Origin of the sequence: Lysobacter sp. yr284 (genome assembly GCF_900107375.1) — a bacterium.
Classification (GTDB): Bacteria; Pseudomonadota; Gammaproteobacteria; order Xanthomonadales; family Xanthomonadaceae; genus Lysobacter.
Map to the genome: position 1 here is coordinate 396,960 of NZ_FNPT01000001.1, position 57,671 is coordinate 454,630.

38 protein-coding genes and 1 pseudogene (1 of these 39 only partly in view) are annotated in these 57,671 nt (G+C 72.6%); 27 read left to right on the top strand and 12 right to left on the bottom strand.

From position 1 onward, the window contains the following. Window positions 1–155: 155 nt before the first annotated feature. Window positions 156–848: a (d)CMP kinase gene (gene cmk / locus BLV01_RS01585; RefSeq protein ID WP_091794590.1), complete on the bottom strand. Its 693-nt coding sequence runs from the start codon at window positions 846–848 to the stop codon at window positions 156–158. Window positions 849–1,050: 202 nt separating this feature from the next. On the opposite strand from cmk, the gene ykgO reads away from it, so the two are divergent. The 7 genes from ykgO (at window position 1,051) to BLV01_RS01620 (ending at window position 6,587) form a co-directional block, all read left to right on the top strand. Beyond that, window positions 1,051–1,176: a type B 50S ribosomal protein L36 gene (gene ykgO / locus BLV01_RS01590; RefSeq protein WP_010342887.1), complete on the top strand. Its 126-nt coding sequence runs from the start codon at window positions 1,051–1,053 to the stop codon at window positions 1,174–1,176. A gap of 202 nt (window positions 1,177–1,378) precedes the next feature. After that, on the top strand, window positions 1,379–1,708 hold the full coding sequence (locus tag BLV01_RS01595; protein WP_091793455.1) for a hypothetical protein: 330 nt from the start codon (window positions 1,379–1,381) through the stop codon (window positions 1,706–1,708). A 4-nt stretch (window positions 1,709–1,712) separates the two neighbouring features. Continuing rightward, the gene (locus BLV01_RS01600; RefSeq protein ID WP_091793457.1) at window positions 1,713–2,765 is read left to right on the top strand and encodes an agmatine deiminase family protein; all 1,053 of its coding nucleotides are present in this window, start codon (window positions 1,713–1,715) and stop codon (window positions 2,763–2,765) included. 456 nt (window positions 2,766–3,221) lie between these two features. Continuing rightward, window positions 3,222–4,109, top strand: coding sequence for a carbon-nitrogen hydrolase (locus tag BLV01_RS01605; protein ID WP_091793459.1), 888 nt, complete (start codon window positions 3,222–3,224; stop codon window positions 4,107–4,109). Continuing rightward, window positions 4,109–4,681 carry a GNAT family N-acetyltransferase gene (locus tag BLV01_RS01610; protein ID WP_091793461.1) on the top strand — a complete coding sequence of 191 codons (573 nt, stop codon included), beginning with the start codon at window positions 4,109–4,111 and terminating at the stop codon, window positions 4,679–4,681. Before BLV01_RS01605 ends, BLV01_RS01610 begins: the two co-directional genes overlap by 1 nt. A 328-nt stretch (window positions 4,682–5,009) precedes the next feature. Continuing rightward, window positions 5,010–5,636, top strand: a complete 627-nt coding sequence (locus BLV01_RS01615) for a TetR/AcrR family transcriptional regulator (RefSeq protein WP_091793463.1) — start codon at window positions 5,010–5,012, stop codon at window positions 5,634–5,636. Window positions 5,637–5,660: 24 nt separating this feature from the next. Beyond that, window positions 5,661–6,587, top strand: a complete 927-nt coding sequence (locus BLV01_RS01620; protein WP_254782475.1) for an alpha/beta hydrolase — start codon at window positions 5,661–5,663, stop codon at window positions 6,585–6,587. Between the two features lie 316 nt (window positions 6,588–6,903). Here the strand turns inward: BLV01_RS01620 and BLV01_RS01625 are convergent, their stop codons facing one another. Further along, entirely contained in the window at window positions 6,904–7,539 is a 636-nt protein-coding gene (locus BLV01_RS01625; protein ID WP_091793467.1) for a glutathione S-transferase family protein, read from the bottom strand. 127 nt (window positions 7,540–7,666) lie between these two features. Between BLV01_RS01625 and BLV01_RS01630 the strand changes: the two genes are divergently transcribed. Both BLV01_RS01630 and BLV01_RS01635 read left to right on the top strand, forming a co-directional pair. After that, window positions 7,667–8,368 carry a TetR/AcrR family transcriptional regulator gene (locus BLV01_RS01630; protein WP_091793469.1) on the top strand — a complete coding sequence of 234 codons (702 nt, stop codon included), beginning with the start codon at window positions 7,667–7,669 and terminating at the stop codon, window positions 8,366–8,368. 94 nt (window positions 8,369–8,462) lie between these two features. Then, window positions 8,463–9,674 (top strand): TraB/GumN family protein, encoded by a 1,212-nt coding sequence (locus BLV01_RS01635; protein ID WP_091793471.1) that lies wholly within the window; start codon window positions 8,463–8,465, stop codon window positions 9,672–9,674. A 231-nt stretch (window positions 9,675–9,905) separates the two neighbouring features. Here BLV01_RS01635 and BLV01_RS01640 read toward each other — a convergent pair whose 3' ends face one another. From BLV01_RS01640 to BLV01_RS01650, 3 genes and pseudogenes are all read right to left on the bottom strand, one after another. Continuing rightward, window positions 9,906–12,998 carry an efflux RND transporter permease subunit gene (locus BLV01_RS01640; protein ID WP_091793473.1) on the bottom strand — a complete coding sequence of 1,031 codons (3,093 nt, stop codon included), beginning with the start codon at window positions 12,996–12,998 and terminating at the stop codon, window positions 9,906–9,908. A 1-nt stretch (window position 12,999) separates the two neighbouring features. Continuing rightward, window positions 13,000–16,458, bottom strand: a pseudogene (locus BLV01_RS01645) (efflux RND transporter permease subunit); the annotation flags it as partial. A gap of 167 nt (window positions 16,459–16,625) precedes the next feature. After that, on the bottom strand, window positions 16,626–17,774 hold the full coding sequence (locus BLV01_RS01650; RefSeq protein ID WP_091793476.1) for an efflux RND transporter periplasmic adaptor subunit: 1,149 nt from the start codon (window positions 17,772–17,774) through the stop codon (window positions 16,626–16,628). A 375-nt stretch (window positions 17,775–18,149) separates the two neighbouring features. On the opposite strand from BLV01_RS01650, the gene BLV01_RS01655 reads away from it, so the two are divergent. Both BLV01_RS01655 and BLV01_RS01660 read left to right on the top strand, forming a co-directional pair. Continuing rightward, window positions 18,150–18,542 (top strand): c-type cytochrome, encoded by a 393-nt coding sequence (locus BLV01_RS01655; RefSeq protein WP_091794592.1) that lies wholly within the window; start codon window positions 18,150–18,152, stop codon window positions 18,540–18,542. Between the two features lie 11 nt (window positions 18,543–18,553). After that, the gene (locus BLV01_RS01660; RefSeq protein WP_091793478.1) at window positions 18,554–19,003 is read left to right on the top strand and encodes a c-type cytochrome; all 450 of its coding nucleotides are present in this window, start codon (window positions 18,554–18,556) and stop codon (window positions 19,001–19,003) included. A gap of 330 nt (window positions 19,004–19,333) precedes the next feature. Here the strand turns inward: BLV01_RS01660 and BLV01_RS01665 are convergent, their stop codons facing one another. Together BLV01_RS01665 and BLV01_RS01670 are read right to left on the bottom strand one after the other, a co-directional pair. Further along, window positions 19,334–21,076: a hypothetical protein gene (locus BLV01_RS01665; RefSeq protein WP_091793480.1), complete on the bottom strand. Its 1,743-nt coding sequence runs from the start codon at window positions 21,074–21,076 to the stop codon at window positions 19,334–19,336. A 19-nt stretch (window positions 21,077–21,095) separates the two neighbouring features. Then, window positions 21,096–21,692, bottom strand: coding sequence for an NfuA family Fe-S biogenesis protein (locus BLV01_RS01670; RefSeq protein ID WP_091793482.1), 597 nt, complete (start codon window positions 21,690–21,692; stop codon window positions 21,096–21,098). Between the two features lie 141 nt (window positions 21,693–21,833). Here BLV01_RS01670 and BLV01_RS01675 point away from each other — a divergent pair, with 141 nt between their 5' ends. From BLV01_RS01675 to BLV01_RS01685, 3 genes are read left to right on the top strand one after another with little or no spacing between them, the layout of a single operon-like run. Next, window positions 21,834–22,175 (top strand): 4a-hydroxytetrahydrobiopterin dehydratase, encoded by a 342-nt coding sequence (locus BLV01_RS01675; protein WP_091793484.1) that lies wholly within the window; start codon window positions 21,834–21,836, stop codon window positions 22,173–22,175. After that, window positions 22,168–22,596 (top strand): energy transducer TonB, encoded by a 429-nt coding sequence (locus tag BLV01_RS01680; RefSeq protein WP_254782477.1) that lies wholly within the window; start codon window positions 22,168–22,170, stop codon window positions 22,594–22,596. Before BLV01_RS01675 ends, BLV01_RS01680 begins: the two co-directional genes overlap by 8 nt. A 24-nt stretch (window positions 22,597–22,620) precedes the next feature. Further along, complete coding sequence (locus BLV01_RS01685) at window positions 22,621–23,166, top strand: hypothetical protein (protein WP_091793487.1); 546 nt, start codon at window positions 22,621–22,623, stop codon at window positions 23,164–23,166. Window positions 23,167–23,178: 12 nt separating this feature from the next. Here BLV01_RS01685 and BLV01_RS01690 read toward each other — a convergent pair whose 3' ends face one another. Next, window positions 23,179–24,138, bottom strand: a complete 960-nt coding sequence (locus BLV01_RS01690; RefSeq protein ID WP_091793489.1) for an RluA family pseudouridine synthase — start codon at window positions 24,136–24,138, stop codon at window positions 23,179–23,181. 504 nt (window positions 24,139–24,642) lie between these two features. Here BLV01_RS01690 and BLV01_RS01695 point away from each other — a divergent pair. Next, window positions 24,643–28,218 carry an Rne/Rng family ribonuclease gene (locus BLV01_RS01695; RefSeq protein WP_091793491.1) on the top strand — a complete coding sequence of 1,192 codons (3,576 nt, stop codon included), beginning with the start codon at window positions 24,643–24,645 and terminating at the stop codon, window positions 28,216–28,218. A gap of 505 nt (window positions 28,219–28,723) precedes the next feature. Here BLV01_RS01695 and BLV01_RS01700 read toward each other — a convergent pair. Further along, window positions 28,724–29,371: a response regulator gene (locus BLV01_RS01700; RefSeq protein WP_091793493.1), complete on the bottom strand. Its 648-nt coding sequence runs from the start codon at window positions 29,369–29,371 to the stop codon at window positions 28,724–28,726. 399 nt (window positions 29,372–29,770) lie between these two features. On the opposite strand from BLV01_RS01700, the gene BLV01_RS01705 reads away from it, so the two are divergent. Further along, the gene (locus BLV01_RS01705; protein ID WP_091793494.1) at window positions 29,771–30,598 is read left to right on the top strand and encodes an isocitrate lyase/PEP mutase family protein; all 828 of its coding nucleotides are present in this window, start codon (window positions 29,771–29,773) and stop codon (window positions 30,596–30,598) included. An 82-nt stretch (window positions 30,599–30,680) separates the two neighbouring features. Here the strand turns inward: BLV01_RS01705 and BLV01_RS01710 are convergent, their stop codons facing one another. Beyond that, complete coding sequence (locus tag BLV01_RS01710) at window positions 30,681–31,082, bottom strand: DUF4180 domain-containing protein (RefSeq protein ID WP_091793495.1); 402 nt, start codon at window positions 31,080–31,082, stop codon at window positions 30,681–30,683. A 443-nt stretch (window positions 31,083–31,525) separates the two neighbouring features. Here BLV01_RS01710 and BLV01_RS01715 point away from each other — a divergent pair, with 443 nt between their 5' ends. From BLV01_RS01715 to BLV01_RS01725, 3 genes are all read left to right on the top strand, one after another. After that, window positions 31,526–41,044, top strand: coding sequence for a non-ribosomal peptide synthetase (locus BLV01_RS01715; RefSeq protein WP_175485733.1), 9,519 nt, complete (start codon window positions 31,526–31,528; stop codon window positions 41,042–41,044). 41 nt (window positions 41,045–41,085) lie between these two features. Continuing rightward, window positions 41,086–46,200 (top strand): non-ribosomal peptide synthetase, encoded by a 5,115-nt coding sequence (locus BLV01_RS01720; RefSeq protein ID WP_091793497.1) that lies wholly within the window; start codon window positions 41,086–41,088, stop codon window positions 46,198–46,200. A 66-nt stretch (window positions 46,201–46,266) separates the two neighbouring features. Continuing rightward, window positions 46,267–50,937: a non-ribosomal peptide synthetase gene (locus BLV01_RS01725; protein ID WP_091793498.1), complete on the top strand. Its 4,671-nt coding sequence runs from the start codon at window positions 46,267–46,269 to the stop codon at window positions 50,935–50,937. Between the two features lie 58 nt (window positions 50,938–50,995). Here BLV01_RS01725 and BLV01_RS01730 read toward each other — a convergent pair whose 3' ends face one another. Next, window positions 50,996–51,925, bottom strand: a complete 930-nt coding sequence (locus BLV01_RS01730) for a LysR substrate-binding domain-containing protein (RefSeq protein ID WP_091793499.1) — start codon at window positions 51,923–51,925, stop codon at window positions 50,996–50,998. A gap of 69 nt (window positions 51,926–51,994) precedes the next feature. Between BLV01_RS01730 and BLV01_RS01735 the strand changes: the two genes are divergently transcribed. Continuing rightward, window positions 51,995–52,612 carry a LysE family transporter gene (locus BLV01_RS01735; RefSeq protein WP_091793500.1) on the top strand — a complete coding sequence of 206 codons (618 nt, stop codon included), beginning with the start codon at window positions 51,995–51,997 and terminating at the stop codon, window positions 52,610–52,612. 15 nt (window positions 52,613–52,627) lie between these two features. Here the strand turns inward: BLV01_RS01735 and BLV01_RS01740 are convergent, their stop codons facing one another. After that, window positions 52,628–53,230 (bottom strand): FMN-dependent NADH-azoreductase, encoded by a 603-nt coding sequence (locus tag BLV01_RS01740; protein WP_091793501.1) that lies wholly within the window; start codon window positions 53,228–53,230, stop codon window positions 52,628–52,630. Between the two features lie 124 nt (window positions 53,231–53,354). Here BLV01_RS01740 and BLV01_RS01745 point away from each other — a divergent pair, with 124 nt between their 5' ends. The 7 genes from BLV01_RS01745 to BLV01_RS01775 form a co-directional block, all read left to right on the top strand. Further along, window positions 53,355–53,732 carry a winged helix-turn-helix transcriptional regulator gene (locus BLV01_RS01745; protein WP_091793502.1) on the top strand — a complete coding sequence of 126 codons (378 nt, stop codon included), beginning with the start codon at window positions 53,355–53,357 and terminating at the stop codon, window positions 53,730–53,732. A gap of 257 nt (window positions 53,733–53,989) precedes the next feature. Beyond that, entirely contained in the window at window positions 53,990–54,670 is a 681-nt protein-coding gene (locus tag BLV01_RS01750; RefSeq protein WP_091793503.1) for an HvfX family Cu-binding RiPP maturation protein, read from the top strand. Between the two features lie 87 nt (window positions 54,671–54,757). Then, window positions 54,758–55,174 carry an EF-hand domain-containing protein gene (locus BLV01_RS01755; protein ID WP_091793504.1) on the top strand — a complete coding sequence of 139 codons (417 nt, stop codon included), beginning with the start codon at window positions 54,758–54,760 and terminating at the stop codon, window positions 55,172–55,174. Between the two features lie 99 nt (window positions 55,175–55,273). Then, entirely contained in the window at window positions 55,274–56,143 is an 870-nt protein-coding gene (locus BLV01_RS01760) for an HvfB family MNIO-type RiPP peptide maturase (RefSeq protein WP_091793505.1), read from the top strand. Then, window positions 56,136–56,921, top strand: a complete 786-nt coding sequence (locus BLV01_RS01765; protein ID WP_091793506.1) for an HvfC family RiPP maturation protein — start codon at window positions 56,136–56,138, stop codon at window positions 56,919–56,921. The genes BLV01_RS01760 and BLV01_RS01765 overlap by 8 nt, the downstream gene beginning before the upstream one ends. After that, entirely contained in the window at window positions 56,918–57,562 is a 645-nt protein-coding gene (locus BLV01_RS01770) for a ferric reductase-like transmembrane domain-containing protein (protein WP_091793507.1), read from the top strand. The genes BLV01_RS01765 and BLV01_RS01770 overlap by 4 nt, the downstream gene beginning before the upstream one ends. A 36-nt stretch (window positions 57,563–57,598) precedes the next feature. Further along, window positions 57,599–57,671: the 5' end (the start) of a thioredoxin family protein gene (locus BLV01_RS01775; protein WP_091793508.1), read on the top strand. Its footprint extends 500 nt past the window's final position; only the first 73 of its 573 coding nucleotides appear in the window; its start codon is at window positions 57,599–57,601; its stop codon lies beyond the right edge, outside the window.

The following is a 57,671-nucleotide window of genomic DNA, read 5'->3' on the forward strand; positions in this document are numbered from 1 at the left end:
TGCCGTCGTGGCAACGCAAGCAGAACGTGGTCGACCCACCCGTTATGTGATGCGATGCAGCCGCATCATGTGTTGTGGTTGATCCGGCGCGGAATTGCGCCGGGGCTTTCGGTACACGCTGTTTCCGCTGCGAAGGTTTCGTCGCGCCGCGCCGTTCAGCGCGCAGGCAGCAAAGCCAGCACCTGTTCGACTACCGTGTCGATTCCAAGTCCGGTGGTGTCGATGCGGACGGCATCAATGGCCGGGCGCAAGGGAGCCACCGCGCGCTGGGCGTCACGGGCGTCGCGGGCGAGAATCTCCCGCAGCAGACCGTCTAAAGTAACCGAAACCCCCTTGTCCTTCAACTGCTTATAGCGCCTTTCCGCGCGTTCCTCGGCGCTGGCGGTCAGGAACACCTTATAAGCGGCGTCCGGGAAGATCACCGTGCCCATGTCGCGGCCGTCGGCGACCAGCCCCGGTTCCTGCCTGAATACGCGTTGGCGCTCCTTCAGCGCGGCCCGGACCTCCGGGATCGCGGCGATGGCCGAGGCGGCCGCGCCGGCGGTCTCGGTGCGCAGCTCGTCGGTGGCGTCGACGTCGTTGACCAGCACCCGCAGCTCGCCGGAGGCGTCGTCGCGGAAGCCGATGTGGGTGTCGAAGGCGCAGCGGACCAGGGCGGCCGGGTCGGCGAGGTCGAGGTCGGCCCAGCCGGCGGCGACGCCGACCGCGCGGTACAGGGCGCCGGAGTCCAGGTAATGCCAGCCCAGGCGCTGGGCGACCAGGCGGCTGATGGTGCCCTTGCCGGAGCCGGAAGGGCCGTCGATGGTGAGGACGGGAACGTGGGAGGTCTGGGAAGATGCGCTATTCATGCGCAGCATTATGCGGCCGCGGCGCGCGCAGCGGTCCCGGCGCCGCCCTCGCCCGCCCCGCAGCCGCGGCGAAACCGCCCCGGCCGCGCCCGGATTTTGCGTCCGGACATGCAACCACTTGATCGGCCGGCATTTTGTCCGCTACAATCGCGGGCTAGCTTTCCCACACCCATCCCATCCACTCAACCAGCCGAGATCTGTCATGAAGGTCCTGTCCTCTCTGAAGTCGGCGAAGGCCCGCCACCGCGACTGCAAAGTCGTTCGCCGCCGCGGCAAGGTCTTCGTGATCTGCAAGTCGAACCCGCGTTTCAAGGCGCGTCAGCGCTGATCCGCAGCCGCGGGCAACGGCCCGCCGCTTGAGGTTCAAGTCGAAAGCCGCCGCAAGGCGGCTTTCTTCGTTCCAGCCCCCTCCACCGGCCCGGCGTCGCGCCTGGGCCGGCCTTGTTTCGCCAAACCGTGACGGCCGCACCCTGCCGTTCCGCGTCACCTTGTGCCTAGAATCCCGCGTCCTTTGCCTAGGTGAATTCGCCATGAAGCTGCGCGTTGCCGTTGCACCCCTGCTCGCCCTGCTGGCCCTGTCCGGTACCGCGTCCGCCGAGACCCTGCTGATCCAGCGCGTGCAGGAAGAAGGCAAGGCGGCTCTGCCGGTGCGCGGCCAGAGCATGGACCAGGTCAAGACGCGCTACGGCGAGCCGGCCCAGCGCCTGGATTCGCGCGGCGGCCAGAAGAAGGCGTGGCCGCAGATCAACCGCTGGGTGTATCCGGCCTTCACCGTGTACTTCGAGAAGAGCCGGGTGATCGACGTGGTGGCGAACAAGGCCGGTGCCGGCGAAATCGGGCCGAAACCGCCTATCCTTTGAGGTTATGACCAACAACGCATTGCGCTTCCCCGCGGAGTGGGAACCCCAGTCCGCGGTCCTGATCGCGTGGCCGAACGCCGACACCGACTGGGCCGACCGCCTGGGCGAGGTCGAGGAGACCTACATCGCCCTGGTCGCGGCCATCGTCCGCTTCCAGCCGGCGCTGATCTGCGTGGCCGACGACGACGTCCAGGCCTACGCCCGCGCGCGCCTGGCCTCGGCCCGGATCGACATGGACCGGGTGCGTTTCATCGACGCGCCCTACGACGACACCTGGCTGCGCGACTCCGGCCCGATCACGCTCAAGCGCGAGGACGGCGGCGGGCACGCCGATTTCCGCCTGCTCGACTTCCGCTTCACCGGCTGGGGCGGCAAGTTCGACGCCAGCCAGGACGACCTGCTGGTCGAGCGCCTGCATGAGCAAGGCGTGTTCGCCCCCGGCAGCGAGCGCGAGAGCATCGACTTCGCCCTGGAAGGCGGCGGCATCGAGACCGACGGCGCCGGCACCCTGCTGACCACCTGGCGCTGCCTGCACGAGCGCCATCCCACGCTCAGCCGCGACGAAATCACCGCCAAGCTGTCCGCGTGGCTGCGCCAGGACCGGGTGCTGTGGCTCGATCACGGCTACCTGGAAGGCGACGACACCGACGCCCACATCGACACCCTCGCCCGCTTCGCCGCGGCCGACGCCATCGTCTACCAGGGCTGCGACGATCCTGCGGATTCGCACTACCCCGAACTGCAGGCGATGGGCGCCGAGCTGGCCGCGCTGCGCACCCGCGACGGCCAGCCGTATCGTTTGTTCGCGCTGCCGTGGGCCAAGCCGATCGTCGACCAGGACCGTCGCCTCGCGGCCAGCTACGCCAACTTCCTGATCGTCGACGGCGCGGTGCTGATGCCGGCGTACGGCGACGACGCCGACGCCGCCGCGCAGGCGGTGTTGGCGCAGGCCTTCCCGGACCGCGAGATCGTCGCGGTGCCGTGCCGGCCGCTGATCTGGCAGAACGGCAGCCTGCATTGCGTGACCATGCAGTTGCCGCGGGGCGTGGTGGCGTAAGCCTCGCCGTACGCCGCGGAGCCCGGCTTGCGCTGCGCGGCGCTCGTTCTCGCATTCGCGCTGTCTGGATCGGTGCGATCTGAAGCAGCGCGGCCCTGAATCAAAGCGTCCGTGGATCCCACGACGCTGAACTCCCGCGACGCGCCGAGGCTCGCCAGCTCCCTGCGCCTGCGTCATTCCGGCGAACGCCGGAACCCATTTTGACTTTGCCGTTGCCTTCGCTCTTTGGGCAGGAAGAGCAAGATCGAAATGGGTTCCGGCGTTCGCCGGAATGACGGAGACAGCCAGCGTTGAGCGCGCATAGTGAGGAGCGCTGCGAGCGTTCGCGCTCGATCCGTCGTTGAACTCGCCCCGCCCCCATCTCAGCTCGAGACCCGCGCCGCGCCCGCCGCAGCGCGCCGCGTCATCGCGTATTTCCTACAATGGGCCTCCGCCCCACCGCCGGACCGCGCACCGATGAAGAAGACCACCCTCCCCGTCGCCCTGATCCAGGACCGCGACCACGGCTCGCGCGAGGCCAATCTGGCCAACATCGAGCAGCGCGTCGGCGAGGCCGCCCGCCAGGGCGCCCGGCTGGTGCTGCTGCAGGAACTGCACAACGGCCCGTACTTCTGCCAGCACGAGTCGGTGCAGGAGTTCGACCTGGCCGAGCCGATCCCCGGCCCCAGCACCGAGCGCCTGGGCGCGCTGGCCAAGCGGCACGGCATCGTCCTGGTCAGCTCGCTGTTCGAGCGCCGCGCGCCGGGCCTGTACCACAACACCGCGGTGGTCTATGAGACCGACGGCAGCATCGCCGGCAAGTACCGCAAGATGCACATCCCCGACGATCCGGGCTTCTACGAGAAGTTCTACTTCACCCCGGGCGACATCGGCTTCGAGCCGATCCAGACCTCGGTCGGCCGCCTGGGCGTGTTGGTGTGCTGGGACCAGTGGTATCCCGAAGGCGCGCGGCTGATGGCGCTGGCCGGCGCGGAGCTGCTGCTGTACCCGACCGCGATCGGCTGGGACCCGGACGACGCCCAGGACGAGAAGGACCGCCAGCGCAACGCCTGGATCCTCAGCCACCGCGGCCACGCGGTCGCCAACGGCTTGCCGGTGCTCAGCGTCAACCGCGTGGGCTTCGAGCCGTCGCCGCTGGGCGCTTCGGGCATCCAGTTCTGGGGCTCCAGCCACGTGCTCGGCCCGCAGGGCGAGTACTTGGCCGAAGCGAAGACGATGGAGCCGGAAATCCTCATGGCCGAAGTCGATCTGGCCCGCAGCGAACACGTGCGGCGGATCTGGCCGTTCCTGCGCGACCGCCGCATCGACGCCTACGCCGACCTGCTCAAGCGCTACCGCGACTGATGGCCGCGCCTGCGCCGCAGTTGCATCTGCGCGCGGCGGTCGAGTCCGACCTGGACGCGATCGCCGCGTTGTATGCACTGGAAGTGCGCGAAGGCGTCGCGACGTACGAATACGACGTGCCCGACCGGGCCGAGATGCGCCGGCGCTGGCGCGCGATCGTCGAGGCCGGCTATCCCTACCTGGTCGCCGAACGCCTCCAGGACGGCGCGGCCCGCTTCGCCGGCTACGCCTACGCCAGCGCCTACCGCACCCGCGTCGGCTACCGCTGGACGGTGGAGAACTCGGTCTATGTCGAGCCGGCCAGCCATGGCCGCGGCATCGGCGCGGCGCTGATGCGGCGGCTGATCGCCGACTGCACCGCGCTGGGGTTCCGGCAGATGGTCGCGGTGATCGGCGACGGCAGCAACGCCGCGTCGGTGGCCCTGCACGAACGGCTCGGTTTCAGGCTCGCCGGCGTGTTCCCGGGGCTGGGGCGCAAGCACGGGCGCTGGCTGGACACCGTACAGATGGTGCTGCCGCTGGGCGACGGCGATGTCGGCGAGCCGGACGAGGGCGTGCCCGGGCTGAGGTGAGCGCCGGCCGGTTCCACTGTTTCCGACCGCGAAGCGTCGGGCCTGAAGCCCCTCCCACAAGCCGACCGTGGGAGGGCCTTCAGGCCCGACGCTTTTGTTTACGGCCCTGCGAACGCAGCGCCCGGCGCGCCGGGCCAAAGTCCCCATGGCGGCGGGAAAACACAATTTGAAACCCCGCCGGCGGCGTTTTTAGGTCACAACGGTGACGGTGCCGGCTGCCGCGATTGCGGCGCCGGCGGACGCCCCGGCTCAGGCCGGAGGAAGCGGCGCCCCGGACCGGCCGACGAACGGTTCGAATAAAACGAACGGACGTGCTATTTTGCGCTCTATGTCCTCCCTGACCGCCACCAACAAAGGCGCCGCCACCCGCGAAGCCATCCTCGACCAGGCCTATGGCATCGCCTGCTCGGCCGGGCTGGAGGGCTTGTCGATCGGTCCGCTGGCGACCGCGGTCGGCATGTCCAAGAGCGGCGTGTTCGCCCACTTCGGTTCGCGCGAGGACCTGCAGCTGGCGGTGCTGGACAAGGCCGGCGAGCGTTTCGTCGGTTTCGTCCTGCTGCCGGCGCTGAAGCAGCCGCGCGGCGTGGTGCGGCTGCGCGCCATCGTCGATGCCTGGTTCGACTGGTCGCGCCACACCGACGGCGGCTGCGTGCTGCTGGGCGCGGTCAGCGAGTACGACGACCGCCCCGGCGCCCTGCGCGACTGGGTGGTCGAGCAACAAAAGCGCTGGCGCCAGGTCCTGGCCCAGGCCGTGCAGCTGTGCATCGATGCCGGCGAGCTCGACCCCGACACCGATACCGAGCAACTGGCGTTCGAGATCTACGGCCTGGCGCTGATCGTCCACCACGACGCCGGCCTGTTCGGTTTCGACGCCGCCGTCGCCCGCGGCCGGCGCGCGTTCGAGCGCTTGTTCCGCTCCTACGCCGACGCCGACGCCGTCCCCTCCCTAGCCTGATCGCCCGCCCCCACGAGGCCCGTCATGCCCGTTTCTGTCGCTAAAATTAGTACGACCGTTCGTAACGCGATTCGCCTGTACGGCCTGCGCGTCGGCTTCGCCGTCGGCGGCTGGCTCGCCCCCGAGGCGACCATGCGCCGCGCCGCGGAGTTGTTCTGCACCCCGTTCGCCTCGACCCGCCGGCGCGCGCTGGCCGCGCCGACCTTCGATGCGCGCCAAGACACGTTGACGGTGGCGGGCCAGGCCATCGCCTGCTACGTCTGGGGCGAGCCGCAGCGCCAGCCGTACGTGCTGTTCGCCCACGGTTGGTCCAGCCACGGCACCCGGGTGGCGCGCTGGCTGCCGGCGCTGCGCGCGGCCGGCTTCGCCGTGGTCGCCTTCGACCAGCCCGCGCACGGGCGCAGCGAGGGGCGGCTGGCTACCCTGCCCGACTTCACCCGCCATCTGCACGCGGTCGGCGCGCATTACGGGCCGGCGGCGGCGGTGATCGGGCATTCGCTCGGCGGCGCCGCGACGCTGCTGGCGATGGCGCGCGGGCTGCGCGCCGAACGCGCGGTGCTGATCGCGCCGGCGGCCGACCCGGTCGCCGCGGTCAAGCGCTTCGCCCGCTTCCTGTGGGTCGGCGAGGACCTGTGCCGGCGCATGTTCGCCTACTTCGAGGCGCGCATCGGCATCAGCTTCGATTCGCAGCAGGCGCACCGCAACGCGCCGAACATGGGCCGGCCGGCGTTGATCGTGCACGACCTGGGCGACCGCGAGGTGCCATGGGCCGAGGGCGAGCGCTATGCGCGCTACTGGCCGGACGCGCGGCTGCTGACCACGCAGGGGCTGGGCCACAACCGCATCGCCGACGACAACGCGGTGATCGCGGCGACGCTGCGGTTCCTGCGCGGGGAAGCGGTGGGCGACAAGGTGGTGTCGAGCGAGAACCTGCCGTACGGGATGGCGTGAGGGGTGCGGGGCCGCGGCGCGCTGAGCCGACGGCGTCGGGACTGAAGTCCCTCCCACGACAGCGCGGGCCCGCGGCCGCGAGGTCCGCGGCAAGGCCTTCAGGCCCGACGCTTTCCGTTCCCATTCGATAGATCCCGATTTCGAGCAAGCGCGAACCGGTCCGGCCGGGGCTCACCCCTCCCGCTTCGGCCGGACCGTTCGCCTCATCGCTTGCAGGGCCGGCCGCGCGCCGGCGCGCGAAGCCTCGGGCCTGAAGGCTCACCGGCGGCAACCGCGCTCGCCCCGGTTTCGACCATCGGCCCCGACGCCGCAGCGATCACGCCGCCATGTCGACCGCCCCGGCGTCGGGATACGGCTGGCGCCAGGCCGGCAGCGCCTCCAGCCGGGCGTACCACTCGCCCAGGCCGGCGTAGCCATCGAGCGGCAAGCGCGCGGCGCGCTGCCACGGCAGCATCGCGGCCACCGAGAAATCGGCGACGCTGAGGCTGTCGCCGAGCAGGTAGCGGCGGCTCTGTAGGTGCGCGTCGAGCACCTTGGCGAAGTGACGCAGGTGCTTGTTGGCTTCCTCGACCACGGTCGGGTCCGGCGCGCCGAGGCCGAAGATCGGCTTGGCGATGTGCTCGAAGAACAAGGCGCCGGCGTGGCGGTTGAAATGCGCGGCGTTCCAGTGATTCCAGCGCAGCACCTCGATCTGCTGCTCCGGCGCCGACGGCCACAGCGGCGAGCCGGCCTTCAGCGCCAGGTGGCAGGCGATCGCCGGCGATTCCCACAGCACCCGGTCGCCGTCGACCAGGGTCGGCACCTTGCCGTTGGGGTTGAGCGCCAGGTAGTCCGGCCGGCGGTGCTCGCCGGCGGTGAGGTCGATGCGCTCGAATTCGACCGGCGCGTCCAGATGGCGGGCGACGGCGCAGGCGGTGCGGGCGTTGGGCGACTCGTAGTAGTAGAGCTTCATCGCGGGGTCCTCGTGGCGTTGGGGAGGGACTGCGCGGACGATTCTGCGAGGCGGATAAATATGTTCAAGAACATATTTAGAATCGTGCTACATCGGTCCCAGCCCCCTCGCCTCGTCGCCCGCCGCCATGCCCTACACCGCCGAACACAAGGCCCAGACCCGCGCGCGCATCGTCGCCACCGCGCGCCGCCTATTTACCCGCCGCGGCTTCGCCGAGGTCTCGATCGACCAGATCATGGCCGAGGCCGGCCTGACCCGCGGCGGCTTCTACAACCATTTCCGGCGCAAGCAGGACCTGTACGCCGAGGCGGTCGAGCACATCCTGGGCTGCCTGCCCGATGCCGACTGCGACGGCGGCCCCGGCGCGCTGCAGGCCGGGCAGCTGGCGCGCGAGTACCTGTCCGACCGCCACGTCGCCGACTTCGACTACGCCTGCCCGCTGGTCGCCTTCTCCTCCGAGGTCGGGCGCGGCGACGAATGCGTCAAGCACGCCTATACCCAGGTGCTCGACAGCCTGATCGGGATGATGCAGCGCTCGCTCGGCCCCGGCGCGGACGCGCGCGGGCGGGCGGTGGCGATGGCCACGCTGTGCGTCGGCGGGACCATGCTGGCGCGGGCGATCGACGATGCCGGCCTGGGCCAGGAAATCCGCCGCACCGCGCTGGAGCAGGTGTTGGCGCTGGCGGCGAACCCCGCCCGCCGCGCGCCTGCGCGCAATCGCAGCGAGGCCCGCGGCCAGCCCCGCGCCAACCCGGCGACGCGGCCGCCGGCCGGCCCGGCGGCGACGGCCGGCGACGCCGGCGCGGCGCCGCGCCGGGCCCGCGCCTGAGCCCGGCGGCGGGTTTGCCGCGCACCGGGCCCAGCCTCTATGCTGCGGGCCTTTCTGTGCTCCGGCACAGCTGCCGCGAGCCGCCAAGATCCGCATGAACGAACCGCTCCCCGTCTCCGACGGCCTGCAAGGCCAACCGCACGCCATCGTCGAACGCGACGGGGTCCGCTACACCCTGCTGGGCACCGCGCACGTGTCGCAGGCCAGCGTCGAGGCGGTGCGCGACGCGGTCGGCAGCGGCCGCTACGACGCGGTCGCGGTCGAGCTCGACCCGCAGCGCCTGCAGGCGCTGTCGGACCCGGACGCGCTGGCGCGGCTGGACCTGATCCAGGTGATCCGCTCGGGCAAGACCGCGCTGTTCGCCGCCAATCTCGCCCTGGCCGCGTACCAGCGCCGGTTGGCCGAGCAGCTCGGGATCGAGCCCGGCGCCGAACTCAAGCGCGCGGTGACCGAGGCGCGCGAGCGCGACCTGCCGGTGCACCTGATCGACCGCGAGGTCGGCCTGACCTTCCGCCGCGCCTCGCAGCGGTTGGGCTTCTGGGGCCGGACCAAGCTCGGCGTCGGCCTGGTCACCAGCCTGTTCGCCGCCGACGAGGTCGGCGAGGACGAGATCGAGAAGCTCAAGCAGGGCGACATGCTCGAGTCGAGCTTCGGCGAGTTCGCCAAGGAAAGCCCGCAGCTCTACGAGACCGTGATCGCCGAGCGCGACCGCTACATGGCCGCGCGCCTGCGCGAGAGCGCGGGCGAGTCGCGCGAGGTGCTGGCGGTGGTCGGCGCCGGCCACCTGCAGGGCCTGGCGCGGCATCTGCGCGAGGACCAGGGCGACCCGGTCGCGCAGCGCACCGAGCTGGAGCAGATCAAGACCAAGAGCAAGGTGCCGTGGGTGATGATCGCGATCACCACGCTGATCCTGGCCGGCATCGCCTGGGGCTATTGGAAAGGCGGCGCGGCGATGGGCACCGACCTGCTGCTGCAGTGGGTCATGTATACCGGCGGCCTGGCCGCGCTGGGCTGCCTGCTCGCCGGCGGGCATCCGCTGAGCATCCTCACCGCCGCGCTGGTGGCGCCGCTCAAGCCGTTCCGGCCCGGCGTGCCGGCCGGCGCGGTCAGCGCGCTGGTCGAGGTGCACCGGCGCAAGCCGGCCTACCGCGACTTCATGGCCCTGCGCGACGACGCGCAGACGGTCGGCGGCTGGTACCGCAACCGGGTCGCGCGCGTGGTGCTGAACTTCATGCTGACCAACATCGGCACCGGCATCGGGGTGTGGCTGGCGGGGTTCCGGATCGCCGCCAAGCTGGTCGGCTGAGTCGGTAATACCGACGCCCGGCCCCGACGCGTCCTCGCCTCGCGAAAACGGCGCCGCAGTCTGCGGCGCCGTTTTCGTATGCGTGCGGGTCGGCGCGAAACCGGTCGACCCGTGTAGGAGCGGCGCAAGCCGCGACCGCGGGCCCGCAAGGTTGCGCCGTAAGCGCGGTGTCGCGGTCGCGGCTTGCGCCGCTCCTACAAGGAGCCACGCGCCATCCGCGCGGGCGACGGCTCAGGCTTGCGCCGTCGCCGCGCCGCCGCGCGCGCGCCCCACCAGGGTCGCGGTGCCCGAGCGCAGGTCGTCGAGCAGCGCGTAGATGGTCGGCAGGAACAGCAGGCTGACCACGGTCGAGAACGCCAGCCCGCCGGCCACTGCGCGCGCCATCGGCGAATAGGCCAGGCCGCCGAGCACCACGGTGTCGCTCAGCGAGATCGGGATCATCGCCAGGATCGCCGTGCCCATGGTCATCATGATCGGGCGCAGCCGCTCGCGGCTGCCCTCGATCAGCGCCTCGCTGCGGCTCAGCCCGCGCCGGCGCAGGTTGTTGATGTGCTCGACCATGACGATGCCGTTGTTCACCACCACGCCCATCAGCACCAGGATGCCGATGAAGGCCATCACCGTGAACGAGCTGCCGGTCAGCCAGAACAGCCAGAACACGCCGAAGATCGAGAACACCACGCAGCTCATGATTGCCGCCGGGAACAGCAGCGATTCGAACACCGCCGCCATCACCACGTAGATCATGACCAGCGCCAGCACCAGGTTGATCATCATCTGCTTGCCGGCGTCGTCGTCGCGCTCGAACGAGCTGCCGTCGAAGCTATAGTGGTAGCCGGCCGGGAACGCCACCGCCTTGAGCGTCTCCTCCATCGCCTTGCGCGCGTCCGGCGTGGTCGCCTTGCCGTTGAGCGCGGCGACGATGGTCAGCGTGGTCTGTCGGTTGTTGCGGTTGATCTGGCTCGCGGTCGGGCGCACGTTGACGTCGACCATGGCCAGCAGCGGCACGCTGCGGCCGTCGGGCGAGCGCACGGTGAACTCCGACAGGTTCTCGATGCCGTAGCTCTCCGCGCCGGCGAAGCGCGCCCACACCGGCACCTCGGTCTCGCCGCGCTGGAAGTCGCGCAGTTGGGCGCCGCGCAGGGCCAGGCCGACGAAGCGCGAGACTTCCTCGACGCTGAAGCCGAACGAGGCCGCGCGCTCGCGGTCCACCCGCACGTTGAGCTCGGTGTTGCGGTCGCCGATGTCCACCCGCACGTCGCGCAGCTCCGCGCGGCGCGACAGGATCGGCACGATGTCGGCGGCCAGCTCGCCCAGGGTCTCGGTCGAGTCGCCGATCAGCTGGACCTGCACGTTCTTGCCGTCCTGCCCGCCGCCGCCGCCACCGCCGCCGTTGCCGCTGGCCGATACCGTGACCTCGGCCTTGGCCGACTTGGGCAGGTCCTTGGACAGCTGGTCCAGCAGCGCCTTGGTGTTGTCGACCTTGTCCTCGAAGAACTGCAGCCGGGTGCCGCCACCGCCGCCGCCCTCCTCGCTGAAGAACGAGTAGATCTGCTTGATGTGGTACTGCTTGCGGCGCGGCTCCAGGTATTGCTCGATCTTGAGGATCTCGTCGGACATCTGCTGGCGGGTGTAGCTGCCCTTCCAGTGGTAGCCGATGAAGGCCTCCTTGCCGCCCTCGTTGCCGAACATGTCGTACTTGGTCTTCACCATCGGCACCACGCTGAGCGCGACGATGAGGACGATGCCGGTCACGCTGAGGCCGCGGTGCTCCAGGGTCCAGCGCAGGAAGCGCGCGTAGGAGCGCTGCAGGCGCGGGATCAGGCCGCGGTCGCTGGCCACCGCCGGCGGGGTCTTGAGCCGCGCCGAGATCATCGGGATCAGGCTCACCGCGACCAGCCACGAGGCCAGCAGCGAGACCGAGATGGTGATGGCGATCTGCGACATGAAGATGCTGATGTCGTTGGTCTCGCCGAGCAGGTTGGGCAGGAACACGATGCAGTGGCACAAGGTGCCGGCCGACAGCGCGATGGCGACGTGGCGGGTGCCGATGATTGAGGCCAGCTCGGGCTGGTCGGGCATCTTCTCGCGTTCCTGGTAGATGCTCTCCACCACCACCACCGCGTTGTCGACCAGCATGCCCACCGCCAGCAGCAGGCCCATCAGCGACAGCACGTTGAGGGTCACGCCGAAGAAGTGCATGAAGCCCAGGGTCATCACGAAGCAGATCGGGATCGCCAGGGTCACCATCAGCGTCGACGGCCAGTGGCGCAGGAAGAAGAACAGCACCGCGACCGACAGCAGCAGGCCGATGGCGCCGGCCTCGGCCAGTTCCAGCAGCGAATCGGTGACGTCCTTGCCCTGGTTGGAGACGACCTTGATCTCGATGTTGCGCAGCGCCGGCTGCGCGCGGATCGCCTCGACCTCGGCCAGGGCCAGGCGCGAGACCTCGACCAGGTTGGCGCTGCGCTCCTTGAAGATGTCCAGGCCGATCGCCGGGCGCCCGTCCAGGCGCCGGCCGGTGTCCAGCCGCGCCGGCTTGAGCCGCACGTCGGCGATGTCGCGCAGCTTCAGGCCCTTGTTGTTGATCGAGACGTTGCGGAACTGCTCCAGGTCCACCACCTGGCCGATCGGCTGCACCCGCAGGCGGCGGCCGCCGTCCTCGATCTCGCCGGCGGAAATGGAGAAGTTCAGCGCCTGCAGGCTCTTGGTCAGGGTGTTGAGATCCACGCCGTGGGCGACCAGGCGGTCGGGCAGGATCGCGATCTCGACCTCGTTGGGCGCGGCGCCGCCGATCTCGACCTTGGCCACGCCGGGGATGCGCTCGAGCCGGCGCTTGAACTCGCGGTCGATCAGGTCGTACTCGCGGCTCAGGTCCATGTCGCCGGCCAGGCGCACCTGCAGCACCGCCTCGTCGGAGGACGACCACTTGAACACGAAGTAGCGCTGAAAGCCGTCCGGCAGGTCGTCCATGATCGCGTCGATGCGCTCGCGCGCGTCGGAGGCGGCGATCGAGATGTCGCGGTCCCAGTCCTTGAACTGCAGGAAGATCGACGCGCTGTCCGAACGCGCGTTGCCGTTCATGCTCTTGATCCCGGTCATCGTCGCCAGCGCCTCTTCGGCCGGGCGCAGGATCGTGCGCTCCACCTCTTCCGGGGTGGAGCCGTCGTAGGGCAGCTGGATGAACAGGAACGGCGCGGAGATGTCCGGCAACGATTCCAACGGCAGCCGCACGGCCGCGATCAGGCCGATCACGAACATCGACACGAACAACATGATGGTCGTGATCGGCCGCTTGATGCTGATCTCGGCGACGCCGCTCATGTCAGTGCGCCTCGGTCAGCGGGTCGTTGTCGTGGCCGATCTTGTCGGCCACCGCTTCGTCGCGGCGCCGGGCCTTGCGCACGCGTTCGCGGTAGTAGGCGTCGCCGCGGCGGTCGAGCAGGTCGTACACCACCGGGATCACCACCAGGGTCAGCAGGGTCGACACCAGCAGGCCGCCGATCACCGTGATCGCCATCGGCGAGCGCACCTCCGCGCCTTCGCCGGTGGCGATGGCCAGCGGCAGGAAGCCGAACAGGGTGCACAGCGTGGTCATGATGATCGGGCGCAGGCGCGAGCGCGCGCCTTCGATCAGCGCCTCGCGCTTGGCCATGCCGTGCTCGCGCAACTGGTTGACCTTGTCGATCAGGATGATCGCGTTCTTCACCACCAGGCCGACCAGCAGGATCAGGCCGATGAACACCACTACCGACACGGTCGAATTGGTCAGCAGCAGCGCCAGCACCGCGCCGACCAAGGCCAGCGGGATGGTGAACAGGATCACGAACGGGTGCAGCAGCGATTCGAACTGCGACGCCATCACCAGGTAGACCAGGAAGATCGCCAGGCCGAACGCGAACAGCAGCGAGTTGATCGACTGCTGCAGTTCCTCGCCCTGGCCGCCGATGTGCATGCGCACCTCCGGGCTCAGCGGCTGCTCGCGCACCATCTTCTCGACCTCGGCGATGGCGCCGCCCAGGTCGATGTCGCGCAGGTTCGAGGACACGATCGCCACCCGCACCTGGTCGGCGCGGTGGATCTCGCTGGGGCCGGTGGTGGCGATCACCTCGGCCACCGATTCCAGCGTCACCGGGCGGTTGCTGCCGGGATTGACGATCAGCCGGCGGATGCCCTCGATCGAGGCGCGGTCGGCTTCGCGCGCGCGCACCAGCACGTCGATCTTGCGGTCGCGGAAGCTGTAGCGGGTGGCGACGTCGCCGCGCACCTTCTTCACCACGATGTCGGCGATGTCGCGGGTGGCCAGGCCGAGCGCGCCGGCGCGGTCCTGGTCGAAGCGGATCTGGATCTCGGGGAAGCCCTGCTCCACCGTCGACTTGACGTCGGCGAAGTGGGCGTTGCCGCGCAGCAGCTTGGCCATGTGCTGGCCGGCGCGCTGGATCGTCTCCAGGTCCTGGCCGCGCAGTTCGATTTCCAGCGGCGTGGAGAAGCTGAAGAGCTGCGGGCGGGCGAAGTCGACCTGCGCGCCGGGGTGGGCGCGCATGGTCTGGCGCAGGCGCTCGGTTTCCTCGGCCTCGATCTGCTTGCTGCCGCCGTCGGCCATCACCACAGTGATCTTGCCGATGTTCTCGCCGCTCTCGGTCGGGTTCGCGTCCAGCCGCGTGCCGCTGCCGCTGACGCCGAACCAGGCGCGGATGCCCGGGTCCTTCTCGTGCTTGGACTGGATCTCGCGCACCACCTTGTCGGTCTCGCGCAGCGGCGTGCCCGGCGGCAGCTTGACGGTCATGTCGAAGCGGTCCTGGGCCAGCTGCGGGATCAGGTCGGCGCCCAGCAGCGGCACCGCCGCGAGCGTGGCGACGAACGCCGCGCCGGCCAGGGTCAGCACCAGGCCGCGATGGGCCAGCGCCGCCGGCAGCAGCCTCAGGTAACCGCGTTCGGCGCGGCCGTACGGCGCCATGGCGACGTCGCTGGCCTTGCCCATGACCGGGCCGATCACCGCGCCGAGCAGGCGCCAGACCCGCACGATCGCCCAGGCGATGCCGAAGAACACGCTGCGCACGCCGATGGCGATGCCGCGCGGGATCCACGCCAGCGCGCGCAGCAGCCGGTTCTTCGGCTCCCAACGCGGATGCGGCGCTTCTTCCTGGAAGCCCAGCGCCGGCCGCCCGCGCAATGCGCTGAGCATCGGGATCAGGGTCATCGACACGATCAGCGAGATGCCGATCGCCAGCGCCACGGTCAGCGCCTGGTCGCGGAACAGCTGGCCGGCGATGCCTTCCACGAACACCAGCGGCAGGAACACCGCGATCGTGGTCAGGGTCGAGGCCACCACCGCCATGCTGACTTCGCGGGTGCCGGTGACGGCCGCCTCGAGGATGCCCAGGCCGCGTTCGCGCGCCTTGGCGATGGATTCCAGCACCACGATCGAGTCGTCCACGACCAGGCCGGTGGCCAGCGCCAGGCCGCCCAGCGACATCACGTTGAGGCTCAGGCCGAGCCGGTCCATGAAGAAGAACGTGGCCACGATCGACACCGGCAGCGACAGGCCGATCACGAACGTGCTCCAGCCGTCGCGCAGGAACAGGAAGATGATCAGGATCGCGAGCAGGCCGCCGATCACCGCGTCCTTCTTGACGTCGGCGATGGCGTGGCGGATGAACTGCGACTGGTCGTCGATGGTGATCAGCTCGACGTCCGGCGGGATCTGCGCCTTGATCTGCTCCAGCCGCGCCTGCACCGCGTCGGCGGTGGCCACGGTATTGGCGTCACCTTCCTTGTAGATCGCCAGCTCGACCGCTTCCTTGCCGCCCAGGCGGATGATCGCCTCGCGTTCCTTGTAGCCCTGGCGGACCTCGGCGATGTCCTTGAGCCGCACCGGCTTGCCGCCGGCGGGGGTGCTCTGGCTGCCGTCGTTGGCGCTCTGCACCGAGGCCGCGGCGGCCATCGCGTCGGCCGAACCCGAGGCCGCGGCCACCCGCGCCATCTCGGCGGCGGCGTCGGCGGCGGCGCTGCTGCCCTGGTTCTGGGTGGTGACCAGCATCTCGCGGATTTCCGGCACGGTCGCGAACTCGTTGACCGTGCGCACCAGATAGCGCTGCTGCCCTTCTTCCAGGCGGCCGCCGGAGATGTTGACGTTCTCGGCCTTGAGCCGCTGGATCACCGTGTCGATCGGCAGGTTGAGCTGGGAGATCTTCTGCTGGTCGATGTCGACCTGGATCTCGTCCTCCAGGCCGCCGCCGACCTTGACCGCGGCCACGCCCTCGACCGGTTCGAGCTTCTTCTTCAGGTCGTCGTCGGCATAGCGGCGCAGCGCGGTGAGCTGGCGGATCGCCTCGGTCTCGCCGGCCTTGTCGCCGCCCTTGTTGGACAGGGCGATGCGCAGGATCGGCTCGGTCGAGGGATTGAAGCGCAGCAGCACCGGCTTCTTGGCCTCCAGCGGCAGCTGCACGATCTCCATCTTGTCGCGCACCTCCAGGCTGGCCTGGTCCATGTCGGTGCCCCAGGCGAACTCCAGCACCACATCGCTCTGGCCGGTGCGCGAGACCGACTTGAGCTTGCGCAGGCCCTTGACCACGCCGACCGCCTCTTCCAGCGGCTCGGTGATCAGGGTCTCGATCTCGGTCGGCGCGGCGCCGGTGTATTCGGTGCGCACGGTCAGCGTGGGATAGCTGAGATCGGGCAGCAGGTTGACCTTCAGGCTGTTGAGCGCGATCACGCCGAACAGCAGGAAGGTGATGGTGACCATCGCCACGGTGACCCGCCGGCGGGTGGAAAACTCCACCAGGTTGAAGGACGTCGCGTCCGGAAGCTGAGCCACAGCCAGTCCTCAGTTTCGGTATCTGGAATTCGGTAGGGACCGGCGCACGGCGCAGTCGGGACGCGCCGTGGCGGCCTGCGCCGCATGTCGCGGTCCGCGCCGCGCCGGTCGCCCGGCGGCGGCGCGGCGGCCGCTTACTGCTTGATCGGCGCCTTCGCGGCCGGCGCGGCGGCGCTGGCGACCGGCTTGGCGTTGATCGGCAGCACTTCGCTGCCTTCGCGCAGCGCGGTCTTGCCGGCCACCACGACCTGGTCGCCGAGCTTGACGCCCTGGCGCACTTCGGCCCAGGAGCCGTCGAGGTAGCCCAGCTTGACCGAGGTGCGCGCGACCTTGTTGCCGCGGACCACGAACACCGCCGGATCGCCCTCGTCGTCCAGCAGCGCCGCGCGCGGCACCACCAGCGCGTCAGCGCGGCTGTCGTAGTCGATGCGCAGGCGTCCGAACATGCCCGGCTGCAGCACCCCGCCGCCGACGAACGAGCAGATCACCCGGAAGGTGCCGCTGCCCGAATCCACCACCGGGGCGATGCGGTCGACCTTGCCGTCGAAGCTCTTGCCCGGCATCGCGTCGACCGTCATCTGCACCGGCTGGCCGGCCTTCAGCGTGGCAAGCTCGCGCTCGGGCACGTTGAGGGTGGCTTCCAGCATCGAGGTGTCGACGATGCGGATGATCGGCGAGTTGATCTGGACGAAGTTGCCGGCCTTGATCGAACGCGAGGCGATCACGCCGGAAATCGGCGCCTCGACCTTGGCGTAGGACAGCTCCAGGTTGGCCAGGCGGTTGGCGGCGCGCGCGTTTTCCATGTCGTAGCGCAGCTGGTCGTTGTCGTTGGCGCTGAGCAGGCGCTGCTCGGCCAGCTGGCGCGAGCGGGCGTAGTTGGCCTCGAGCTTGCGCAGGGTCGCGCCGGTCTGCGCGGCCTGCTGCTCGGCGCGGGCCGAATCCAGCCGCACCAGCACCTGCCCGGCCTTGACCTGCTGGCCTTCCACGACCATCACCTCCAGCGCCACGCCGGAGGTCTTGGCCACCACCTGCGACTCGGCCCGCGCCTCCAGCGGCGCGGTGCCGGTGTAGCTGGCGGCGATCGCGCGCCGGCTCGCCGCGGCGATCTCCACCGGGACCGCATCGGATACCTTGTCCTTGCCTTCCTTGCCCTGCGCCTCGGCGGCGCCCGCGCCGCCCTTGCAGGCCGACAGGCCCAGGGCGCAAGCCAGCGCCAGCGCAGCCACCGCTGCCGTGACCCGCACCGCAGGACCGCCCTCGCGGTTGTTGGTGAGTTGACGCATTCGAGACGACCCCAAAAAGTGCTATTAAATTCGGCGGTTACCGGTCGTATGCCGGTGTTGTATATAGGTATATCACCGGCCCGGCGCAGCAACATCCGCCGAAGGTCATGATGACTGGAGCCATGGCTTCGATCTGAGGCAGGGTAAGCGCGCAGGCCTTGCGGCGGTTGCGCCTGCGCCGCTTTCGCGATCCAGGTCCGGTCCTCGCCGGGTGCGCCGCCGCGATTCCGCGACCGGCGTCAGTATGGATGCATCCAGGGACGGCTTCGTTGCAATCGCCGCGCCGGCTATACTCGCCGACTTGTGCGCGGTCACGACCGCGCAGAGCCAGCCACCACCTTTCGCTAGCCACTCGAGATTGCGGACTACGACATGATGCGACCGCTGACGATCGCCGCCTGCTTCGCCCTGACCTTCGCCGCCGCGAGTGCGGCTGCGCAAGACCCCGCCCCGGCTGCGACGGCGCCCGCCGCCGCCCCGGCCACTGCAGCGCCCGCCGCGGCCGCGCCCAGCATCAAGGGCAATCCGCAAACCGGCCGCCAGCTCACCTACACCTGCCAGGGCTGCCACGGCGTCACCGGCTACAAGAACGCTTACCCGAACTACCACGTTCCCAAGATCGTCGGCCAATCGCCGGAGTATCTGGTCAACGCGCTGAACGAGTACAAGAAGGGCACGCGCAAGCACCCGACGATGCAGGCCCAGGCCCAGAGCTTCTCGGACCAGGACATCGCCGATATCGCCGCCTTCCTCTCCAGCGCCAAGTGAGCCGACGCCCCATGACGAATCCCAGCCTGCTGCGCGGCCTCGCCATCGCCTCGCTCGCCCTCGCCCTCGCCGCCTGCTCCAACTCCGGCGACGCCCCGGCCGGCCATTCCTCGGCCGACCGCAACGACGGCCACACCTCCTCGTCCTCGGGCCTGCCCGCGGGCAACCACGTCGCCGGCGAGAAGCTCGCCAGCACCAAGGGCAAGGCCACCGGCCAGTCCTGCGTGGACTGCCACGGCGCCAAGGGCAACGCCCCGATCGACCCGCTGACGCCGAAGCTGGCCGGCCAGTACCACGACTACATCGCCCACTCGCTGCAGATGTACCGCGACGGCGACCGCGACCATCCGCTGATGTCGTCGCAGGCCAAGGCCCTGAACGACCAGCAGATCGCCGACCTCGCCGCCTACTTCGGCTCGGTCGAGGGCGGCACGCTGCACGACCTGCACGGCGTCCACTGAGTCCAGCCGCCAGCGCATGCATCTCCGGACGGCCCGCTTTCGCGGGCCGTTCGCGTTGTGGGGCGGCGTTCGGGCACGAGGCGGCGAAGCGGACCGATCGAAAAGCGTCGGGGCTCAAGCCCCTCCCGCAACAGCAGCCTGCGAAGGTCGCGAACTCTTTTGTGGAAGGGCCTTCAAGCCCAATGCCTTCGGCTCCGGCGCGATGAAGCCCGAGGCGAACCGATCGACAAGCGTCGGGGCTGAAGCCCCTCACACTGCAGCCGCTACATCAACGCTACTGCTGCAGCCCCGCTGCAGCCTTCGAAGCCCCGCCCCGCTACGCCACCCGCCCTAGCCGCCCGGCGGCGGGCGCACGCTGCCGTTGTCTTCCTGCAAGTGCGGCTTGAACGGCACGTCCGGCGGCGGGCGCGCTTCGGCCGGCTGGTCGTTGAGGTTGGGGTCGCTGATGCCGCAGCCGCCGCCGAGCATCAGCAGCGCCACCGAGCACTGGATGCGCTTGCTGGTGCCCGGGATCGGGATCATCACGTTCTTGACGCTGCGCCGCACCCATTCGGCCAGCAGGGTCTCGTTCGGCCGCCAGTACTTGTCCAGCGTGGTCGGTTCGTAGTCGGTCGGCTTGCGCTTGAGCCAGGTGCCGGCGCGGTCGAGGTTCTTGATCTCCTCGGTGACCGTGCCCGGCGGGAAGCCCGGCGAGGCCGAGCCCGGCGCGTCGGGGATGCGCGGGCTGCCGTCGGCGTTGTACAGGCCCGGCCCGCCGCCGGGGCGGTTGCGCGCGGAATCGCCCCAGTCGTCGCCGCGCTTGGGCGTCGGCAGGCTGCCGGGGGCCGCCGCCGGCTTGGGACCGGCGCCGGCGCTCGCGGCCGACGGCGCCGGCGCGGCGGCGCTCGGCGCGGCCGCGCTGGACGCGGCCGGACTCGGACTCGGACTCGACGGCGACGGCGTCGCCGCCGTGGCGCTCGCCGCCGGCGACGCAGTCGTAGGCGCCGGCGTGGCGGCCGCTTGCGCGGACGGCGCTGGGCTCGCGCTCGGCGCCGGCGGAGTCGGAATTTCGGCCACCCGCACCTGCGGCGTCGCGCTGCGCACCTGCGGCGCCTCGACCGGCCGCTGCGGCCGCTCGCGCACGCTCGGCAAGGCCGGCGCCTGCACCGGCGCGGGCACCTCGCGCAGCGTCAGTTCGCGCTGGCGCACGTCCACGCTCGGCGCCGCGATCTGGCGTTGCGGCAGCTGCAGCGACGGCGGCTGCACCGGCGCCGGCACCTCGGCGCTGCGCAGCGGCTGCTCGGCCGCCTGGATCTGCGGCGCGCGCAGGCTGTCGTCCACGCGCTTGCGGGTCGGCGGCAGCACGAACACCTGCGGCGCGTCCGGCAGTTCCTTGCTGACCATCACCGGTTGTTCGAGCGTCGGCGGCGGCACCTGCGGTTCGGGCACCTCGCGCACCGGCACGTCCGGCAGCTGCGCCTGCAACTGTGGCGTCGGCGGCGCGGTCACCGCGACCGGGGTCGGCGGCGCCGGCTCGGCCTGGGCGGCCTGCGCCGGCGCGGCTTCGGCCGGCGGCGCTTGCGGCGCGGGCGCCTGGGTGGACGGCTGCGGCCGTTCGCTGGGTTGCTGCGGGCCGCCGCCGGGTTCCTGCGGCGTGCCCTTGCCGACGTACTCGATCATCGTCACCGTCTCGCCGCGCGGCGGCGGCCGGGTGGCGAAGTACTGCAGGTACATCAACCACACCAGCAGCCCGCCGAACAGCAGGTGCCACATCAGCGACACCACGCCCGCGCCCCAGCGCAGGCGGCGGTCCTCGGGTTCCGGCGGCAGCCACTGCTGGCGCCACAGGGTGACGAACGACTGCCAGCGGTTCAGCGCCGGCGCGCGCCGCGGCGGCGCGGCCAGCGGGCGCTCGACGAACACCGCCGTCCAGGCCTGCGCGGTCGCGCCGGTCACCGCGCCCGGGCGCGCGCTCTGCGCGTCCAGCCAATGCTGCCAGCCGGACGGGAACTGACCGGGCTCGGGCGAATCGCGGCGCAGGGTCAGCCGCAACCGTCGCTGCAGGGCTTCGATGATCGATGCGGCGGTGGGCACAGGCGGCGCCGCGGCGGGGTCAGGCCGCGCTGTCGCGCGGGATGTACGGCGCCTGGCCGGTGTCGTGGTCGGTGGCGTCGCGCACGGCGGTCACGCCCGGCACCTTGCTCATCAAGGTGGTCTCGATGCCCTGCTTGAGGGTGACGTCGGCCATGCCGCAGCCGTGGCAACCGCCGCCGAAGCGCAGCAGCACCACGCCGTCGGCGGTGACTTCCTGCACCGACACGTGGCCGCGGTGCTGGGCCAGCTGCGGGTTGATCTCGTTCTCGACCAGCCAGTGCACGCGCTCGACCAGCGAGGCCGAATCGGCCGGCGCCTCGCCCTTGATCTTGGGCGCGCGGATCTGCAGCTGGCCGCCGGTGGCGCGGGTCTCGTAGTCGATCTCGGCGCCGTCGAGGTACTTCACGCTGTCGGCGCGCAGCCACAGGGTGAAGCCTTCGCAGTCGATCGCCCACTCGTCGCCGTCCAGCTCCGCCGGCTCGGCGAACTCCAGGCGCACGTCGGCGCGCGCGGTGCCGGGATGGACCGCCGACAGCCGCACGCCCAGGCCCGGCAGGGCCTCGCGTTCGATCAGCTTGCGGAAGTGCGCCTGGGCGGATTCGGAAATATTGATCATCGGGCTATTCTAACGGGGGACGGCGCGGCCTGATGTCGCGCATGCAGCCTACGACCGCCGCGGATACGGGTCCATTCACATGGGGCCGGCGCGGCCAGACGCAACGCCGCGACGCCCCGCGCCCGGCCGCCAGGAGCCCCCATGAACGACCTCATTCCCCTCGACCAGGCCCATTGCGTGCCGCTGCGCGGCAGCGAACACCGTCTCAGCGAGGCGCGCGTGCGCGAACTGCTGCCGCAGGTGCCCGGCTGGGAGCTGGCCGAGGACGGCCACGCGCTCGCCAAGACCTTCCGCTTCGACGACTACTACCGGACGATGGCGTTCGTGAACGCACTGGCGTTCATGGCCCATCGCGAGGATCATCACCCCGACCTCGGCGTGCACTACGACCGCTGCGTGGTGCGCTATTCCACCCACGACGTCGGCGGGCTGAGCGAAAACGACTTCATCTGCGCGGCCAAGGCCGAAGCCCTGATTGGTTGATCACGCCATGAACCTCAAGCGCCGTCTGCTCGCCCCGTCCCTCGCCTTCGCCCTGGCCGCGCTGGCGGCCGGTTGCGGCCAACGCGCCGCTGAGGCACCGATCGTCCCGTCCACGCCGCTGCGCGCGGTCGACACGCCGCCGCCGGACTACCCGCTGGAGATCGGCTGCGACCAGGTCGGCGGCAAGGTGGTGCTGCAGCTCACCGTCGGCGCGGAAGGCAAGCCGACCCGCGCGCACGTGCTGACCAGCAGCGGCGTGCCCGAGCTCGACGCCGCCGCGACCAAGGGCGTGCAGCGCTGGCGCTTCGAGGCCGCGACCCGCAACGGCAAGCCGGTGGCGACCGACATCCAGGTGCCGGTGACCTTCCACGCGCCGGCCGAGCGGCCGGAGCATTGCGGGCAGGCCAGCGGCGCAGGCTGAGCCGCGCCGCCGCCAGGCATCGCCATGCAGTTGCCCGAACTCGCCGCGCTGGCCGAATGGAGCGACGGCGACGGCCTGGGCCGATTCGAACGGTTCGTGCCGATGCTCGGCGAACGCGTCGGGTTCGTGCTTTTCCCGGCCCATGGCGCCGCCATGGAGGCGACCGAAACCATGGCGCACACGCTGCGCGACGTGCTGGCGCTGGGCCAGGCCGACCTCGCCGCGATCGAAGCGCTGCTGTGGGAAGAATGCAATTTCTCGTTCCGGGTCGCCGACTACGGCGCCGAGGCGCGACCCGGCGAGAGTGCGCTCGATGCGCACCTGCGCGAATTCGCCGTGACCGGCCCGGCCGACGCGCTGGCCAGGGCGCGCCTGGGCGAGATCCACATCGACGACGGCCACGCCGCGCGCTTCGCCCGGCTGCAGTACCACACCGTCGCCGAGAACCTGGTCAGCGTGATCGTCAAGGACGGCCGCATCGTCGACTACGACGACGACGGCACCCACCTGCCCTGGTTCGAACACGACGAGCGCTACGCGCACCGGCGCCGGCGCAAGGTCCTGGGCTGAGCGCCGCGCCGCTCAGCCGCCCAAGCGGTCCAGCACCTCGATCAGCTCCGGCGCCAGCGGCGCATTGAGCGAATAGCGCTCGCGCCCGCCGTCCAGGGCGAACTCCAGGGTCGAGGCGTGCAGGAACAGCCGGCGCAGGCCGAACTGGTCGCGCAGCTTCTTGTTGACCTCGGCCTCGCCGTATTTGTCGTCGCCGGCGACCGGGTGGCCGATGTGCTGGGAATGCACGCGGATCTGGTGGGTGCGGCCGGTCTCGATGCGCACCTCGCAGTACGACTGCCCGCCGCGCCGCTCGAGCACCTTGAAGTGGCTCAGCGAGGCCTTGCCGTCGCGGTGGACCTGGACGTGGCGCTCGCCGCCCTGGCGCAGGCCGATGTGCAACGGCGCGTCGACGCTCATGGTGCCGTCGGGCATGCGCCCGGTCAGCAGCGCCAGGTAGCGTTTGGCGATACCGCCTTCCTCGCGCATCAACGCCTGCATCTCGGTCAGCGCCGAGCGCTTCTTGGCCACGATCAACAGGCCCGAGGTGTCGCGGTCCAGGCGGTGGACCAGCTCCAGGGTCTGGTTCGGGCGCAGCGCGCGCAGGGTCTCGATGGCGCCGAAACTGATCCCGCTGCCGCCGTGGCTGGCCACGCCGGAGGGCTTGCTCAGGGCCAGCAGGCGCGGGTCCTCGAACACGATGGCGCGCTCCATCGCGTCCAGGAACCCCTTCGGCGGCGCCGGCTTGTCGCCCGCCTCAGTGAGACGGACCGGCGGAATGCGCACCTCGTCGCCGGCTTCGAGCTTGCGCTCGGCCTTGGCCCGGCCCCCGTTCACGCGCACCTGGCCGGAGCGGACCAGCTTGTAGATCAAGGACCTGGGCGCACCTTTGAGTTGGCCGAGCAGAAAGTTGTCCAGGCGCTGGCCGTCGCGATCGTCGGGCACGCGCACGGTACGGGCGCCGGCATTGCCGGAGTTTGCTGATTGGGTCATCCCGAAGCGTTATCTGTTACACTCGCGACGCGAGATAAGGTTTTGATTTCGCTGGGAGTTGTACCCGACCCTCCGCCTTCTCGGCGTGCGGTCCGGTACGGGGCCGAAAGCCCCTCCCGCGATTCCGGTCCGCGTCTAACCACTGCCCACGGGGCAGCCATGTTAGCAGCGACGGACCGGCGGAACCCGCCCTCGCCGACGGATGACACCGTCGCGATGAACACCTGTGCGGCGCCAGAGTCCGTCCTCGAACACGAACGAGCAGACCACTCGAAGCAGCCGTCGCCCGTCCCGTGCGGCGTTCGCGCCGCCGGCCCGAAAGTTGAATAAAGGTATTGAGAGCGCTCCCGCGGCGTGCCGTGGTGATGTAGCGCTGGTAGTGGAGACCTCGCCGGCGCGGCGGGCGGCCCGGAACCGGGCGCCGAACGCGACGGCGCGGACTCAGTTCCCAGATTGCGAAACGCCATGGCGTTCCGCGCGGTAGAGCGCGCGAGGAACGCAACAATGAAGCGCATGCTGATCAATGCGACGCAGGCCGAAGAACTGCGCGTGGCCATCGTCGACGGCCAGAATCTGTACGACATCGACATCGAACAGCCGTCAAAGGAACAGAAGAAGTCCAACATCTACAAGGGCCGCATCACCCGGCTCGAACCCTCGCTCGAGGCGGCGTTCGTCGAATACGGCGCCGAACGCCACGGCTTCCTGCCGCTGAAGGAAATCTCCCGCGACTACTTCCAGCCCGGCGTCGACCACAACAAGGCCGGCCTGCGCGAGCTGCTGCGCGAAGGCCAGGAGATCGTGGTCCAGGTCGACAAGGAAGAGCGCGGCAACAAGGGCGCCGCCCTGACCAGCTTCATCTCCCTGGCCGGCCGCTACATGGTGCTGATGCCGAACTCGCCCACCGCCGGCGGCGTCTCGCGCCGGATCGAGGGCGACGACCGCGCCGCGCTCAAGGAGGCGATGGACAAGCTGACCATCCCCAACGACATGGGCGTGATCATCCGCACCGCCGGCGTCGGCCGCGACGCCGAAGAGCTGCAGTGGGACCTGGACTACCTGCTCAGCGTGTGGACCGCGATCACCGACGAGGCGCTGGCGCCGAAGAAGCCGGCCCCGTTCCTGATCTACCAGGAGTCGCGCCTGATCATCCGCGCCCTGCGCGACTACATGCGCCCGGACATCGGCGAGATCCTGATCGACACCGACGAGATGTACGCCGAGGCGCGCCAGTTCGTCGAGCAGGTGATGCCGCACAACCTGCGCAAGCTCAAGAAGTACGTCGACGACACCCCGCTGTTCAACCGCTTCCAGATCGAATCGCAGATCGAGAACGCCTACGAGCGCACCGTGCGCCTGCCCTCCGGCGGCGCGCTGGTGATCGACCAGACCGAGGCGCTGACCGCGATCGACGTCAACTCGGCGCGCGCCACCAAGGGCGGCGACATCGAAGAGACCGCGTTCAACACCAACCTGGAAGCGGCCGAAGAAGTCGCGCGCCAGATGCGCCTGCGCGACCTCGGCGGCCTGGTGGTGATCGACTTCATCGACATGTCGTCCAACCGCCACCAGCGCGAAGTCGAGAACCGCCTGTCGCACGCGCTCAAGCAGGACCGCGCGCGCGTGCAGATCGGCCGGATCTCGCGCTTCGGCCTGCTCGAACTGAGCCGCCAGCGCCTGCGTCCGTCGCTGGGCGAGTCCAGCCAGCTGGTGTGCCCGCGCTGCGAAGGCCACGGCCGCATGCGCAGCGTCGAGTCGCTGTCGCTGTCGATCCTGCGCGTCGCCGAAGAGCACGCGATGAAGGAGAACACCGGCCAGGTGCTGGTGCAGGCGCCGACCGAGATCGCCAACTACCTGCTCAACGAGAAGCGCCGCGCGCTGATGGAGATCGAGGCGCGCCACGACGCGCCGATCGTCATCGTCGCCGACGAGCACCTGGAAACCCCGCACTACGAAGTCACCCGGGTGCGCGAGAACGAGATCGGCGAAGAGACCTCCAAGCCGAGCTACCAGCGCCACACCCAGCGCAAGCTGCCGGTGCACGCGCTGACCAAGGCCCACCTCAACGTGCCCGAGGCGCCGGCGGTCACCAACGTGCGCCCGGCCCAGCCGGCGCCGCTGCGCGAGCCGCGCGAAGTGCCGGCCGCCGCGCCGGCGCCCGCCCCGGCTCCGGCGCCCGCGCCGGTGGCCGCGCCGACCCACTCGGTCGGCCTGGTCGAACGCATCCTGCGGATCTTCCGCGGCACCCCGCAGCCGGCCCCGGCCGCGCCGGAACCGGCTGCGCGCGCCCAGGACGGGCGCGGCAACGGCGGCCGCAACGAGGCCCGCGGCGAGCGCGGCAACGGTCCGCGCCGCAACGACAACCGCAACAACGGCAAGGGCGGCCGCGACGGCCGCCGCGACGAGTCGCGCCAGCAGGACCCGCAGCAGCCGCGCCGCGAGAAGCAGGACAAGCAAGACAAGCAGGCGCAGAACCCGCAAGGCCAGCCGGCCGGCGGCCAGGGCCAGGCGCAGGGTCAGCAGAAGCAGAAGCAGGGCCAACCGCAGAACCCGCAGTCGCCCAAGCAGCCGCAGCCGCCCAAGCAGGGCCAGGCCGCCGGCAAGCCGCAGCCGTCCGAGGCGGCCGCCCAGGGCGGCAATGCCCAGGCCGGCAACGCCCAACCGCCGCGCCCGCCGCGCGAGCCGAGGCCGCCGCGCGCGGACGCCGAGGCCGCCGCTGCGACGGCCGCTGCGGCCGCCGTCGCGGTCGCCGCGCCGGCCGTCGTCGTCGCTGCGGACGCAGGCGCGACGCCGTCCGCCGAAGCGCCGCTCGACAACGCGCTGAAGAACGACGTCGCCGACGCCGTTCTGGTCGATGACGCCTCCGCCGACAGCGCCACCGCCATCGTGGGCGAAGCTGCGGCCGATGCCGCCGCCGGCGATGCCGCCGGCGAAGGCGGCGGTCGCCGCCGTCGCGGCCGTCGCGGCGGCCGTCGCCGCCGTCGCGGCAACGGCGAAGGCACTGGCGCCGAGGGCGCCGCGGACGGCGCGCTCGACGGCGACGCCGGTTTCGACGACGAGGACGAGCCCGGCACCGAGCCGGGCGCCGCCCCCGCCGCCGCGCATCGCTCGCAACCGGAGTTCGACTTCGACGATGTGGCCGCGCCGCAAACCGCGCGCGCTGCCGCGGTCGAAACCGCTCCGGCCGCCGTCGCCGCCGCCGCGGTGGCGACCCAGGCCGCCTTCGGCCACGGCGAACCCGCCGCGCCGGTGCGCAGCCAAGCGCCTGCGTTCGGCGACGCCGCCCCGGCCCGGCGCGAAAGCGCGCCGAGCGCCGACGCGGTCGGCAACGAAGAAGCGCCGACGCACCTGGGCCGTTCGCCGGCCGGGATCGACGCGCCTGCCCAGGAACGCCCTGCGCCGGCCGAGGTCGCGAACGCGGCGATCGAAGCCGCCGCGCCGGTGAAGTCCGAGCCGGCGGCCGTCGCGCCGTCCGTCGAAGCGACCCATCCGGCCGTCGACGCCGTCGCGGCGCCTGTCGCCGAAGCCGCTGCGGCCGATGCAGCCACCCCGGCCCAGGCCGCCGCCGAGCGCGTGCAGCCGATCCAGCCGCAAGCCGAAGCGCCGGCCGAAGCCCAGGTCGAAACCGCGGCGCCGGTCGCCGTGGTCGAGGCCGAGCCGGTCGTCGCCGAAGTCGTGGCCGCGCCGGCCCCGATCGTCGAGACGGTCGTGGCCGAGGCCGAAACCGTGCAGCCGGGCGAAGCCGAACTGGCCCAGGCCGAAGCCGCCGCCCAGGCCGCGATCGCTTCGCCGGCCCGCGAAGCCGCCCAGGCCGTGCCGGGCTTCAGCTACGCCGAGCCGCCGCAGGCCGTCGTCGCGCCGGTCGAAGCCGCCGCGGCGCCGTCCGAGCCGGCCGACACCGACGCCGCCGGCGAACCGGCGTCGCCGCTGCTGCCGCGCACCGGCGGCCTGTTCGACGGCCTGCCGCACCCGGTCGCCCCGGCGCCGGTCGTCGACGCTGCCGAAGCGGCCGTGGAAGGCGAGGCCAAGCCGGAAGACGGCGACAAGGACGACGGCGACTCGCACGAGCGTCGCGCCTGAGCCAGGGGCGGCGCGAGCCGCCCTTGCCTTGCGGGCAACGAAAAACCGGCCGCTTCCGCGGCCGGTTTTTTATTGCGCGCCCGATTCGCGGACCGCCGCGGCGCGGATGCGGGCGGGAAGGCCTTCAGGCCCGACGCCCTTGCTCCAACTCGCTACGAACGGACCGGAAGGCATCGGGCCTGAAGGCCCTCCCACAAAAGCAAAAAGCTCCGGCCTGCGCCGGAGCCTTTGAAGCTCACGTTCACAGGTGCGAGGTCCAGGCCCCGCCCGCGATCAACGCGAGTACGCCGGATCGACTCGCTGTCTGCGCCGTCCGTTTCCAAGACGGCCAGGCGGCGGCTCTTGTGGGAGGGCCTTCAGGCCCGACGCTCTTGTTCCAGTTCGCTGCGAACGGACCGGAAGGTATCGGGCCTGAAGGCCCTCCCACAAAAGCAAAAAGCTCCGGCCTGCGCCGGAGCCTTTCGATCGGTTCGTTATCCGCCGCGGGCCGCAGCCCCGCCCCGGGTTACAGGGAATGCGCCGGATCGGCCAAGCCGTACTGCGCCGCCAGCCGCGCCAGGGCGATGGTGTCGGTGATCGCCAGCTTCTCGAACAAGCGGGTCTTGTGGGTGTTGACGGTCTTCGCGCTCAGGCTCAGGCGCTTGGCGATCTCTTCCTGGCGGAACCCCTGCACCAGCAGCAAGGCGATCTCCAGCTCGCGCGGCGAGAGTTCGTCGAACGGCGACGCGCCGCCGTCGAGCGTGGACAGCGCCAGGTGCTGGGCGATGTTGCTGGCGAGGTAACGCTTGCCGCGCGCCACGTCGCGGATCGCGCGCAGCAGTTCGCTGGCATCGCCGCCCTTGCCCACGTAACCCGACGCGCCGGCCTCGAGCAGGCGCTTGGGCATCGGCCCGTCCTCGAGCACCGAGACGATGATGACGCGGGTGCCATGGTCGCCCTTGACGATGCGCTCGGTGACCTCCAGCCCGCTGACGCCGGGCAGGTGCAGGTCGCACAGCACCACGTCGGGCTTGAGCTTGCGGATCTGCGGCAAGGCTTCCTCGCCGCTTTCCACGTCGCCGAGCACTTCGATATCCGTCTCCGCCGAGAGGATCATGCGCATGCCCGTACGCACCAGCGCATGGTCGTCCACGATGAATACACGGATGGTCATACCGTCCCCAGAACTGCTTTCTTTACAAAGCCCACGCTGGCGAGGCTACGCGGCGCCGAGGGCCCCGCGCAAGGCAAGGATCCGCATTGGCTCAACGCCGGTGCCCCGCCATCGCACCGGGCTTGGCCCCGCGCGCGCCGAAAAGGCGCATGTCCGCGACAACGCCGCCCGCAACCGATGAACTGGGTCACACCTTGGAAATCCCCAGGCTGAGTTGCTAGCGCGAGCGCGCGGCAATGGTATCCCAGCGGCGCGCCGCTGAACGGACAAGCCGCGCAAATGGCGAAAAAAAGCCCGTCCGCCGGCGCCGCAGGCGGCGGTCGATGCGGTCCGAAAACGGCCGGTCCGCGCGCGCGGCCCATGCCATGCTGGACGCCTTCCCCACCGCGCAGGCCCCGCATGACCCCGCAAAGCGAACGCGCCGACCGCTTCGGCCGCCTCCACCACGACGACCCGCACCGCCCGGGCCTGTTGCTGCTCGCCAACGCCTGGGACGCCGGCAGCGCGCGCCTGATCGAAAGCCTGGGCGCGCCCGCGATCGCCACCACCAGCGCCGGCGTGGCCTGGGCGCACGGCTTCGCCGACGGCGACCACCTGCCGGTGCCGCGCCTGGTCGCCACCGTCGCCGACATCGTCCGCGCCGTGCGGGTGCCGCTGAGCGTGGACGTGGAAAGCGGCTACTCCGACGATCCCGACACCGTCGCCGACCACGTCGCCGGCCTGATCGAGGTCGGCGCGGTCGGCATCAACATCGAGGACGGCGGCGCCGCGCCGCAGCTGCTGTGCGCCAAGATCGAGCGGATCCGGCGCGCCGCCGCGAAGCTGGGCGTGGCGCTGTTCGTCAACGCGCGCACCGACGTCTACCTGCGCGGCCTGGTGCCGCAGGCGCAGCGCGTGGACGAAACCCTGGCGCGCGCGGCGCGCTACCGCGAGGCCGGCGCCGATGGCCTGTTCGTGCCCGGACTGACCGACGAAACCCAGGTGCGCGCGATCGCCGCGGGCGCCGGCCTGCCGCTGAACCTGCTCGCGCGCGATGCGCTGCCGCCAGCGCCGCAGTTGCGCGCGTGGGGCGTGCGCCGGCTCAGCGCCGGGTCCGATCTCGCCCAATCGGCGCATGCGCGGGTGCGCGCGTTGGCCGCGGATTTCCTGCGCGACGGCGACTCGCGGCCGCTGTCGGCGCAGGCCCTGCCCTACTCCGAGCTCAACGCCCTGTTCTCGCCGCGCTGACCCGCACCGGGGCCTTCGCGCGCGCTCCGAACGGATCGCTGCGCCGGCCGCGATGCGGCCGCGCAGCGATCCGCGCGCGGCGTCACTGCGCGCCGAGCCGCCGCGCCAGTTCGTCCAGGTCGGCGACGAACGCCACCGCGCGGCCTTCGCCGCATTCGCGCACCCAATCGCGCAAGGCCGAGCTGCGCTGCAGCTGCGCCTGGATGTCGCCGACCACCGCCAGGCGCAGGCGATAGTTCACCGCCTTCTGCGCGATCTCGCCGGCCAGGCCGCTGGCGAGGCGGAAGAACGACGCGTCCAGCCGCGTCGCCGGAATCGCCAGCACCGTCGCGCCGGCGAACGAGGCTTCGCCGATCAGGTCGGTCGCCGCGCGCGCGTCGGCGATGGGCGCGCCGTCGGCCGGGCACAGCAGCACCCGTTCATTGCCTAAAGGCAGCACGGTGAACACCGGTGCGGCTTCGGTATGGGCGTCGGCGTCGTTCATGGGCGAAGTCCTGTTCAGTCGCAGGCGCGACCTTCGCCCACGCCGCGCGCCGACGCAAGCGCGCGCCGGCGCCGCGTTCTCAAGCCATGGGACGCGCGCGGGCCAAGCTCGGCGGCCATGACAACCATCACTTCGGAAGCCACGCATTCGTTGCCAGACTGCGCCGGCGCGGCCCCTGCCAGGCGCGCGCCGAACGTCGCCGGCCGTCGTGAAAACGGGCGCCGGTCACGTTCGCTTCAATGCGAACGGATGCCCGTTGGTTCCGCGGCAGTCGCGCCGCCCAAGCCGAGCCCCAGCCCTATTCGCCATCGCGCCGCCCTCGCGTCGCCGTCGCTTTCCGTTCACGAGTCGCCCGCGGCGACGTTGCGTCCTGTCCGTCGCCCCGCGACGCGGGCGCTGGCGCGCGGCCTCGCCCGTCGATGATTCCGGAGCCTTTCGCGTTCATGTCCTATCCCCACGATCCGCTTGCCAGCGCCGCCGCGCACGCCGCCTCCGGCCACGACGGCGCGCCCGCCGCCGCGATCGGCCTGCAGCACCTGTTCGAACGCCAGGCGGCGCTGCGGCCCGATGCCGTCGCCCTGGTCCACGACGGCCGGCGCATGCGCTACGCCGAACTCAACGCGCGCGCCAACCGGCTCGCGCAACGCCTGATCGACGCCGGCGCCGGCCCCGACCGGCTGGTCGCGTTCTGCGCGCAACGCGGCTTCGCCCTGCCGGTGGCCGCGCTGGCGACGCTCAAGGCCGGCGCCGCCTACCTGCCGTTCGATCCCGCCCACGCCTCCGCGCGGCTGGCCTCGATGCTGGCCGACGCCGCGCCGACGCTGGCGCTGGCGCTGTGCGACGACGCCGGGCGCCGCGCGCTCGGCGCGGCGGCGCTGGCGCGCATGCGCTGCTTCGATCCGCTGGCCGACTCCGCCTGCGCCGTCGGCGACGATGCCGCCGGCGACGACGAACGCGCCTGGGCCTCGCGCAATCCGCGCATCGCCGCGCTGCGCCCGCATCACCTGGCCTACGTCATCTACACCTCCGGCTCGACCGGCGCGCCCAAGGGCGTGATGGTCGAGCACCGCAACCTGCGGTACCTGGCCGCGACCGAGACCGCCCGCTTCGGCGTGGACGCGCACAGCCGCATCGCCCAGTTCGCCTCGCCCGGCTTCGACGCCAGCGTGCTGGAACTGGTCATGGCCCTGGCCCACGGCGCCGAGCTGCACCTGGCCACGCCGGCGCAGCGCGCCAGCGCCGAGGCCTTCAACGAATGGTTCGAACACGAGCGCCTGAGCCACGCGCTGCTGCCGCCGGCGTTCCTGCAGGGCCGCGCGCTGCGCTTCGCGCGCCGGCCGGTGCTGATGCTCGGCGGCGAGGCGCCGAATCCGGCGCTGGTGCGCGAACTCGCCCGCCAGGCGACCGTCATCAACGCCTACGGGCCGACCGAGATCACCGTCTGCGCGACCCAATGGATCGCGCCCGAGGCCGATGCCGGCGAATCCGCGCCGGTGCCGATCGGCCGCGCGCTCGCCGGCGCCCGCGTGTACCTGCTCGACGCGCACGGCCGGCCGGTCGCGCGCGGCGAAACCGGCGAGATCCACATCGGCGGCGACGGCGTCGCGCGCGGCTATCTGGGCCGTCCCGAACTCACCGCCGAGCGCTTCCTCGCCGATCCATTCGCCGCCGAGCACGGCGCGCGCATGTACCGCAGCGGCGATCTCGCGCGCGAACTCGACGACGGCTCGCTGCTGTTCCTCGGCCGCAACGACCACCAGCTCAAGCTGCGCGGCTACCGCATCGAACCCGGCGAGATCCAGGCGCGCCTGGACGAGCACCCGCAGGTGCGCGAGTGCGCGGTGCTGGCGCGCGAGGACGCGCCGGGCGCGGCGCAGTTGGTCGCCTACTACGCCGGCGACGCCGCGCCGGCGGCGTTGCGCGCGTTCCTCGCCGCGCGCCTGCCCGACTACATGCTGCCCGCCGCCTTCGTCGCGCTGCCGGCGCTGCCGCTGACCGGCAACGGCAAGCTCGACCGCGCCGCCCTGCCCGCGCCGGGCGAGGCCGACCGCGCGCGCGCCGAGTACCGGCCGCCGCAAGGCGAGGACGAACTCGCGCTGGCGCAATTGTGGCGCGAACTGCTCGGCCTGGAACGGATCGGCCGCGACGACGATTTCTTCGCCCTCGGCGGCCATTCGCTGATCGCCGCGCGGCTGCGCGTGCGCCTGCGCGAGCGCCATGGCGTGCAGCTGCCGATGGCGGCGCTGTTCGATCACCCGACCTTGGCCGCGTTCGCCAATGTGGTCGCCGGCCTGCGCACGCAAGCGCCGGCGCAGACGCTGCCGCCGATCGAACCGGCGCCTGCCGGCGCCGCGCCGGCGGTGTCCAACGCGCAGCGCCGGTTGTGGTTCCTGCACCAGCTCGAACCCGAGCAGGTGCGCTACAACATGCCGCTGCGCCTGGACCTGGACGGCGAACTGGATGTCCCCGCCCTGCGCCGCAGCCTCGATGCCCTGTTCGCGCGCCACCAGGCGCTGCGCACGGTGTTCGCCTGCGTCGACGGCGAAGCGCAGGCGCGGCTGCTGCCGGCGCAAACCGGCCTGGCCCTGGCCGAGCACGACCTGCGCGGCGCCGCCGACGCGGCGCAGCGCTTGCAGGACCTGTGCGGCCTCGACGCGCGCACGCCGTTCGACCTGGCCGGCGGGCCGCTGATCCGCGCGCGCCTGATCCGCACCGGCGAACGCGCGCACACGCTGATGCTGGTGCAGCACCACATCGTCTGCGACGGCTGGTCGCTGCATCTGCTCGGCCGCGAGCTCGGCGCGCTGTACGCCGCGCACCGCGCCGGCGCGCCCGATCCGCTGCCGCCGCTGCGCGTGCAATACCCCGACTACGCCGCCTGGGAGCAGCGCTGGCTGCACGGCGAACGGCTGGCGCCGCAGGCCGACTATTGGCGCGGCGCGCTCGCCGGCGCGCCGGCGCTGCTGGCGCTGCCGACCGACCGGCCGCGCCCGCCGCGTCCGCCGCAGGCCGCCGGCAGCCTGCCTGTGCGCATCGGCGCCGAGCGCGTCGCGCGCCTGCAGGCGCTGTGCCGCGCCCACGGCTGCAGCCTGTTCATGGCCGTGGCCGCGGCCTGGGCGCTGGTGCTGGCGCGCCTATCCGGACAGGACGAGGTGGTGATCGGCACGCCGTCGGCCAATCGCGAACGCGCCGAGATCGAGCCGCTGCTCGGCTTCTTCGTCAACACCCTGGCGCTGCGCGTCGATCTCGGCGGCGAGGCCGACGTGGCCCAGTTGCTGCAGCGCGTGCGCGCCGCCGCGCTCGGCGCGCAGGCCCACCAGGACCTGCCGTTCGAGCAAGTGGTCGAGATCGCCCAGCCCGAGCGCCGGATCGACCGCACCCCGCTGTTCCAGGCGCTGCTGGCCTGGCAGAGCAACGAGACCGGACGCTTCGACCTGCCCGGCCTGCAGGTGCGCGCGAGCCAGCCGTTCGCGGCGGTGCGCTTCGAGCTGGAACTGCATGTACGCGAGCGCGACGGCGAACTGGTCGGCGAACTCGGCTACGCCCGCGAGCTGTTCGACACCGCCACCGTCGAGCGCCAACTGCGCTACCTGCACGCGGCGCTGGACGCGTTCTGCGCGCAGCCGCAGCAGCCGGCCGCGCGCATCGACCTGATCGGCGCGGACGAACGCGCGCACCTGCTAGAAAGCCTGGGCCGCGGCGAACCCGAGCCGCAGCCGCAACCGTCCGAATGCGTGCATCGGCTGTTCGAACGCCAGGCCCGCGCGAACCCCGGCGCGACCGCGCTGATCCATGGTTCGCGGCGCATGGACTACGCCGAACTCGACGCACGCGCCGAACGCCTGGCGCGGCGGCTGCGCGCGCTCGGCGCCGGTCCCGACCAGCGCGTCGGGCTGTGCGCGCGACGCGGTTTCGGCGTCGTGGTCGGCGCGCTGGCCGCGCTCAAGGCCGGCGCCGCCTACGTGCCGCTGGACCTCGACCATCCGCGCGAACGCCTCGCCCAGGTGCTCGCCGATGCCGCGCCGGTGGCGGTGCTGACCGACGCCGCGGGGCGCGAAGCGCTGGCCACGGCGCTGGCGGGCGGCCTGCCGGCGCTGGACCTCGACGCGGCGCTGGTCGCAACGCCCGACGACGGCGACGCGCCGCCGGCCGGGCTCGCGGCGTACGCCGAGCCCAGCCCGCACCATTTGGCCTACGTGATCTACACCTCCGGCTCGACCGGCGCGCCCAAGGGCGTGGCGATGCCGCACGCGCCGCTGGCGCAGCTGCTGCAGTGGCAACGCAGCGCGCTGGCGCCGGCGCGGCGCGTGCTGCAGTTCGCCGCGCTCGGCTTCGACGTGGCGTTCCAGGAAATCTTCGGCGCGCTGTGCAGCGGCGCCGCGCTGGTGCTGCTCGACGCCGAGCAGCGCCTGGACCTCGCCGCGCTGCCGGCGCTGCTGCGCGCGCAACGCATCGACCGTCTGCACCTGCCCTACATCGCCGCGCAAGGCCTGGCCGAGGCGGCCGAAGACGGCGGCGAGGCGGCGCTGGACGCGCTGCGCGCGCACCTGCGCGAGATCGTCGTCGCCGGCGAACAGCTGCGCCTGACCCCGCAGCTGCGCTGGCTGCTGCGGCAGTTGCCGGATTGCCGGCTGCACAATCACTACGGGCCGACCGAAACCCATGTCGCGGTCGCCTGCGCGCTGGGTCCGGACCTCGACGCCGAACCCGATCACGCGCCGATCGGCCGGCCGGTCGCGGGCAGCCGCGTCTACCTGCTCGACCGCCATCATCAGCCGGTGCCGCGCGGCGCCGCCGGCGAGTTGTATCTGGCCGGCGCCTGCGTGGCGCGCGGTTATCTGCACCGGCGCGAGTTGGAGGCCGAGCGCTTCCTCGCCGATCCGTTCGACCCGCGCCCGGACGCGCGCATGTACCGCACCGGCGACCTCGCCCGCTTCCGCGCCGACGGACGCCTGGAATTCCTCGGCCGCAACGACCAGCAGGTCAAGATCCGCGGCTTCCGCATCGAGCCGGGCGAAATCGAGGCGCGCCTGGCCGAACACGCGCAGGTGCGCGAGTGCGCGGTGCTCGCGCGCGAACGCCCCGACGGCCAGGCCGCGCTGGTGGCCTACGCGGTGCCCGCCGGCGGCGACGGCCACGCCGGCGCCGACGGCCACGGCCACGACTGGGCCGCCGCGCTGCGCGCGCACCTGGCCGCGCGCCTGCCCGACTACATGCTGCCCGCGGCCTACGTCGCCGTGCCCGCGCTGCCGGTCACGCCCAACGGCAAGCTCGATACGCGCGCGCTGCCGGCGCCGGACGCGGCCGCGTTCGCCCACGCCGAATTCGAAGCGCCGCGCGGCGCCAGCGAAACCGCACTGGCGCAGCTGTGGCAGGAACTGCTCGGGCTGGACCGGGTCGGCCGCGGCGACCACTTCTTCGAACTCGGCGGACACTCGCTGGTCGCGGTGCGGCTGTTGAGCCGGATCGGCAGGACCTTCGCGGTCGAGCTGCCGCTGGCCGAGGTGTTCGCGCGCCCGCGCCTGGCCGACCTGGCCGCGGCCATCGACGCGCGCCTCGCGCAAACGCCGCACGGCGACGACGCTGCGCCGGCCGCCGCCGAACCGATCCTGCCGCGCGCCGGCGACGACGGCGAACTGCCGCTGTCGCTGGCGCAGCAGCGGCTGTGGTTCCTCTCGCGCTTCCACGGCGCCAGCGCCACCTACCACATCCCGCTGGCGCTGCGCCTGCGCGGCGCGCTCGACGCCGACGCGCTGCGCCGCGCCCTGGATCGGATCTTCGCCCGCCACGAAGGCCTGCGCAGCGTGTTCCCCGAACGCGGCGGCGTCGCCCACGCGCGCCTGCTCGATCCAGGCGCCGGCATCGACTGGGCGCAGCGCGACCTGCGCGGCGACGACGCGCAGGCGCGCCTGCGCGCGCTCATGGACGAGGACGTCGACGCGCCGTTCGACCTCGCCCACGGGCCGCTGCTGCGCGCGCGCCTGTCGCGCCTGGACCAGGACACGCACGTGCTGTCGCTGGTCGTGCACCACATCGTCGCCGACGGCTGGTCGCTGGGCGTGCTGATGGACGAGTTGAGCGCACTCTACGCCGCCTTCGCCGCCGGCCGCGCCGATCCGCTGCCGCCGCTGCCGCTGCAGTACCCCGACTACGCGCTCTGGCAGCGCCGCGAATGGGCGCCCGGCCGCCTGCGCGCGCAAACCGACTACTGGCGCGACGCGCTGGCCGGCGCGCCGGCGCTGCTGGAGCTGCCGCTGGACCGGCCGCGTCCGCCGCAGCAATCCTTCGCCGCCGGCTTCGTGCCGCTGCGCCTGGACGCGGCGCTGGCCGCGGCGCTCAAGCGCGTCGCCCAGCGCCACGGCGCGAGCGTGTTCATGACCGTCCTGGCGGCGTGGAGCGCGGTGCTGGCGCGGCTATCGGGCCAGGACGAGGTGGTGATCGGCGCGGCCACCGCCGGCCGCAACCGCCACGAAACCGAGCCGCTGGTCGGCTTCTTCGTCAACACCCTGGCGCTGCGCATCGACCTGTCCGGCGCACCCGGCCCGGCCGCGCTGCTGGCGCGCGCGCGCAAGGCCACGCTCGACGCGCAGGCGCACCAGGACTTGCCGTTCGAGCAGGTGGTCGACGCGCTGCAACTGCCGCGCCGGCTCGACCGCACGCCGGTGTTCCAGGCGATGCTGGCCTGGCAGAGCGACGAGGACGCACTGCCGCGCCTGCCCGGCGTGGACGTGCGCGCCGAACCGCTGCGCCTGCGCTGGGCCAAGTTCGACCTGGAACTGGTGCTGGGCGAGCGCGACGGCGTCATCGAGGGCGGCCTCAACTACGCCTGCGCGCTGTTCGATCCGGCCAGCATCGAGCGCCATCGCGATTACCTGCTGGCGGCGCTGGACGCGCTCGCCGCGCAGCGCCCGGGCCCGGTCGCGCACTGGCCGCTGCTGCCTTCGCGCGAACGCGAGTCACTCGTAAGCGCGCGCAACCGCACCGAGATGGCGTTCGACCGCGACGGCCTGCTCGACGAAGCCTTCGCCCGCCAGGCGCGGCGCACGCCGCAGGCCGACGCCGTGGTCCACGGCGAGGCGCGGCTGAGCTACGCCGAACTCGACCGCCGCGCCGACCGTCTCGCCCAGCGCCTGATCGACTGCGGCGTGGTCCGCGGCGACCGGGTCGCGCTCGGCGCGCAGCGCGGCTTCGGCCTGATCGTCGGGATACTGGCGATCCTCAAGGCCGGCGCGGCCTACGTGCCGTTCGATCCGGCCTATCCCTCGGCCCGGCTCGCGCGCATCCTCGCCGACGCCGCGCCGGCGCTGGCGCTGTGCGACGCCGCCGGCCGCGCCGCGCTCGCGGCGTGCGCGGGCGCGGCCGACGCCGCGTCGCCGCCGCAACTGGACCTCGACGACGAACGCCTGTGGTCGCCGGGCCCGGCGCAGCCGCCGCGGGTGGCCGGCCGCAGCGCTTCGGATCTGGCCTACCTCATCTACACCTCCGGCTCGACCGGCGCGCCCAAGGGGGTGATGGTCGAACACCGCAACGCGATGCACCTGGCCGCGGCGCAGGCGCGGCGCTTGCGCACCAGCCGGCGCAGCCGGGTGCTGCAGTTCGCCTCGATCGGGTTCGACGCCAGCGTGTTCGACCTGCTGATGGCGTTCGGACGCGGCGGCGCGCTGTACCTGCCGGACCCGGCCGATCGCGAAAGCGCGCCGGCGCTGCTGGACTTCGTCCGCCGCCGCCGCATCACCCACGCGACCCTGCCGCCGGCGCTGCTGCAAGGCCACGCGATCGCGCCGTTCGCGCATCGCCCGACCCTGCTGCTCGGCGGCGAAGCGCCGAGCCCGGCGCTGGTGCGAGAACTGTCCCGGCACGCGCGCGTGATCAACGCCTACGGCCCCACCGAGATCACCGTCTGCGCCAGCGCCTGGACCGCGCCGCGCGCGCCGGCGGCCGACGCCGCCGACGCGGCGGTGCCGATCGGCCGGCCGCTGCCGAACGTGCGCCTGTACCTGCTCGACGCACAGCGCCAACCGGTGCCGACCGGCGCGGTCGGCGAGCTGTACATCGGCGGCGCCGGCGTCGCCCGCGGCTACTTCGGCCGCCCCGACCTCACCGCCGAGCGCTTCCTCGCCGATCCCTTCGATCCGCACCCGGGCGCGCGCATGTACCGCAGCGGCGATCTCGCCCGCTATCTGGCCGACGGCGAACTGCTGTTCCTCGGCCGCAACGACGAGCAGATCAAGCTGCGCGGCTTCCGCATCGAGCCGGCCGAAATCCAGGCCCATCTCGGCCAGCACCCGGCGGTGCGCGAATGCGCGGTGATCGCGCGCGAGGACCGCGCCGGCGAGCCGTACCTGGCGGCCTACGTGGTCGCCGAACCCGACCGCGCCGACACCGGCGACGAAGCCCTGGCGGCGACGTTGCGCGCGCACCTGGGCGAACGCCTGCCCGACTACATGCGCCCGGCCGCGTTCGTGCGCGTCGACGCGCTGCCGCTCACCGCGCACGGCAAGCTCGACCGGCGCGCGCTGCCCGCGCCCGGCGGCGACCATTTCTCCCGCGCCGCCTACCAGCCGCCGCGGCCCGGCGAGGAAGCGCGCCTGGCCGAACTGTGGGGCGAGCTGCTGGACGTGGAGCGGATCGGCCGCCACGACGACTTCTTCGAACTCGGCGGACATTCGCTGCGCGCGGTGCAACTGGCCGCGCGGCTGGGCGAGGAATTCGGCGCGCAGGTGGCGGTGCGCGAGTTGTTCGCGCATCCGCGCCTGGACGAAATGGCCGCGCTGCTGCGCAGCGGCCCGCAGGCCGGCGACGCGCCCGACCTGGACGCCGAGGCCGTGCTGGAGCCGCATATCGACGGCGCCGGACTCGCCGCGGCCGCGCCGCCGGCGCAGTACCGCGAGCTGTTGCTGACCGGCGCCACCGGTTTCCTCGGCGCGTTCGTGCTGCAGGCGCTGCTGCAACGCACCCAGGCGCGCGTGCATTGCCTGGTGCGCTGCGCCGATGCCGCCGACGGCCGGCGCCGGCTCGACGCCGCCCTGGCCGCGCTCGACCTGAGCGCCAGCGATCGCGCGCGCGTGGCGATCGTCCCGGGCGACCTGGCCGAGCCGCGGCTCGGCCTGGATGCGCGCGACTTCGCCGCCCTGGCCGAACGCATCGACGCGATCTACCACAACGGCGCCAGGGTCAATTCGCTGCACGGCTACGCCGCGCTGAAGCCGGCCAATGTCGGCGGCACCCGCGAGGTCATGCGCCTGGCGGCGAGCGCGCGACGCAAGCACGTGCACTACGTTTCGACCCTGAGCACGCTGCCCGCGCCGGCGCAGGTGCGCGCGCTCGGCGCGCCGGCCGGCGACGAGGAAGCGCTGGCGCGCTGCTGGCGCGCGCTCGGCTCCGGCTATGCGCGCAGCAAGTGGGTGGCCGAACGGCTGCTGCGCGCCGGCGGCGAACGCGGCCTGCCGTTCACGGTCTACCGGCCGACCCACATCGCCGGCGCCGCCGGCGGCGCCTGCAACGCCAGCGACGCGTGGAGCCTGTTCGTGCAGGCCTGCTACCGGCTCGGCAGCGCGCCGGACATCGACCTGCGCATGAACTCGCTGGCGGTGGACCGCATGGCCGCGGCGATCGTCGAACTGTCGCTGCGCGGCGACAGCGCCGGACGCAGCCTCAACCTCGCCGACCCGCACGGTTACCGCCTCGCCGACTGGATCGACTGCGTGCTCGAACGACCCGGCATGGCCGCGGCGAAGCGCCCGTACGCGCAGTGGCTGCGCGACTGCGCGGCCGACCCGGCCACCGCCGCGGTCGCCTCGATCCTGCCGGCCGAACTGGCGCCCGCCGGCGACGACGAGGACGCCGGCGACGGCGTCGTCGGCAACGCCATGACCGAACTGCTCGACCCGGCCGCCTGCCCGCCGCTCGAGCGCGACCACCTGCGCCGCTGCGCGGATTGGCTGTACCGCCATCTGCGCTGAGGCGCCGCGCCCCGAATCCCCTCCCCCATCGTGACGAGACCATGGACGAGATCCGTACGAACCACCCGACTCCGGCGCCCACCGACGCCGGCCACGACGATCCGGCCGACTGCGGCGGCGTGCACGCGCTGTTCGAACGCCAGGCGCGGCGCGCGCCGCACGCGCCCGCGCTGGAACATGCCGGACGCACGCTGAGCTACGCCGCCCTCGACGCCTGCGCCGAGCGGCTGGCGCGGCGCCTGCGCGCGCTCGGCGTCGGCGCCGGCGACCGCGTCGCGATCTGCGCCGAACGCGGATTCGCGCCGATCGTGGCGATGCTGGCCACGCTCAAGGCCGATGCCGCCTATCTGCCGCTGGATCCCGAATATCCGCGCGCGCGGCTGCGCTTGCTGCTCGACGACGCCGCGCCCGCCGCGCGCCTGTACGACGCGGCCGGACGACGCGCGCTGGGCCTGGACGATGCGCGCGACGACGACGCGCCGGCGTGCATCGCCCTGGACGACTGCACCGAGTCCGAGCCGGATACGCAGCCCGCCGCGGGCGACTGCGTCGCCGCGCAGGCGCGCAGCGACGACCCGCAGCGCCCGGCCTATGTGATCTACACCTCCGGCTCGACCGGCCGCCCCAAGGGCGTGGCGATGGCGCACGCGCCGCTGCTGAACCTGCTGCGCTGGCAGCGCGGCCAGTTCGGCGCCGGCCAACGCACCCTGCAGTTCGCTGCGCTCGGCTTCGATGTCGCGTTCCAGGAAATCTTCGGCGCGCTGTGCGCCGGCGCGACCGTGGTCGTCGCCGAACCCGCGCTGCGCCACGATTTCGCCGCGCTAGCGCGCGCCCTGTACGAGCGCCGGATCCAGCGCCTGCACCTGCCCTACCTGGCGCTGAGCGCGCTGGCCGACGCGCTGGCCGACGCCGACGACGCCACCGTCGCTGGCCTGCGCGAACGCCTCGCCGAGGTGGTCGTCGCCGGCGAGCAACTGCGGCTGACCCCGGCCATCCGCGCGATGTTCGCGCGCCTGCCGGCGACCCGCCTGCACAACCACTACGGCCCGACCGAGACCCACGTGGTCAGCGCGCACGTGCTCGGTCCCGGCGGCGCGCAAGCGGTCGCCGACGCGCCCGCGCACGTACCGATCGGCCGCGCCGTCGACGGCGTGCGGCTGTACCTGCTCGACCCGCAGCAGCAGCCGGTGGCCGACGGCGACAACGGCGAACTGTGGATCGGCGGCGCCGCGCCGGCGCTGGGCTATCTGCACCAGGACGCACTGACCGCACAACGTTTCCCCGCCGACCCGTTCGACCCGCGGCCGGGCGCGCGCATGTACCGCAGCGGCGATCTGGTCCGCCGCCTGCCCGGCGGCGCACTGGAGTTCCTCGGCCGCAACGACGAACAGGTCAAGATCCGCGGGTTCCGGGTCGAGCCGGGCGAGATCGCCGCGCAACTGGCCGCGCATCCGCGCGTGCGCGAAGCCGCGGCGCTCGCGCGCGCAGGCGCGGACGGCGCGCTGGAACTGGTCGCTTATGCCGCGCCCGCGGCCGCCGACGACGACCGCGCCGACTTCGCCGCGGCCTTGCGCGAGCATCTGCGCGAGCGCCTGCCCGAGCCGCTGCGCCCGGCCGCGATCGTCGTGGTCGCCGCGCTGCCGCGCAGCGCCCACGGCAAGCTCGACCGCGCCGCGCTGCCGCCGCCCGACGACGACGCCTACGGCCGCCGCGACTACCGCGCGCCGCAGCCCGGCAGCGAGACCGAACTGGCCCGGCTGTGGCAGGAGTTGCTCGGCCGCGAGCGCATCGGCCGCGACGACGATTTCTTCGCGCTCGGCGGGCATTCGCTCAGCGCCGCGCGCCTGCTCGGCCGCCTGCGCCGGCAGTGGCGGGTGGAGTTGCCGGTCAGCGCGATCTGGCAGCACCCGACCCTGGCCGCGCAGGCCGCCGCGCTCGACGCGCTGCGCGGCGCCGCCGCCGCGGCGGCGGAACCGCCGCAGGCCGGCGCCGGCGTCGCCGCCGCGACGCTGTCCTCGACCCAGCGCCGGCTGTGGTTCCTCAGCCAGTTCGACGGCATCGGCAGCGCGTACCACATCGCATTGCCGCTGCGGCTGCGCGGCGCGCTCGATGTCGCCGCGCTGCGCGCCGCACTGGATGCGCTGTCGGCGCGCCATGCCAGCCTGCGCTCGCGCTTCGTCGCCGTCGGCGGCGAACCGCGCCTGCAGTTGGCGCCCGACACCGAGCCGTTCGCGTTTCGCGAATGCGACCTGCGCGGCGCCGGCGACGCGGCCCTGCACGAGGCGCTGCAGCGCGAGGCCGAGGCCGCCTTCGACCTGCAACGCGGCCCGCCGGCGCGCGCGCTGCTGGCGCGCAGCGGCGCCGACGAATTCCACCTGCTGCTGACCCTGCATCACCTGGTCGCCGACGGCGAATCGCTGCGGCCGCTGGCGCGCGAACTCGGCGCGCTGTACGCCGCGTTCGCCCAGGGCCGGCCCGACCCGCTGCCGCCGCTGCCGTGGCAGTTCCCCGACTACGCCGCCTGGCAGCAACGCCGGCTCGACGAAGGCGAGGCGGCGCAGGCGCGGCAACGGTACTGGCGCAGCGCGCTGGCCGACGCACCGGCGTTGCTGGACTTGCCGCTGCGGCAGCCGCGCCCGCCGCAGCAGAGCTTCGACGGCGCGCTGCTGCCGTTGCGGGTGGAACCGGCGCTGGCCGACGCCTTGCGCCGGCGCGCGCGCCGCCACGGCACCAGTCTGTTCGCGCTGGTGCTGGCGGCGTGGGCGATCGTGCTCTCGCGCCTGTCCGGACAGCGCGAAGTGGTCGTCGGCGCGCCCGACGCGCAACGTGAGTGGGCCGGCAGCGAGGCGCTGATCGGCTTCTTCGTCGACACCTTGGCGCTGCGCATCGACCTGTCCGGCGAGCCCGACGCCGACGAACTGATCGCGCGCGCGCGCCGCAGCGCGCTCGACGCGCAAGACCACGCGCTGCCGTTCGAGCGCGTGGTCGAAGCGCTGAACCCGCCGCGCCGCGCCGACCGCACCCCGCTGTTCCAGGCGATGCTGGCCTGGCAGGGCGAGGACGATCTCGCCTTCGACCTGCCCAGCGTGGACGCGCAGGCGCTGGAGCTGCCGCTGCGCGGCGCCAAGTTCGACCTGGAACTGCAACTGGGCGAACGCGCCGGCGCTTTGGTCGGCGGCCTGCGCTACGCCACCGCGCTGTTCGAGCCGGCCGCGATCGAACGCCATCGCGGCTACCTGCTCGCCGCCCTGCGGGCGCTGGCCGAGGACGCGCCCGGCCCGGTCGCCGGCTTCGACCTGATCGGCGCCGACGAGCGCCGGCGACTGTTGCACGACTGGAACCGCACCGACGCCGACTACCCGCGCGAGGCCTGCTTCCATCACCTGTTCGAGCAGCAAGCCCGGCGCGCGCCCGAGGCGGTCGCGCTCGAACACGCCGGCGCGCGCTGGAGCTACGCCGCGCTCGATGCCGCCGCCAACCGCCTCGCCCATCGGCTGATCGCAGCCGGCGTCGGCCCCGACCGCCGTGTGGCGCTGTGCGCGCAGCGCGGCGCCGATGCGATCGTCGCGATCCTGGCCGTGCTCAAGGCCGGCGGCGCCTACGTGCCGCTGGATCCGGCCCACGCCTCGGCGCGCTTCGCCCGCGTGCTCGCCGACGCCGCGCCGGTCTGCGTACTGGCCGACGACGCCGGCCGCCGCGCCCTCGCCGCGGCCGGCGCGCAAGCCGCCTGGCCGCTGTTAGCGCTCGACGACCCCGCCCTGGTCGAAGGCTGCGCCGACACCGCGCCGCAGCCCGCGGGCCTGGGGCCGCAGCGCCTGGCCTACATCGTCTACACCTCCGGCTCCACCGGCGATCCCAAGGGGGTGATGGTCGAGCATCGCCAGTTGGTCCAGTTCGCGCACAGCCAGGCCGAGCGCTTCGGTATCGATGCGCACAGCCGCATCGCCCAGTTCGCATCGCTGAGCTTCGACGCCAGCCTGATCGAGATCGGCCTGAGCCTGAGCCGCGGCGCCGCGCTGTGCGTCCCCGGCGACAGCGAACGCGCCGACGCCGGCGCCTACCTGGCGTGGATCGCGCGCGAGCGCATCGGCCTGAGCTACCTGCCGCCGGCGTTCCTGCAAGGACGCGAGGCCTTGCCGCGCTTCCACGCCCCGCCGGTGTTGCTGGTCGGCGGCGAAGCGGTGCCGCCGGCGTTGCTGCGCGCGCTGCAGCGCGGCGGCGCGCGCCCGGTGCACGTGTACGGCCCGACCGAAACCACCGTGCTGGCCACCGCCTGGGAGCCGCCGCCGCAGTGGCCGGGCGACGCGCCTGCGCCTATCGGCCGCCCGCTCGCCAACACCCGCGCGTACGTGCTCGACGCTCAGCGCCGGCCGCTGCCGCTGGGCGCCCCGGGCGAGCTTTATCTCGGCGGCGCCGGGGTCGCGCGCGGCTACCTGGGCCTCGCCGCGCTCGACGCCGAACGCTATTTCCCCGACCCCTTCGATCCGCGCCCGCACGCGCGCATGTACCGTAGCGGCGACACGGTGCGTTACCGCGAAGACGGCGAGCTGCTGTTCCTCGGCCGCGACGACGGCCAGGTCAAGCTGCGCGGCTATCGTATCGAGCTGGGCGAGATTGAAGCCCGCCTGCGCGAGCATCCGGCGGTGCGCGAAGCCGCGGTGCTGCTGCGCGAGGACGAACCTGGGCAGCCGCGCCTGGTCGCGTATGTCGTCGCCGCGGCGGATCGCGAGCGCGCCGGGGAATCCTTCGCCGCCGCGCTGCGCGCGCACCTGGCCGAACGCCTGCCCGACTACATGCTGCCGGCCGCGTACGTGCCGCTGCCAGCGCTGCCGCTCAACGCCGGCGGCAAGCTCGAACGGCGCGCGCTGCCCGCGCCCGACGGCGGCGCGTTCGCGCGCGGCGACTACGCGCCGCCGCAAGGCGAACTGGAAACCCTGCTCGCGCAGTGGTGGCAGGAACTGCTGGCGGCCGAGCGGATCGGCCGCGACGACGACTTCTTCGAACTCGGCGGCCATTCGCTGCTGGCGATGCGCCTGCTGGCGCGGCTGCGCGAGGAACTCGACGTCGCCGTGGCGCCGTCGTTGCTGTTCCGCCGCCCGCGCCTGGCCGGCTTCGCCGAAGCGGTGCTGGCCGCGGCGCTGCAGGAACCCGAGTGACGCGCCGCGATGGAGACCGCCGATGAATCGCCCCACCGCCGAACGGAATCGAACCGGAGCGCCGCCATGAATTCGATCAAGTCCCTGCTCGGCCGGCTCGACCCGGCCGAAACCGCGCGCCTGCGCGGCCTGCGCCGCGAACTCGGCCTGGCCGCGGTCGCGCCGGCCGACGACGACGAACCGCCGCTGGCGCCGCGCGCGCCGGCGCCCGAGGCCGACCTGCCGCTGTCGCCGGCGCAGCAGCGGCTGTGGTTCCTGGCCCAGCTGGAAGGCGTCAGCGCGACCTATCACGTGCCGCTGGCGGTGCGCCTGCGCGGTGCGCTCGACCGCGCCGCGCTGGCGCGCGCGCTCGACGCGCTGTTCGCCCGCCATCAGGCCCTGCGCAGCGTGTTTCCCGCGCGCGACGGCGAGCCCTGCGCGCGCCTGCTGCCGCCCGCGCACGGCCTGCCGTTGCGCGAGTACGACCTGCGCGATACCGGCGACCGCGACGCCGCGCGCGCCGCGCTGACGGCCGAGGAACTGCACGCACCGTTCGACCTCGCCGCCGGCCCGCTGGTGCGCGCGCGCCTGCTGCGCCTGGACGAAGACGACTACGAGCTGCTGCTGACCCAGCACCACATCGTCTGCGACGGCTGGTCGCTGGAAGTGCTGGCGCGCGAGCTCAGCGCGCTCTACAACGCCTTCACCGGCCGCGCCTTCAGCGGCCGCGCCTTCGCCGCCGATCCGCTGCCGCCGCTGGCGCTGCAGTATCCCGACTACGCCGCCTGGCAGGAGCGTGTCTGCGCCAGCGCGCGGCTGCGCGCGCAGGCCGATTACTGGCAGCAGCGCCTGCACGGCGCGCCGCCGCGGCTGGAACTGCCGAGCGACCGGCCGCGTCCGCCGCAGCAATCCTTCGCCGCCGCGACCGTGCCGGTGTGCATCGACGCGCACGACACCGCCGCGCTCAAGCGCGTCGCCCGCGGCCACGGCGCCAGCGCCTTCATGACCGTGCTGGCGGCCTGGGCCGCGGTGCTGGCGCGGCTGTCGGGCCAGGACGAGGTGGTGATCGGCACGCCCGCCGCCAACCGCGGCCATGCCTTGCTGCAGCCCTTGATCGGCTTTTTCGTCAACACCCTGGCGCTGCGCGTCGACGTGGCCGCCGCGGCCAGCCTGGGCGCGCTGCTCGAACGCGCCCGCGACGCCGCGCTGGAAGCGCAGGACCGCCAGGAACTGCCGTTCGAGCGCGTGGTCGAGCGGCTGCAGCCGCAGCGCCGGCTCGACGCCACCCCGCTGTTCCAGGCGCTGCTGGCCTGGCAGAGCAACGCGCCGCCGGCGTTCGCGTTCGACGGCCTGCGCGCGGATCCGCCGCGGCTGCACACCGACACGCTCAAGTTCGACCTGGAACTGCATCTGCACGAAGACGCCGACGGCATCGGCGGGACCTTGTACTACAGCACCGCGCTGTTCGACGAGGCGACGATGCTGCGCCAGGTCGGCTACCTGCGGACCATGTTGCGGGCGCTGATCGCCGACGCCGGGCGCGCGCCGGGCGAGGTCGAACTGGTCGATGCGGACGAACGCGAACTGCAACTGCGCGGCTTCCACCCAGGCGATGCGCCACGGCCGCTGCAGGAAGCCGCGCACCGCGCGTTCGAGCGGCAGGCGCGGGCGACACCGGCGGCGATCGCGGTGGCGCACGGCGAGCGCCGCTGGCGCTACGCCGAACTCGACCGCGCCGCGGACCGGCTGGCCGCGCGCCTGCGCGCGGCGGGCCTGCGCCGCGGCGGCATCGTCGCGCTGTGCCTGCAGCGCGGCATCGGCCCGGTGGTGGCGATGCTCGCCACGCTCAAGGCCGGCGGCGCCTACCTGCCGCTGGATCCGGACTACCCGGCGGCGCGCCTGGGCCAGATCCTCGCAGACGCAGCGGCGACGGTGCTGCTGGCCGACGCCGCCGGCCGCGCCGCGCTGGCCGAGTGCGGCGCGCCGCTGCCGCCTGCGCTCGATCCGGACGACGAGGCCGCGCCGACGCGCGGCGCCGCGCCCGACGGCGTCGAACCCGTTGGCCCCGATGTGCAAGGCGCCGTCAACGACGGCAGCGCCTGCGGCGGCGACGATTCCGACGGCAGCGCCGATCCGTCGCGCGACGATCCCGACGCGCCGGCCTACCTGATCTACACCTCCGGTTCGACCGGCGCGCCCAAGGGCGTGCTGATGCCGCACCGGCCGCTGCTCAACCTGTTGCACTGGCAGGCGCGCACCCTGCCGGCCGCGCAGACCACGCTGCAATACGCCGCGCTCGGTTTCGACGTGGCGTTCCAGGAAATCTTCGGCTGCCTCGGCCAGGGCGGCACCCTGGTGCTGGTCGATGCGCCGCTGCGCTTCGACTTCCCGGCGCTGCTCGTGCACTTGTGCGAACACCGCGTGCAGCGCCTGCACCTGCCCTACATCGCCTTGCAGGGACTGGCCGAGACCGTCGCCGGCTGCGACGACGCGCAGGCGCGCGCGCTCGACGCGCACCTGCGCGAGGTCGCCGTAGCCGGCGAAGCGCTGCGCATCACCCCGCAGATCCGGCGCATGTTCGCGCGGCTGCCGCATTGCCGCCTGCACAACCACTACGGCCCCAGCGAAACCCATGTCGCCACCGCGCTGACCCTGGACGGGCCGCCGCAGTCGTGGCCGGAGCTGGCGCCGATCGGCCATCCGATCGACGGCGCCCGCGCGTATCTGCTCGATCCGCAGCGCCGGCCGGTGCCGCTGGGCGCGGCGGGCGAGCTGTACGTCGGCGGCGCCGCGGTCGCGCACGGTTATCGCAACCAGCCCAGGCTCAGCGCCGAACGCTTCCTCGCCGATCCCTTCCTCGCGCCGGCCGACGGCGACGACGCGCCGCCGCGCATGTACCGCACCGGCGATCTCGCCCGCTATCAAGCCGACGGCCGGCTGCTGTTCCTCGGCCGCAACGACCGCCAGATCAAGATCCGCGGCTTCCGGGTCGAGCCCGGCGAGATCGAGGCGCGCCTGGCCGCGCATCCGGAGGTGGCCGAAGTCGCGGTGATCGCGCGCGAGGACCGGCCCGGCGACACCCGCCTGGTCGCCTACGTGGTCGCCGCCGATCCGGCGCTTCCGCACGCGCAACTCGCCGCGCAGCTGCGCGCCGCCGCGGCCGCGTCGCTGCCCGACTACCTGCGGCCGTCGGCCTTCGTCGCGCTGCCGCGCCTGCCGCTGACGCCCAACGGCAAGCTCGACCGCGAAGCGTTACCGGCGCCGGACGGCAGCGACCTGGCCCGGCGCAGCGATGCGCCGCCGCGGCCCGGCGTCGAGACCGAACTGGCCGCGATCTGGCGCGAGCTGCTCGGCCTGTCCGGCGTCGAAACCATCGGCCGCGACGATCACTTCTTCGAACTCGGCGGCCACTCGCTGCTGGCCGCGCGGCTGGCGGCGCAGTTGGGCCGGCGCGCGGGCGCACCGGTGCCGGTGCGCGAAGTGTTCGCGCGCCCGCTGCTGAGCGAGATGGCCGCGCTGCTGGCGCCGGCCGCCGCTGCCGCAACGCCGGCCGCGCTCGACCTGCCTGCCGAAGCGCGCCTGCCTGACGACGTGATGACAGCGCTGCATGCCGCCTCGCTCGACCCAGCACGCCGCGCCGCCCGCGACCGCACGGCGGCGCTGCCGCAGCGTGTGCTGCTGACCGGCGCCAACGGCTTCCTCGGCGCCTATCTGCTGCGCGACCTGTTGCGCCGCACGCCCGCACGCGTGCATTGCCTGCTGCGTTGCGACGACCCCGGCCAAGGCCGCGCCCGGATGCGCGCTGCGCTCGCCGCGTACGGCATCGAACGCGACTGCGACCTCGAACGCGTCGAGATCGAACCCGGCGACCTCACCGCGCCCGCGCTCGGCCTGGCGCCGGCGCGCTTCGACGCGCTCGGCGAACGCCTGGACGCCATCTACCACAACGGCGCCTGGGTCCACTCGCTGCATCCGTACCGCACGCTCAAGCCGGCGAACGTGCTCGGCACCCTGGAAATACTGCGCCTGGCCGCGCGCGGCGCGCCCAGCCGCGTGCACTACGTCTCCACCGTCGCGACCCTGCCGCCGCGCGATCCCGCCATCGCCGGACGGCTCGACGAAGAAACCCTGTTCGCGCGCTGGCAGGGCCTGCTGACCGGCTATGCGCAGAGCAAATGGGTCGCCGAGCAGTCGTTGCGCGCGGCCGGCGCGCACGGCCTGCCGTTCGCGGTGTACCGCCCGACCCACATCAGCGGCGACAGCCGCAGCGCGGCCAGCAACGACCGCGACACCTGGAGCCTGTTCGTCGATGCCTGCCTGCGCCACCGCTGCGTTCCGGAACTGGAGGAAACGCTGAACTGGATGCCGGTGGACTGGATGAGCGCGTTCATCGTCGAACTGTCGCTGCGCGCCGATGGCGACGGATGCAGCCACAACCTGATCCATCCGCAGTCGTTCCCGCTGCGCCGGCTGACCGACGCCATCGCCGCCAGCGCCGGCGCGAAGGTGCGGCGCCTGGCCTATCGCGACTGGCGCGCGCTGTGCGCGGCCGACCCGGCCAGCGCCGATGTCGCCGCGATCTTGCCGGCCGACCTCGCCGACGACCCGAGCCTCGCCGATGCCTTCGGCGAAGCGACGATCGGCAACGCGGTCAGCGAGCGCATCGGCGCGCAGCGTTGCCCGCCGCTCGACGACGCGCTGCTGCGCGCCTATGTCGAACGCCGCAACCGCGCGCTGGCGGGATTGCGCGCTGGATGACGCCGCGCGAGCGGGCGGCGCCGCGCCGGCGGCGCCCGCCGCCGCGCGGCCGCCGCGCTCAGGCCTGCGCGCGCAACCACGCCGCCAGCAGCGCCGCCGGCGTACCCGCGCGCGCCGGCTGCGGCGACAACAGGTAGTACCCGCTGCCGTCGGCGACGAAGCCGAACGGCGCCGCCAGCACCCCGGATTCGATCTCGTCGCGCACCAGCTGCCACGGGCCGATCGCCGCGCCGACCCCGGCCGCCGCGGCCTGCAGGCTGAAATAGAAATGTTCGAAGCGCTGCCCGGCGGCCTGCGGCGGCAAGCGCCGCCGCGCCGCGCGCGCCCAATCGCGCCAGGCGCCGGGCCGGGTCGCGCTGTGCAACAGGCAGGCATCGGGCGCCAGCCGCGCGCCGCGGCCGGCGCCGCCGACCTGCGCGTCGCGCCAGGCCGGACTGCACACCGGGCCGATGCGCTCGTCGAACAGATGGGTCGCATGCACCTCGCGCCCCCAGGCGAAGTCGTTGCGGCGGATCGCCAGGTCGACCGCGTCGAAACCGACCGGGCCGCCGCCGGCGACCAGTTGCAGGGCGATGTGCGGATGCGCGGCCTGCAGCGCCGGCAGCCGCGGGATCAGCCAGCGCATCAACAAGCTCGGCTCGCACGAGAGCACCAGCGCCGGCTTGCGCTGCGGCGCGCGCAACTCGCGCACGGTCGCGCCGAGCAGGTCGAACGCGGCCGCGGCGGCGTCGCGCAGGCGCTCGCCGGCCGCGGTCAGGTGCACGCGCTGGCTGCGCCGCTCGAACAGCGCCACGCCGAGCGCGTCCTCGATCGAACGCACCGCGCGGCTGATCGCGCCATGGGTCAGGTGCAGTTCCTGCGCGGCGCGGGTGAAGCTGCCCAGGCGCGCGGCCGCCTCGAAGCAGCGCAGCGCCCCCAACGGCGGCAGCGCGGTCCGTGTCGGCCGCGCCGATGGTGAGTCCAGCTCACCATTTTGGTGAGAATTCATCGTTTGCCGCCTCAAGGGACCTGCGGCTAATTTAACCACCGAATACCGATCTTCGGGACCGCGCCGCCCATGCAGGAACTGTTAGCCATAGTCACCATCACCACGCTGGCGGTGATCAGCCCCGGCCCCGACTTCGCGATGGTCTCGCGCAACAGTCTGCTGCAGTCGCGCCGCGCCGGCGTGCTGACCGCGCTGGGGATCGCGCTGGGCGTATGGGTGCATGTGGGCTACACCCTGCTCGGGGTCGGGCTGCTGATCCGCGAGTCGATCCAGCTCTACGCCGCGCTCAAGCTGCTCGGCGCGCTGTACCTGGTCTGGCTCGGCGCGAAGATGCTGCGCTCGCGCGCGGACACCGCGCCGGCGGCGGATGCGCCGGTCGCGCGCGGCGACTTCGCCGCCCTGCGCGCCGGCTTCCTGACCAATGCGCTCAATCCCAAGTGCACGGTGTTCGTGGTCAGCCTGTTCCTGCAAGCGGTCGGGCCGCAGACGCCGTTGGCGAGCAAGCTCGGCTACGGCGCGTTCGTCTCCGGCGCTCACCTGCTCTGGTTCGCCCTGGTCGCGCTGCTGTTCTCGCAGGGCGCGGTGCGCGCGCGGCTGCTGCGCTGGCGCATCGCCATCGATCGCGCGTTCGGCGCGCTGCTGGTCGGCTTCGGCGCGTTGTTGGCGGGCTCGGCGCTGCGGCGCTGAGCCCGCCGCACCGGCTTACGCGGCGCGCAGTTGCTCGACCTGCTCCAGCGCGTCGGCGACTGCGCGCTGCGCTTGCTCGGGGCCCATCTTCAGGCCTTCGGCGCGCACGAACTCCAGCTGGGTCACGCCGAGGAAACCGAAGAACGCGCGCAGGTAGTTCTCGTGGTGCTCCAGCGCCGCCATCGGCGTCTGCGGCGCGTACACGCCGCCGCGGCTGGAGGCGACGATGACGCGCTTGGCGCCGAGCAGGCCCTTGGGCGCGCCGTTCTCGTAGCCGAAGGTCTTGCCGGGCACCGCCAGCGCATCGAGCCAGGCCTTGAGCGGCGCGGGCACGCTGAAGTTGTACATCGGCGCGCCGACGACGATGGCGTCGGCGGCCAGCACCTGCGCCAGCGCCGCGTTGAGCGCGCGCACCTCGTCGCTGTCGGCCGGCGCGGCCGGATCCAGGGCCGCGGCGTTGGCGGTGGTCAGCGCCGGCAGCGGCTCGCGGTTGAGATCGCGGTAGACCACGTTCGCGCCGGGCGCCAACGCGCGCAGCTTGGACGCGATCGCCGCCGACAGCTTGCGGCTGACCGACTGGTCCCCGAGGATGCTCGAATCGATGTGCAGGATGTTCATGGACGGGTCGCCTGATAGGGGAATGGGCCGCGAAAACCCCTGCAAATGCAGGCGTTTCTCGCTTGCCGTGAAATCTATTGGCGTATAGTGATCCTCACAAGAAGGATGATTTTCCGGACTAGGTATGCCCGACCATACTGACGACACCTGCACCGCCCACGCCGACCGCGCCGAAGAAGGCCATGCCGAAATCCGCGCCGCGTTCTCCGCGTTCGCGGGCAAATGGAAGCTGGAAATCCTGTGGTTGCTGAGCCGGCGCCTGCATCGCTTCAACGAACTCAAGCGCGCGATTCCCGGTGTCACCCAGCACATGCTGACCCAGCAGTTGCGCGAGCTGGAGGCCGACGGCATGGTGCGCAGAACGGTGTATCCCGAAATCCCGCCGCGGGTGGAATACGAGATCACCGAGGACGCGCGCCGGCTGCGGCCGGTGTTCGAGGCGATCTTCGCCTGGTCGCGCCAGCGCGGCGCGGCCGGCCGCGACACCGACGCGGCCGCTTGAGCCTTGCGCTGTCGTAGGAGCGCCTTCAGGCCCGATGCCCTTCGTGCAGGCCGCCTCGATCTGAAACAGGAACATCGGGCCTGAAGGCCTTGCCACAAGAGCCGGGCCACTGCGCCGGCGATATTTGTATCCCAATGTATCCGCCCGCTCCCACGCCACATTAGGCGACAAAACCCCGCCTTCCCCGACACGCTGCCGATACCGCATCGCTGCGAAATAGCGCCACACCCACCGGGCGCCATTTCCAGGAGCGAACCATGCAGCCGTCCCCCGCCTCCACCCCCTTGTTCTCGCGCGTCGATTCGGTCGGCGCCTGGGTCGCGCCGGCCGCGCTGCGCGCGTTGCTGGCCTGGGAATTCATCGAGTCGGGCCTGGAGAAGCTCCACGGCGCGAACTGGTTCGCCGAACTCGGCGACAAGTTTCCCTGGCCGTTCTCGTTGCTCGGCGCCGATGCGTCCTGGTTCGCCGCGACCTGGCTGGAACTGATCGGCGGCGCCGCGCTGCTGCTCGGCCTGGGCACACGCTACGCCGCGTTCGCGCTGTGGGTGCTGACCGTGGTCGCGATCCACGCCGTGCACTGGCCCGAACAGTGGTCGAGCCTGACCGAGCTGTGGCAGGGCTATGCGATCAGCGACCAGGGCCACGGCAACTACAAGCTGCCGCTGATCTATCTGGTGATGCTGCTGCCGCTGGCGCTGCGCGGCGGCGGCCGGCTCAGCCTGGACCACGCCATCGCCCGCTACGTCCGCAGCGCTTCGCCCGACGCCGTCGCCGACGGCCGCACCTGGGCGCTGGTCGCGCTCGGCTTCGGCCTGCCCAGCGCCTTGCTGCTGCCGTGGTTCGGCGGCGCGCTGATCGCCCTGGCCGCAACCCTGGCGCTGGCCGCGACGCTGCGGCGCGCGCCTTCGCTGCGCCACGCCGTCGCGCTGCGCGGCTGATCCGGCGCCTTCTTCCTCATTCGCTTCCGCGCCGCTACCGCGGCGCGCTTCCCCGCGGCTCGTCCGCACCTTCCCAGGAGTCACACCATGTCGCGCAACCACACCACCGCCCGTCCCGCCCGCACCCTCGGCCTGCTCGGCGTCGCCCTCGGCGGCGGCCTGTTGCTGGCCGGCCAGGCTTTCGCTTCGCAGCCGCTGGCGCAGGGGTATCTGGTCTCCGCCGGCCACGCCGCCAAGACCGCCGAAGGCAAGTGCGGCGAGGGCAAGTGCGGCGAAGAAAGCTTCGCCAAGACCGACGCCAACCACGACGGCAAGGTCTCGCGCGAGGAGTTCGTCGCCCGCGCGCCCGACCGCGCCGCCGAGTTCGACGGCATCGACAAGAACCACGACGGCGCGATCTCGCTGCCGGAGGCGCTCGACTCGGTGAAGGCCGCGCGCAAGGCCGCCGGCAAGCCGGTCGGCGAAGGCAAGTGCGGCGAGGGCAAGTGCGGCGGCAAGCGCTGAGCGCCGGCCTTCGATCCATCCACCCGGCCGCCTGAGCCGGTTCGCCCCTTCCCTTCCCTCCCCGGGGAAGGGGCGCTTTGTCTTCGCGAGAACGCCGCCATGACCGCATCCGCCCCATCGCCGCGCGCCGGCCTCGGCCTGCGCCGCGCCCTGATTCCGCAACTGCTGGCGATGGACGCCGGCGCGGTCGATTTCCTCGAATGCGCGCCCGACAACTGGATCGGCGTCGGCGGCCGCAACGGCGCCGCGCTGGCGCAGCTGGCCGCGCGCTTCCCGCTCAGCGGCCACGGCCTGTCGCTGTCGCTGGGCGGCACCGCGCCGCTCGACCTGGAACTGCTGCGGCGCACGCGCGGCTTCCTCGACCGCTTCGATGTCGCGCTGTACAGCGAGCACCTGAGCTACTGCAGCGACGACGGCCATCTCTACGACCTGCTGCCGATCCCGTTCACCGAAGAGGCCGTGGGCCACGTCGCCGCGCGCATCCGCCAGGCCCAGGATGCGCTGGGCCGCCGCATCGCGGTGGAGAACGTTTCCTACTACGCCGCGCCGCACCAGGCGCTGGCCGAGGCCGACTTCATCCTCGCCGTGCTGGCCGAGGCCGATTGCGACCTGCTGCTCGACCTCAACAACCTCTACGTCAACGCCCACAACCACGGCTACGACGCACGCGATTTCCTGGCCCGGCTGCCGGCCGCGCGCATCGCCTCGATGCACATCGCCGGCCATTACGACGACGAGGGCGGGCTGAAGATCGACACCCACGGCGCGCCGGTGCGCGACGACGTGTGGGACCTGCTGGCCGAAGCGTACTCGCGCTTCGGCGTGCGCCCGACCCTGCTGGAACGCGACTTCGGTTTCCCGCCGCTGGCCGAGTTGCTCGCGGAAGTCGAACGGATCCGTTCGCTGCAGGCAGCCGCCGTGCGCACAGCCGCGCCCGCCATCGAACACCTGGAGCCGGCCCATGTCTGAGCGCCTGCGCCGCCAGCAGTTCGCCTTGACCCGGCACCTGCGCGATCCCAACCGCTACCCGCCGCCGCCCGGCATCGAGGAACGCCGCCTGCGGGTCTACCGCGAACTGCTGTTCGGTTCGATCGAAGGCCTGCTCGCGGGCGGCTTCCCGGTCGTGCGGGCGACCCTGGGCGAGGCCGAATGGCGCGCGCTGGTGCGCCGCTTCTACGCCGCGCACCGCTGCGCGACGCCGTTGTTCCCGCAGGTCGGCGGCGAGTTCGTCGAATTCCTGCAGCGCCCGCGCGGCCGCGTGCGTGGCGCGCCGTGGCTGGCCGAACTGGCGCACTACGAGTGGGCCGAGGCCGCGCTGCTGGCCTGCGACGACGCCGCGCCCGCGCATTGCGCCGACGGCGACCTGCTCGACGGCGTGCCGCTGATCGCGCCGTGGGCGTGGTCGCTGGCCTACCGCTGGCCGGTGCACGAGATCGGCCCCGAACTGCGCCCGCGCCGCGCGCCGGCTTCGCCGAGTTTGCTGCTGGTGCATCGCGACCGCGACGGCGATGTGCGTTTCGCCCGCTTGACGCCGCTGTCGTATCGCCTGCTCGCCGCAGTGCGCGCGCAATCGCGCAGCGGCGCCGACCACCTGCGCGCGCTCGCCGCCGAAGCCGGCGCGCCGGCCGAGTCCTTGTTCGCCGAAGGCCGCGCCGCGCTCGCGCAATGGCGCGACCAGGGCGTGGTGCTCGGCACCGTCGCCGACGCCGCTTCGCCGCCACCCGCCATCGCCAGGAGCCGCCCATGATCGCGTCCCGTCCCACCTTCAGCGGCTGGCCGCTGCTTGGCCTGATCGCCGTCGCCGTGCTCGCCATGACCGGGCTGACCATCGCCGCGCAGGCCGACCTCGTCGAAGGCGTGCACAGCGCGGTGCGCGCCACCGCGCGCAGTTCGTTCGCGCTGTTCCTGCTGGTCTTCACCGCTTCGGCCTTCGCCGTCCTGCTGCCGGGGCCGGCCAGCGCCGCGCTGTTGCGCGAACGCCGCTACCTCGGCCTGGGGTTCGCGTTCTCGCACCTGGTCCACGCCATCGTCATCTACGCCTACGGCCGCCTGGCGCCGGAGTTCTGGCCCAGCCGTACCGGCCTGGCCAATGTGCCGGGCACGCTCGGCTACCTGTTCCTGATGGCGATGACGATCACTTCGTTCAAGCCGGTCGCGCGGCGCATGAGCGCGACCGCGTGGAAGCGCCTGCACACCGCCGGCATGTGGGTGCTGGCCGCGGTGTTCGCGCTGTCCTATTTCAAGCGCATTGCGATGAGCCCGGCGTATGCGCTGCCGTTCGCGCTGCTGGCGGCGGCGGTCGCGATCCGCGTGCTCGGCAAGCTCGCCCAGGCGGGCAAGCGCCGCCGCCGCGCCGCCGCGCAAACCGCTGCGCTGCGTTCGTCCTGAGCCCTCCCCCCGCCGCTACGCCCCGGAGTCCAGACCATGTCCCGCACCGCCTTGCCGCAACCGCCGTTCGCGATCAAATCGCTGCTGCTCGCCCTGGGCCTGTGCCTGG

Coding starts and splice junctions, on each gene's coding strand:
- BLV01_RS01620 (WP_254782475.1), top strand. CDS start 5,661: ATGCCCGTTTCTGTCGCTAAAATTAGTACGACCGTTCGTAACGCGATT.
- BLV01_RS01765 (WP_091793506.1), top strand. CDS start 56,136: ATGTCTGAGCGCCTGCGCCGCCAGCAGTTCGCCTTGACCCGGCACCTG.
- BLV01_RS01660 (WP_091793478.1), top strand. CDS start 18,554: ATGACGAATCCCAGCCTGCTGCGCGGCCTCGCCATCGCCTCGCTCGCC.
- BLV01_RS01735 (WP_091793500.1), top strand. CDS start 51,995: ATGCAGGAACTGTTAGCCATAGTCACCATCACCACGCTGGCGGTGATC.
- BLV01_RS01705 (WP_091793494.1), top strand. CDS start 29,771: ATGACCCCGCAAAGCGAACGCGCCGACCGCTTCGGCCGCCTCCACCAC.
- BLV01_RS01600 (WP_091793457.1), top strand. CDS start 1,713: ATGACCAACAACGCATTGCGCTTCCCCGCGGAGTGGGAACCCCAGTCC.
- BLV01_RS01610 (WP_091793461.1), top strand. CDS start 4,109: ATGGCCGCGCCTGCGCCGCAGTTGCATCTGCGCGCGGCGGTCGAGTCC.
- BLV01_RS01670 (WP_091793482.1), bottom strand. CDS start 21,692: ATGATCAATATTTCCGAATCCGCCCAGGCGCACTTCCGCAAGCTGATC.
- BLV01_RS01605 (WP_091793459.1), top strand. CDS start 3,222: ATGAAGAAGACCACCCTCCCCGTCGCCCTGATCCAGGACCGCGACCAC.
- BLV01_RS01625 (WP_091793467.1), bottom strand. CDS start 7,539: ATGAAGCTCTACTACTACGAGTCGCCCAACGCCCGCACCGCCTGCGCC.
- BLV01_RS01720 (WP_091793497.1), top strand. CDS start 41,086: ATGGACGAGATCCGTACGAACCACCCGACTCCGGCGCCCACCGACGCC.
- BLV01_RS01700 (WP_091793493.1), bottom strand. CDS start 29,371: ATGACCATCCGTGTATTCATCGTGGACGACCATGCGCTGGTGCGTACG.
- BLV01_RS01655 (WP_091794592.1), top strand. CDS start 18,150: ATGCGACCGCTGACGATCGCCGCCTGCTTCGCCCTGACCTTCGCCGCC.
- BLV01_RS01760 (WP_091793505.1), top strand. CDS start 55,274: ATGACCGCATCCGCCCCATCGCCGCGCGCCGGCCTCGGCCTGCGCCGC.
- BLV01_RS01755 (WP_091793504.1), top strand. CDS start 54,758: ATGTCGCGCAACCACACCACCGCCCGTCCCGCCCGCACCCTCGGCCTG.
- BLV01_RS01595 (WP_091793455.1), top strand. CDS start 1,379: ATGAAGCTGCGCGTTGCCGTTGCACCCCTGCTCGCCCTGCTGGCCCTG.
- BLV01_RS01675 (WP_091793484.1), top strand. CDS start 21,834: ATGAACGACCTCATTCCCCTCGACCAGGCCCATTGCGTGCCGCTGCGC.
- BLV01_RS01615 (WP_091793463.1), top strand. CDS start 5,010: ATGTCCTCCCTGACCGCCACCAACAAAGGCGCCGCCACCCGCGAAGCC.
- BLV01_RS01740 (WP_091793501.1), bottom strand. CDS start 53,230: ATGAACATCCTGCACATCGATTCGAGCATCCTCGGGGACCAGTCGGTC.
- BLV01_RS01725 (WP_091793498.1), top strand. CDS start 46,267: ATGAATTCGATCAAGTCCCTGCTCGGCCGGCTCGACCCGGCCGAAACC.
- BLV01_RS01695 (WP_091793491.1), top strand. CDS start 24,643: ATGAAGCGCATGCTGATCAATGCGACGCAGGCCGAAGAACTGCGCGTG.
- BLV01_RS01715 (WP_175485733.1), top strand. CDS start 31,526: ATGTCCTATCCCCACGATCCGCTTGCCAGCGCCGCCGCGCACGCCGCC.
- BLV01_RS01770 (WP_091793507.1), top strand. CDS start 56,918: ATGATCGCGTCCCGTCCCACCTTCAGCGGCTGGCCGCTGCTTGGCCTG.
- BLV01_RS01630 (WP_091793469.1), top strand. CDS start 7,667: ATGCCCTACACCGCCGAACACAAGGCCCAGACCCGCGCGCGCATCGTC.
- BLV01_RS01745 (WP_091793502.1), top strand. CDS start 53,355: ATGCCCGACCATACTGACGACACCTGCACCGCCCACGCCGACCGCGCC.
- ykgO (WP_010342887.1), top strand. CDS start 1,051: ATGAAGGTCCTGTCCTCTCTGAAGTCGGCGAAGGCCCGCCACCGCGAC.
- BLV01_RS01730 (WP_091793499.1), bottom strand. CDS start 51,925: ATGAATTCTCACCAAAATGGTGAGCTGGACTCACCATCGGCGCGGCCG.
- BLV01_RS01690 (WP_091793489.1), bottom strand. CDS start 24,138: ATGACCCAATCAGCAAACTCCGGCAATGCCGGCGCCCGTACCGTGCGC.
- BLV01_RS01650 (WP_091793476.1), bottom strand. CDS start 17,774: ATGCGTCAACTCACCAACAACCGCGAGGGCGGTCCTGCGGTGCGGGTC.
- BLV01_RS01640 (WP_091793473.1), bottom strand. CDS start 12,998: ATGAGCGGCGTCGCCGAGATCAGCATCAAGCGGCCGATCACGACCATC.
- BLV01_RS01635 (WP_091793471.1), top strand. CDS start 8,463: ATGAACGAACCGCTCCCCGTCTCCGACGGCCTGCAAGGCCAACCGCAC.
- BLV01_RS01685 (WP_091793487.1), top strand. CDS start 22,621: ATGCAGTTGCCCGAACTCGCCGCGCTGGCCGAATGGAGCGACGGCGAC.
- BLV01_RS01710 (WP_091793495.1), bottom strand. CDS start 31,082: ATGAACGACGCCGACGCCCATACCGAAGCCGCACCGGTGTTCACCGTG.
- cmk (WP_091794590.1), bottom strand. CDS start 848: ATGAATAGCGCATCTTCCCAGACCTCCCACGTTCCCGTCCTCACCATC.
- BLV01_RS01750 (WP_091793503.1), top strand. CDS start 53,990: ATGCAGCCGTCCCCCGCCTCCACCCCCTTGTTCTCGCGCGTCGATTCG.